The sequence below is a fragment of the Bacillota bacterium genome (assembly GCA_024653485.1).
GTDB lineage: Bacteria > Bacillota > SHA-98 > UBA4971 > UBA4971 > UBA6256.
The window spans coordinates 115,344-173,014 of record JANLFY010000002.1 but is presented as its reverse complement, the minus strand read 5'-3'; the positions used below and the strand labels follow the sequence as shown (position 1 = coordinate 173,014).

Sequence of the window (57,671 nt, the reverse complement as noted above, 5' to 3'; positions counted from 1 at the left end):
TCGTGACCGCGCCCAACATGGCCCCGAGGATGCTGCCCACGCCCCCCGTAAGGGAGTTCCCGCCCACGACCGCCGCTGCGATGGCTTCGAGCGGCAGGTCCTGTCCCCACACTGGAGACATCGATCCCATCCTGCCCAGCTGAAAACACCCTGCAAGACCAGCCATTACGCCCGCGAGGATGAAATTGACGAGTTTGACTCTAATGTCGGGAACGCCGAGAGCTCGGGCTGCAGCTCTCTTGCCTCCTGTCGCGAACACCCAGTTCCCGTAGGCCGTCTTCTGCAGGATCACCCAGAATACGGCGCCTATCACGAGCCACCACGCAGCGGAGATATGGAACGTATGATATACCTTGGCTCCTCCCAGCCATCTCAGGAGTGGAACGTCGGCGAACACACTGATCGGCCAGCCCTGCGTCAGGTACAACGCCACCCCTCTCCAGAACATCATTGCGCCAAGGGTCGTTATGAACGACGGTATCCTTGCGCTCAGCGTCACGAGACCGTTCAGCGCGCCGATTCCCGCAGAACAAGCCAGGACGACGGCAAAGGCAAGGTACGGACTCCACGACAAGCGCGTGACGAGCATAGCCAAGAGCATGCCTGTGAGGGCGAAATTCGACCCGACCGATAGATCCATCTCCCCGGCTATCATGAGAAAGCTGATTCCCACCGCCACGGTGCCGAGCTCGGCCGCCACCGTGACGATGTCCCCAAACGTGCCCGCGCTCAGAAACTCCTTCTTCATGGATATGAAGACCGCGTATACCGCGACAAGTGCCACGGCCACTCCGACTTCGCGGTGGCCCAGCAGCGCCTTCATCCGCATGCCCACCCCTCCTTGGCGAGATGCGGGGAGGAGCCCCTCCCCGCATCTCTTGCGAGGCCTATCGCGCAGCTCATCTATAGCCCTGCTTCACTAGGGACGCGACGGCGCTTGCGGTCTCCGCCGTGACAAAGCCCCTGCCCGTGTCGTAATCAGCGGGGTTCAGCTTGAACTTGGCGCACAGATAGAGCTCCACTACAGCCATGTAACCCTGGAGGTACTGCTGCTGGTCCACGGTCCCCTCACAGATCCCCTCCGAGATGGCCTGGATGACGGTGGGGTCGAGGTCGAAGGACACCATGAGGACCTTCCCCTTCAGACCGTCGTCCCTGATCATCTTGATCGTCGGAATCGCCCCCAGCGGGCCGAGAGTGAAGATGGCCGCCGTATCTGGGTTGGCTTTCAGGTAGCTGCGCAGGATACCGATGGCCTGTGTGGCGTCTTGCGTTATGTCTAGTTTGTCGACTTTTCCGCCAAGCTCTTGGGTGATCACCTCACTGATGCCCTTCGCGCGGGCCTCCAGGCCAACGTGGCCCGCTTGATGGATCGCAACGACCGCGTGCGCCCCTTTTTTCAACTTCGGCAGGATCTGACGCGCCGCCATCTTGCCCGCTTCGTACTCGTCCATGCCTATGTATGCCATGTAGGGAATCGTCCCCCGAAGCTCCGCGGGCTCTTTACAGTTGATGGCGACTACAGGAATGCCGCGCCCCCTGGCCTCTTTGATCGGCTCGGCCCACGCCCTCGCGTCGCTTATCGTGGTGGCGATCCCGCTTGCCTTGGCCTCCACGGCCGCTCTGAACATGGCGACCTGCTCGGGAACGTTGTACCCGGCCGGCCCCTGGAAGATCGCTCTGACACCGAGGGCCTTCCCGGCGTCTTGCACGCCACGCTGCACCACCGCCCAGAATGGATCGCCCGGACCGGCATGGGCAATGACGTAGAACGTCATCTCGTCAGCGGCCAGGGCCGCGGAACCGAACCCGCCCAAGACAAGAGAGCAACACAACACCAAGATCAACCCGACAAGCCTTTTCATGCGGAAACCCTCCTTCTGGACTTACGGGAATTTGACAACCGCTCGCGTCAGACTCCACGTTCTCGAGGTTTCCTTCGCTCAGTCCCATCAGGTCCTCGACCAACGCACCGACTGTCTCCCACCTCCCCCCCCTTTACGATGGGAGACCGGACGGTGGTCCCGAGTCGCCAAGGGTGCTTCCTGCCTGTCCGTCCGTTGTAATTCGGTTGTCGGAAGTTGCTCTAGTCTTCGGAACTTGCTCTAGTCCAATATCTTGAGTGTCTTGCTCCGCTACTCATCGCTTGCGATGCCCGTCCAGGTAGCGGCCCCGTTTGGCTTCCACGACGCATCCCGCCGTGCAACTTCGGGACACCCCCGGTCTTCAAGCCCTCACTGCAACACGCTTCAGCCTCGCGTACGGCTCGAGAGGCCCGCCGATGAGAGGCAACGCGTACTCGATGAACGCCTCGGTAACGTCGTTACCTGCTTCGCTTATGAACTCGCTCGGCACGTGCTTCTCTGCGTTTGCGACGATGGCCAAGTCGCAGGTCCCGAAATCCACCTCATACGTGGGTCCAGGCTTCCGCGTAATGACCACCATCTTGTCCAGCACCCCCTGGATCGCGCACCTCACGGCGTATCGGCCGACCTCATAGGCTTCCGCGACGTCCACCGGCGAGGCCAGCGCAGCAGATACCCTCTGGATCGTCCCGGGCTTGTCACACCTCGCCTTGATCTTGAGGTTCGTCGCCACGAGGTCGCAGAGGAACTCTCCGACCCCGCCGAGCTGCTTGTGGCCGAACTTGTCCGTGTCGATGGACCGCGATGAGGCCGTGACGTACCTCCCTGCCTCGTCTTTCAGCCCTTCGCACACCGTCACCACACAGTGCCCGAGCCTGTCGTACACGGCCTTCACGTCCGCGAGGAATTTCTCGGGGTTGAACGGCCGTTCCGGCAGGTAGACGAGGTGCGGAGCCGCGTCTTCGTGGTCCCTCGCAAGCACGGTGGCAGCGGTGATCCAACCCGCGTTCCTGCCCATGACCTCGATCACCTTGACGTTGTCCACGACCCCGATCGCTTCGGTATCCAGCCCGGCATCCCTGACCGCGGTCGCGACCCATCGCGCGACGCTCCCGTAGCCCGGAGAGTGGTCCGTCACCGCGAGGTCGTTGTCTATCGTCTTGGGAACCGCCACAACGGCAAGCTCATAGCCTGCCTCTTTGGCCGCCTTGCTCACCTTGTTGGAGGTGTCGGCGGAATCGTTCCCGCCGATGTAGAAGAAGTAGCGGATATCGTACTTCTTGAAGATCTCCACAAGCCTCGCGCAATCCTCCGGGGACACTTTGTGGCGGCACGATCCTAGGGCCGCGGAAGGTGTTGCTCTGAGCCTCCGGATAACGGAGGGATCCTGCTTGCCGAGATCGATGAAGTCCTCCCTGAGCATCCCCAGAACGCCGTGCACCCCACCGTACACGCCCTGAATCTCAGCGTGTTCCAGAGCCTCCTCGATCACGCCCGCTAGACTCGCGTTTATCACCGCGGTCGGCCCGCCGGATTGTCCGACAACTGCATTGCCCTTCAGCGGCATGCCAATCATCCTCCCGTTTCAAACCGCTGACCGCTGCGCCCTGGCCCGGGCGGGCTCACCCCTGGCGGGCCCTGTGCCGAACAGCGAGCGAGCCGCGAGCCTGTCAGCCGGTCGCACCACTCAGCTGAAGTAGCGGGTTATCGCGTCCATGTCCTTTCCGCGCGTCTCCATGAGCACACGCGTGGCTGCCTCCGCGTCCAGCCCCCTGTGGACTATCTCGCTCACAGCCACAGCCACGGCCCTTGGATCGTCCTTGCCGGGAAACGTCACGTTCCTTCCCACGAGCGCGCCCCTGACCGTGGCCCCAGCGCGCATTCCCGCGGCGAACTCCTCGAGTATGCCTGTGGGATCGCCCGTCGACTCGCCACCCAACATGAGTATGGGACAAGTCGTGGCCCTTGCGACTTTGTCATATCCTTCGCAGTAGGGGATCTTCAGCCACGTGTACGCGCTGGACTTCCCGAGCCCCGCCGCGACGCCCACTATCTTGATGAGAGCTTCCGCCTCTTTGAGGGTCTTGAGTTTCCCGTCGGCCCTCCGCATGAAAAGGGCCTCGAGGAACACCGGGATCCCCAAGTCTACCAGCTCGTTGATGGCTTCCACGCAATACATGATCGTCTTGCCGGAATCCGGGTTCTCCGGATCCAACCTGAACATTATCTTCGCGCCGTCGAGCCCCATTTCGGCGATGGAATCCGCGGTGTAGGCGGTCATCGTGTCATCCATCTCGAACACGACTCCCGCGAGCCCGCCTCGGTTCATGCACCCGAGGATGACCTTTTCATCCAGGAAGGAGGGTCCCCCCGCCTCCTGCACGAGGTAGTCGAGGATGAGCAGTTCCTCGATTATGTCTGGCGTTGCCATCACCCCATCGAATCTGGGGTCGGTCAGCACCCTGGCTAGGCGCGAAAGCAGGCCGTACCGGTCGCCGATCGCCACAGGGTCATCGCCGACCTTCGTCACCATGCGCGCGGGATGGTCGGTCGCCAGGATCGTCAACTTGCCATCGCGCGTGAGCGTGCGCCGTCTCTTGCGGCTCTGTGCTATCTCTCTTACAAGCCCAGGCTCATTCACCCTAACGTCAACGATGTCGTCGCAGACCCTCGCAGGCAAGAAGTCCTGCGCCCGAAACTCGTAACCTTCGATGGAGTATCCAAACCTCCCAGACATCCATTGCACCTCCCATGCTCCCTGACTCTGATGCCGACGACCGCTCGCCCGCCCTCCTCCCGGGCACCTACCGATTACCTGGCGTCGCCCACCCAGCGGCGGGTCCCGGGGTCCATAGGAGCGGCGCCAGGTGCTCGCGAGTTCGGGCATACGCCGAGCGGATGTCCGGCTTGTGCAGGATTTCCGCGGAAAGGTAGCTTTCGTAACCCGTTTCGCGCAGCGTGCCCACGATCTCGCGGAAGTCCAGATGTCCGTAACCCGGTGCCCAGCGGTTGCTGTCCGCGACGTGGACGTGCCAGATCCTGGGTGCCGCTTCTCGAAGCGAGCGCGTGATCGACGGTTCCTCGATGTTCATGTGGAAAGTGTCCACGAGCAGGCCCACATTTTCGCCGGAGGCCCGAGCCACCGCGAGCGCGTCCTCAACGGTGTTCCAGATGTCCGTCTCGAAACGGTTCATGGGCTCTAGGAGCAGCCTCACACCTCTTACTTCGGCGTACTCGGCCACCTCCCGCATCCCCGACAATGCGCACTCCGTGGCACGCTCCTCGCCAAGGCCGTCGCGGGCGCGGCCGCGGATGAGCCCCACTATCACAAGCGCGCCAAGCTGCTCCGCCAGATCCACGTGGGCTTTCAGCCTGGACACGGCGCCCTCGCGCCGTGCGGCGTCCGGGTGGGACAGGCTGAATCCCTCGGCGTATGCGGCCCCCGTCCCGATCGCCGGGACCTCCAGGCTGTGGGCGGCGAGAAGACGCTTCAGTGACGCGACGTCGAGGCTCTTGGGATCTCCTATCGCCAGCTCGACGCCACTGAACCCCACCTCTGCCGCCAGGCCTAGCGCCTCGTCCAGCGGAATGTCGGCGGCGAGCGGCGTAGCCTTCGGCGTCGCGTTCACCACGATGCTCAGCTTCATTCCGACGTCACCTCGGTCGTTCATCGGTAGTTCGCGCGGCCACGACGGCCCAAGACCGGAGGGCCGCTTGCCCCTAGGCCACGCGGCCCACCACCCGTGTCGCTTGCGGCGCCGCTCTTCGCAACGCTCACGCCGGCGGATACACCAGGGAGTAGATGCTCCGCCCGCCCGGCGCAAGAGGTCCTTTCAGGACGGATTCGATGTCCTCGCGGCGCCGCTGGCTCATCTCCTCGATGGGCGGGAGTTTCCCGGGTGGGAACGCCTTGAGGATGTCATCGTGCAGCTTCACCATATAGTCGAGGAAGGCTTCGACGCCCGGCTTCGCCTTCTCCGGGTCGGCGAGAGTGGACTTGCCTACGCACCCTTCGGGCGTGGCTGCGTACTCCGCGGGGCCGCACCCTATGTGCCCGTACCAGGCTATCGGCCTGTGAAGCAGGTTGCCCGCCTTGTCCACGTGCCCTTCGGGCAGGTAGCCCCTGGGCGTCGTGTCCACCGCCTTCGATTGATCCATGAGCTCGGGGAAGAGCGCGAGGCTCCATGACGTCTCCACCTCGTCCGCGTGGATGAAAGGAGTCTCGTACACGCCGCCCTGTCCTTTCAGCCTGAAATGGTCCTGCACGGCGTGGTACCAGTTGACGTTGATTATGACCGCCGGCACCTGGTACGTCTTCCCGAACTGGTGTATCGCCGTGGGGATGACGTACTCTTGGCCGTGCCCGTTGAGGAGTATCATCTTGCGGAACCCCATGTTCCAGAACCCGGCCATCATCGACTTGAGGAGGCCACAGAATATCTCCTCTGGCACTATCACGGTGCCGGGCATACCCATGTGGTGGAACGGGTGGGAACCATACCAGACCGGCTGAGCCACGGTGCAGCCGGTCCTGAGAGCGACGGCCTCGGCCATCCTCGTCACGAGGAAGGTATCCTCGCCGATGCACGCGTTGGGCCCGTGGTTTTCAGTGGATCCCACGGGAACGATGAGGATGTCGTCTTTCTTCAGACGCTCCTGGATCTGGCTCATCGTCATGTTCTGCAGGTACACACCCGACGGTTCGTCCATGTGCCCCTTCTTCGGAGGCAGTTCCCATTTGCCCATATGAGACGCTCCTTCCTTCGCAAATTGCCCACGCTCACCTGGGCCCTCACCCCGGGCCCAAGCAAGCTCAGAGCGGAGACTGGCGAGAGCAGAGACTCGCGCCGCTCGTCCGCCTGCCTTTCCTGTTGTTGCGGGCTCCGGGACAGCCTCTCTAATCGGGCGTAACGACTACCTTCACGGCCTTCCCGGACCTCATCGCCTCGAAGCCCTCGATTATGTTGGCGACGCCCACCCGATGCGTTATGAGGGCGTCAGTATTGATGGCCCCGCTCTCGAGGACTTTGATGGCGGGCGGGAACGTGTACTTCGCTATGTAGGTGCCGAGCACGGCGACCTCGTGGCGAGTGATGTAGTACTGGGCCACCGGGGGCGCCACAGACTGGTTCATCCCAAAGAGGAGCACCTTGCCTCCGCGCCTCACGAGATCCAGCGCCGCCGGCAGCAGAGCGCCCACGGCATCCACCACGACGTCCGCGCCGATACCTGTCTCGGCCATTACCCTCGCCTTGACGTCGGTGCTGCGCGGATCTATTACGAGGTCGGCGCCGCTTCTCTTGGCAGCCTCAGCTCTCACCTCAGCCACTTCGGAAACGATGATCCTGCCCGCGCCAGCAGCCCGGAATACCTGTATGAACAGAAGCCCGATCGGCCCCGCTCCAAGCACCACCACAGACTCGCCAGGGTGCAGCCGCACTTTCTCGGTGCCGTTGACCACGCAAGAGAGGGGCTCCGCAAACACCGCCGCGTCGGGCGGAACGGCTTTCGAGATCTTGTGGAGGGCCTGCGCGGGCGCTACGTTGTAAGTGGCGAACCCGCCATCCATGAAGATTCCGAGCGTGGTCATGTTCTCACACATGTTAGGCATTCCCATGCGGCAATAGCGGCACCTGCCGCACGTGAGGTTGGGATCGACCACGACCCTGTCGCCTTCGCGCAAGCCCGCGACTCCCGTGCCCACCTCGAGGACGGTCCCAACGTATTCGTGGCCGAGGATGGAGCCGGGCGTGGCCGGGTGGCCCGGCGGAACCTCCAGGATGTGCACGTCGGTGCCGCAGATGCTCGCCGCGTCGACTCTGAGAAGGACCTCGTCATCCTTGCGAATCGTCGGCACTGGAACCTCTCTGACGGCGAGCTTGCCGTCGCCTTCGAAGACCGCTGCCAGCATGGTCTTGTCCTCCATCGAAAACCCTCCCGAACCCCAAGTCTCGGTTGGTGCGACCGTCCGCCCCGATCGCCCGCCACGTACTGCCCGCCACGGACCGTCCGCACTCCCAGCGTCATGTGGCGCCTCCTCGCCTCCTCTGGACCGGCACGAGGACGCGCCGCAAAGACGTGCCGCGAGGACCGCGGAGCCAGGCCGGCCAGACGAGAGCTAGATGAGAGCGGTTATCTTGCATTCGCTCCTATCCGTCTGAAGCCTTATGATGTTCTCCGGCACCTCGTCCATGGAGATCCTCTTGGTAACGAGCGGCAGGACATCCATGCCCGACGCGATCGAGCTTATGACCCTCGGGAACGTCCCATGACCCGAATGACCCTGGGATCCTACTATGCGCGCCCGCCTCACCTGGAAGACCTCTCCGGTCACCGGGATCTTGGCGTCAGCGCGCGCTACGATGGACACCGTGGCCTCTATCGTCTTCCCTTCCCATATCGCCTGCTCGATGCCTGGCCATACGGCGGCCGGAAGGCCTGTGGCCTCGAGGTAAAGGTTCGCGCCCATGCCACGGGTGAGCTCCAGCACCGCTTCGGTGAAGTCCTGCTCGACAGGGTTGATTACGTAGTCTGCGCCCATCTTCTTACCTAGCTCCGCGCGGCGCTTCGACGGCTCCGAAAGTATGACCCTAGCCGCGCCCGCGCGCTTCATTATCGCCACAGCCGCGAGTCCGATGGGCCCGCCCCCGCATATCACGACGTTGTCGCCGGGCCGGATCCCGCCCGTGACGTCGATGACGGCCGTATACGCCACAGATGTGGGCTCTACAAGGGCCCCCGCCACGAATACGTCGTCGCCGGCGTACCTCTCTCTCAGCTCCTCGATGCTCCAAACGTACCTCGCATCCACCGTGATGTACTCAGCGAACGCTCCGTCGCAGCTGAACCCGAGCTCTTGAAGGGCCTCGCACTGGTTTGGATACCCGTCAGCGCACGGGCGGCACGAACCACACCAGAGCATCTCCTCGGAGCAGACCGCCTCGCCGGGCTCGAAGGGTTTGCGCGTCCGCTTGTTTATGGCGTTCTTCCCCGCCTCGACCACCACGCCGGAGAACTCGTGCCCCAGCGTACACGGGAACGCGGTGAGACCCGGATAGAAAATGTAGCCCTCTTCATCCGCCTGAGCCATGTGGACGTCGCTTCCGCAGATACCGCAGGCCTTCACCTTCACCAAGACCTCGGTGGGGCCAGGCTTCGGGACGTCCTTCTCCACGACTTGAAGTCTGGGGTTCCGCCACACCTTGCTCCCCAAGTATGTCAGCTTTCCGTCGATGTCCTTCGCCCCGAGCTTGAAACCTGGCCTAGGCTGCCAATCACAGGACAGAACCACCGCTTTCATCTCTTCATGCCTCCTTGTCAACGCCTCGTCGAATTCGTGCAATCCTCCCAAGACCACCGAAAGAGCTGGGAACGCCTCCTTGAGATGTCCAACACACGCCTCCCCTCGCCGGTCTCATCCTTGCCCATCCCATCGCCCGAGCCCGGCGACCCCGCCGGCAAGCTGCGACCGCGGCCTACGTCGTCGCGGTCTGCGCCTCACCCGGCGAAAGCTCACCGGAGCGAGACTGTCCGCCCGTCTCCCCCGCGCCTTCGCGGCGGTGATACTCTCCGCACGTCCTGCGCACCACCAAGCGCGGAGGGAGGACCACACGGCGCGGTTGCTGCTCGTCGCCGACCTTCCCCTCGATGCGTTCGAACAGCATGCGCGCGGCTATCGCGCCGATATCATACTTGGGCTGGGCGACCGTAGTAAGCTGCACGAGATGAAGACGGGCGAACGGGATGTCGTCGAATCCCACCACGGCGATGTCTTCGGGCACCCTGAAGCCACGCTCGTAGATCGCCTCGAGCGCGCCCATGGCCATGTAGTCGTTGGCGGCGAACACGGCCGTGACACCAGGTGCGCGGTCCAAGAGCGTGCTCATCGCACGGTACCCGCCCTCTTGCTTGAAATCCCCTTCCACGACGAGCTGCGGGTCGAGCTCCACGCCTGCCCGGCGGAGTGCTTGGCAGTACCCTTCGTACCTGTCTGCGCTGGCGGATACGTGGGAGGGACCCGCCAGGTAAGCTACTCTCTGGTGGCCGAGCCTTACAAGATGGGTCGCGGCCTGGAACCCCCCGAGCACATTGTCCACGACCACGCTGTCTGCCTCTACATCAGGCAGTGTGCGGCCGGCGAACACGAAGGGGATCCGTTTCGAACGCAGATTGCTCATATCGCTTTCGCCCGCTTTGACGGACGTGAAGATGATCCCGTCGACCCTCTTCTCTACGAGGAGGTCTATGTAGGCGGCCTCCTTCTTCGGCCTGCCGTCGGTATTGCACAAGATGACGTTGCTGTCGAAGTCCGAGGCGAGGTCCTCCACACCTCGCGCCACCTCTGCGTGGAACGGGTTGGTAATGTCCGACATGATGAGGCCGATCGTGCCCGTTCTCCGCGTATTCAGTCCCCGCGCGAGCGCGTTGCGCGTGTAACCTATCTCCTTTATCGCCGCGAACACCGCGCACCTGGTCTCTTCGGCGACGTTGGGGTCGGCGTTCAAGACGCGTGACACGGTCGATTTGGACACGCCGGCCACCCTGGCGACGTCACGAATTGTTGGGCCCAAGCCAATCCACCTCATTCAAGGGCCTCGTGCGACCCTTCGTGCTCAAGCGGGACCGGACCGGGACCGGTCCCACGCTCCATTATTCGGCAGGCTCGGCCGGACTCCTCCTTACTCCGGAAGAAATCTCTGTCCCGTGACAACCCGCAGGCGAGTCTCTAGTGGAAAAGCCGGGGAGCAGGGAATGGAACCGCGGCGCAAGCAAACTAAAGGCTTGGCGGGCGCGCCCGCCGAAGATGATGCTCTTGAGAAGTTGATAGTGAGGGGATCGTTGTCAGCGCCGGAAGCGCTAACAAGTATCAAGACGATGGGAACGGCGATGGGAGCGGTACCAGCTAGCTTGTAACCACCTCACAGTGCTTGATAGGAAAAGCGGACCATGGCAGGCGGGCGTCAGACGCGCGCTTGCGCCACGGCGTCCAGGAACAGTCTCGCCCTCTCGGCGAGTTCATCCCATCTCCCTTCGGCCACAAGGCTCTTGTCCACCATCGCGGTCCCGACCCCGAGGAAGCACGCCCCGGCCTTGATGAACTCCCCAGCATTGCTGAGGTCTATCCCTCCCGTCGGAGTGAGGAGCACCTGCGGAAGGGGTCCCTTGACATCCTTGAGGTACGCGGGTCCGAGTTTGGTGGCTGGGAACACTTTCACAACGTCCGCCCCCGCCTCCCAGGCCGCGAGGATCTCGGTGGGCGTGAAGGCACCGGGCACTGCCACCTTGCTGTATCGCCTGCACGTGGCTATCACGTCCTTGTTCAGGACGGGACCGACCACGAACTGAGCCCCTGCGAGAATCGCGAGCCTCGCGGTTTCGGGGTCGAGGACCGAGCCCACTCCAACGAGCACGTCGTCACCGAACTTCCTGCTCGTCTGGCGTATCACGTCTATCGCGTCGGGGGTGGTCATCGTGATCTCGACCGCCCTGAGCCCTCCCCGGCGCAGCGCCGCCACCACGTCCATGAGCGACTCCGCGCTCTGCGCCCGTATGACTGCCACCACGCCCGTTTGGATCATCAGTTGGAGATTTCGCTCTTTCTCTGTCACCGCAATTCCCTCCAGTGCGGCTGCATCTTCGGCACCCGTCCGTGTCATCCGGCACTACAACCGGCGCGCCTTGCCGCCGAAGCGCGCCGCCCGCGGAACACGTGCGGATCATATGCGGACTAACCAAGCCTGTCCAGGACCAAACCTGCCCCGGACCCCAGTGCCACCCTACCCGCCGTCTCGTCCGACCGCTTCCACGGCGCGCCCATAGGCGCCCATAGGCACGGCCCCAAAAGGGTCACCCGACCCCCTCACACGCGCACCGAACACGGTCTCCAGGCAAGCCTGACGTCTCGCCGTTCCATCAGTAAGTCTCGAAGGCCCTCCTCCTCCACTGGTCGAACACGACAACGGACACGATAACCATCCCCATGACTACCCGCTGCCAGAACGCAGATACGTTGAGGAGGTTCAGGCCGTTTGCGAGGATTCCCATGATCACGGCGCCTATGACCGTGCCTACGATCGTGCCCTCGCCTCCGAAGAGGTTGGTGCCCCCGATCACGACCGCGGCGATTGACTGTAGCTCCGCCCCTTCAGCCATGAGGGCGTTGGCGGAATTGAGGCGACCTGTCAGCACCAGGCCCGCCACGGCAGCCATCGCCCCCATGATTCCGTATATGCAGATCTTGGTCACCTCTATATTGATGCCCGATACCCTAGCCGCCTCTCTATTTCCCCCTATGGCGTAGGCTGACCTGCCCAAGACTGTGCGCGTCGTTATCGCCCAACCGATCACGGCGATTATGAGAGCGACCAAAGCCGGGACTGGTACGCCGAGTACGTCGCCGCTTCCTATCCATATGAGTCGCGCAGGCAAGTACGCTTTGAGAGTGGTGGCGGTGAGGTGGGAAGGCACGGGCAGGCCTCCCGTCAGGATGAGAGCTACCCCTCTTGCGGTGGAGAGCATGCCGAGTGTGGCGATGAAGTCCGGTATCTTGCCCCGGGTTATGATGACGCCGTTGACGAGGCCGGCCGTGGTCCCCACGAGCAACGCCAGAACGATGCCAACCCACATGTTCAGGCCCCAGTACGTCATGGCCACGGCTCCGAACGAGGCCGAGAGGGCAAGCAACGCGCCCACGGACAGATCTATTCCTCCCGAGATGATCACCATCGTCTGCCCGACTGCCAGAATGACGTTGATCGAGACCTGGCGAGCCACGTTCACCAGGTTGTTCGCCGTAAGGAAGTAAGGGCTGGCAAACGAGAGGTACGCAGAAAGGAGCAACAACGCGATAATCGGCCCACCCCGGAGCAAGCTGGCGCCGAGCGTGCCGCGAAGGACCCGTCTCGATGCCGCCTTCGCGTCCGAGACGGCGGCGTCGGACGATGTGAACCCCGTGGCTGAGCTTCTCGATCTAACATCCTTCAACGTTCATCCCCCTATTCCGCTGGCCGTCTTGAGCAACTGCTCTTGCGTGGCGCAAGACGCCTGGAACTCGGCCACGAACTTGCCTCCCCGCATCACCAAGATCCTGTCACACATGCCGAGCAGCTCGGGCAGCTCGGAGGAAATCATCAGAACACCTATGCCCTGCTGCGCCAATCCGTTCATGAACTGGAACACTTCCGCCTTGGCAGCGACGTCTATACCCCTCGTAGGTTCGTCGAATATGATGAGCTTGGATTTCCTGCACATCCATTTCGACAACACTACCTTCTGCTGGTTTCCGCCGCTCAGGCGCGCCACCTTTTGCTTGAGACTTGGGGTTCGTATTCTCAGGTCCCTGACGAACCGCTCCGCGGTCTCTTCCTCGAGCCTCCGCTTCAGGAACGAGAATCGGGAGAAATCCCTCAGGCTGGACAGAGTGACGTTGGGGGGGATGGACATGCATGGCACCAGCCCCTGCCTCCTGTCTTCGGTGAGGTACCCGATGCCCAGGCGAATGGCGTCCATCGGAGAACCTATCCTCGCTCTCGAGCCGTCTATGTATACTTCGCCAGACTCGACCCGCTCGAGGCCGAACAGCGCGCGCGCAAGCGTGGTCCTTCCCGAGCCCATCAGGCCGAATACGCCCACGATCTCTCCGCGCCTGACCTCAAAGCTCAGACCGCGTAGAGCCCCGGCGACTGTCATGCCCTTGACCTCGAGGACCGGCGCGCCGACAGGGACTGCCGTCTTCGGAAACTGCTCGCTAAGGCTCCGTCCCACCATCATCGTCACGAGACGGTCCTCCGGAGCTTCGTCCACGGAAACGGTCCCCACCTTGCGCCCGTCCCTCAGAACCGTTATCCTATCCGCGATCTCCAAGACCTCGGCAAGCCTGTGGGAGATGTAGATGATGGACATGCCATCGCTCTTCAGAGACCTTATTAGGTTGAACAACCGCTCCCTTTCCCTGTCCGACAAGGCCGAGGTGGGCTCGTCGAGCAGCAGGATGTACACGTTCTGGGAAACCACTTTCGCTATCTCCACGAGCTGCTGTTCAGCTACGCTCAGAAGACCCACCCTGATTCTGGGGTCTACGTCGAGCCCGAGCTTCCCCAGCTCCGTTCGGGTCATCGCGTGGAGCCGCTTCCAGTCTATCGTCCCCGACCTTTGCCGCGGCCATCTCCCCAGGAATATGTTCTCGGCCACACTCAAGCTCGAGACGAGGCTGAGCTCCTGGTACACCATGCCGATCCCGAGGGTCCGAGCGCGGGAAGGGCTCCCGATTTCCACTTCCCTCCCTCGGAGGATGACCCGCCCCGAGTCCTTGTTGAGAGACCCGCTCAGAATCTTGACCATCGTGGATTTTCCGGCGCCGTTTTCGCCCAGCAAGGCGTGGACCTCCCCTTGAAACAATTGGAAATCCACGCGATCGAGCGCCCTCACGCCCGGAAACTCCTTTGTGATGCCTTCCATCTCCAAGATAGGAACCTGGGCCATGTCCTGGTCCCTCCTCTGGACCTCCTCAAGCACTCGAGGGCGAGATGAAGACGGATTCCGCAATCTCAAGCGTGGGAAGGCGGCTGTGCATCCGCTGACAAACCCTCCTCCCACGCTTGAGCGCTGCCACGCCATGCAAGTCGTCACCCGCGTCTGAGGGCGTCGCTCCCTGTCACGAGCCTCCCGGCAGCCGGAGGCTGGCAACCGGAGACCGCCGGCGCCTCGCCTTACTTGGCCTTCGCCTTGATGGCCTCCCAGTCGATCGGCTCTAGCTTGGGAACGGGATAGAAGTCATCCGCGTTGTTCTTGTACTCGGTTCTGGGCCTGATGTCGAATATCTTCGGCACTTCCTGGCCAAGCGCGAGCATCACGGCGAATTTCGTTCCGTACCAGCCCCACTCGGGGAAGCCGTGCCAGGTCTCAGCGATGAGCCTCTCCTCGCGGATTCTGTCGACAGACTCCGGAGTGCCGTCGTTGGTGAAGACTTTGACCTCCTTCTGTCTGCCCGCCGCCTCGACCGCCAGCATCGCGCCGAGGCCCATTTCGTTGGAAGCGGCCCATATGAAATTCAGGGTCCCTGGCGGATTGGAGGACAGGAAGTCCTCAGCAGCCCGTATTCCCTTCTCGCGGTTCCAATCGGCGGGAAGCGTTCCCACGATCTTGATCCCAGGATACGCGTCCACTACGCTGTGGAAGCCCTTTAGCCTCGCGACCGAGAAGAAGCCTCCCGCTATGCCCTCGATTATAGCGCCGCGAGCCTGTATAGCGGCCTTCTCCTGGGCTGTGACCGTCGCGTACAGATCCTGCCACCACTTCAGATCGAGATAGGTGCCGGGCTTTACGTCTACCTTTCTCCCGGTTCCCAAGACCCCTGGGCCGCCGAAGTAGTCCAGAACGGCGTATCCGGATATCATGCCGGCCACCGTGTTATCGAATCCTATGTATGACGCCACGTCTATTCCTTCAATAGGTTCGAGGAGGTTCACGATTATCACGGGTATCCCGGCTTTGTTCGCTTCCTTGACAGCCGGCTTGATGACCTCCACTTCTATCGGCGAGATGGCGATCACGTTGACACGTCTCTGGATGAAGTCTTCGATGATGGATACTTGGTCGGCGAATGCAGTGTGGCTTGCGGGAGCTTGTGCGATGATTTCCACGTTGATTCCATGTTTCCTTGCGTCCGCAGCGGCCTTCTCGAAGTAATCCGTGGCCGTCTTGAACACGCCGGTTATGTCGGGTGGCGTCCAGCCAACCACGATCTTCTTCGGAAGCTCCGCTGCAGGAGCCGCCCACGCAAACACGAGAGACCCGAGCAGAACCGTTACCAGGAGCCACACAATCTTCTTCAGGCGTGACATTTCCTGACTCCCCCTTTATCCTCTGTTGTCTGGGATCCTTCTCGACAAGCTGACTTCTTCCGACCAACAAAGGAGCGCAGTGCGTCGTTCCATCCTGCTCAAGCCTTATGTCCTCCCGTGTTTCCAACGCGTTCTTCCCTCACCCCCCCTTTCGTCACTTGGCTGTGATCCCAAGGCCATACGCCGCCATCGAGGTTTTTCACCGTGCTTCCAGCGCTCTCGTTTCGCCTCCGTTCCTCCCGAGAGGGTCACACATCGATGGGGCGCAACATCAGAACGATCGCCATGACCACGAAAACCATGGTCTCCGCGCCAGGAGGCCAGTACCGTGCCGTGACGGCTATGACCATTCCGAGAGCGAATGCGGCTAGAAACGTCCCCTTGAGGTTACCCATACCGCCTACTATCACTACGGCGAAGCACAGCAGCAAGATCGTGGTCCCCATGTACGGGTGGACCGAGGTGAGCGGGGCATACAGCACTCCTCCGAGCGCCGCCAACGCGCTGCCCAAGATGAAGGCAAACGAGAAGTACTTATCAAGCTTTATGCCTAGGCAACGTACTCTCTCCCGATCTTCGAGCGCCGCGAGGATGATCTTGCCGACCATCGTTCTCTTCATCAAGATCTGTAAGGCCAAGAACAGCAAGATCGCGATGATCACGATGAGGAGGCGGTATACCGGAAAGGGAAAACCGACCAGATCTACGTATTTCCTTATCGGATCCCCGAGCGCCTTGGGCTGGACACCCCACATCCACTTGACCACGTCCACACCTATGAGCGAGACGGCGAAGGTCGCGATGAACGTATAGTCCAGCGATTCCCCGTAGAGCCGGCGGATGATGAAGCGCTCGATCAAGTAACCCAGCGGCACGACCGCAAGAACCGAGAGCACCGCCGCCCAGAGGTACGACACCTTCGCCTGCTGAACGAGGGCAATGAGAAGGTACACGCCTATGGTGTAGGTGATCGTGTGGGCGAAGTTCGTCACCCTCATGGTGCCGAACGTGAGAGAAAGGCCGACGGAAATGAAGTACAGTATTGCGCCGATCGTCAACCCATACATGAGCGTGTAGATCATTTCACAAGGGCCCCCTTATCGGGAGGGGTGCGAAGTCTTCCACCGGCGGCTGCCCGTGACAGACATGGTTCTAGGCTCCCCCAGATCCCCCTTCTGAACCGGAACACCACAACCAGCAATGCCGCTCCCAGAAACATCTCCCACCGTCGGATGTATACGGGCAGGAAGTTGCTGATGATCATGTAGACGACGCCGCCCACGAGCGCTCCGTATAGATGGCCCGCGCCGCCTATGAGACATGCGAACACGGCGCCGACGTTCTTGTGCACGTCCATCGTGTTCGGGTTCACATAGCCATAGTTCAGGGCGGTCAAGGCGCCGGAAAGGCCAGCCACGGACGCGGAGATCACGAAAGTGATCCACTTGTATAGGTAGGTGTTGTATCCGAGGAACCTCACACGCGTTTCGTCTTCCTTGATCGAACGCACCAAGATTCCGTATGGAGACCTCATAAGCCGCTTGAGCAGGAAGAACATCAAGAGCAAAATCACAAGGACGAACCAGAACCGGAAGGCTGCGTCGCCGAAATCGATCCAGCCGAGACGCGCCGCTTCGACCCCGAACCCGTCCTGGCCGCCTGTCACCTTCCGTAGTGGGGACATCACGAGGAACCAGCCGGTCTGGTTGAAGGCAAGGTTGATGAGGGCGAAGCACGCCCCCGTGGCGCGCACCGTGACGAGTCCCACGATCATTGCGAGCAGGCACGCAACGCTCATCCCCAGGAGTATTGCAAGAAGAGGATTCGAGGTGACGTGCCTGAGGAAAAGCCCGGCACCGTACGCACCTGCGCCAAGGAAGAGCAGGTGTCCGAAAGAGAGTCTACCCATGTATCCGTACAACAGGTCGAAGGACAGGGTGAAGATACAAAAGATCATAAAGTCCGTGACTCGGTGCGCGCGCAAGAGAGGAGCGAGCGCGACGAAGCAGCCGCCAATGATCAGGAATTCGAGCACATCCCGGCTGCCCGGCCTTTCCGCCTGTCGCCCCGCAGGTTTCCCGGCAACACCGCCCGTGCTTGGGAAGGCACGCCCGTTCACTGTCTCCTTCTTTGCAGGTCTCAAGGATGACTCCCCCATTGCCGAGCAATCCTCTGTGGATGTGGACGTCTCGTCCTACATGAACTGGTCGAACGATTGCGTGCCAGCTATGTCCGCCTCGCCACTCAGGGCCATGGAAATCTTGCCTTCTTTCAGGGCGAAGACCTTGTCCGCCAGCCGACGCATCAGAGGAAGGTTCTGCTCCACGACTATGGCGGAGACCCTTCCCCTCAAGCCGGTCAGAATCCTCGCGATGTCGTCCACCACCACGGCCGCCAGTCCCTGCGTCGGTTCGTCGATCAGAAGCAGCTTCGGGTCACCGACCAAAGCCTGTCCCACGAGGAGGATCTGCCTTTGTCCGCCGCTCAACTTGCCCGCCTTCATATCCAGGAACTTCTCCAACTTCGGATAGATGCTCATCACTTTGTCCAGGGCAAGCCGCAGAGGCTCGCGGCTGGAGTAAGCAGCGATCTCGATGTTCTCTCTGACCGTAAGGTCGCCGAAGACCCTCTTGTCTTGGGGAACGTACCGAAATCCCTTCCGATAGAGGTCCTCGGGAAGGGCTCCTGTCACGTCGCTGCCCAAATAGCGGATGGAACCCTTCCGGGGCTTGAGAAGACCCATGATCGTCCTGAGAAGAGTCGTCTTACCGGCGCCATTTCTGCCGATCACGAACGCCATCTGCCCCTCTTCCAGGTCGAGCGAAACGTCGTGAAGCACCACGGCGTGACCGTACGCTGCGTCAATCCCCGCGATCTCTAGCATTTGGTGCGTCACCTCCTTCGTCGTAAGGCACGCCTGCAGTGTCAACTCTCGACTACACTCGCAGGCGCCTCGCGGGCTGCAGACTCAGGTGTGTCCGTCTTCCCCCAATAGCACTTCTGCACGGCTGGATCGCGGAGCACCTTGAGGGGCTCGCCCTCGGACACGATTCTCCCTTCATTCATGACGCAGAGCCGGTCCACCAAGTCGATCACCGTTGACACCTTGTGCTCTATAATGACCATGGTCACTTCGCTCTTGACCTTGCGGAGCAGGTTCAACACATCGACTATCTCAACGTCGCCAAGCCCCGACAACGGCTCATCAAGAAGAAGCAACCTCGGTCGGAGAGAGAGGGCGATCGCGATTTCCAGGAGCCTTTTGTCTCCATAGGATAGCTCTGAAGTCATGTAGTCTGACTTCTCATGTAGTCCCACAAGCCTCAGGGCGTCATCGCAGCGTCTTCGGATCGCGTCATCATCCGCGGGCGACGTCATGAACCTCCCTGGAGAACAGCGGGCCCCACCGAACCGCGTCACACTGAGGACCAAGTTCTCCCAGACACGAAGGGAGTTGAACACCGATACCAGCTGGAAAGTCCTCACCATGCCAGCTGACACCCTCTGTTCCGGCCGCGCCCCGGTGACGTCCCTATTCATGAACGTGATCCGACCCGCGCTCGGTCTGAACATCCCGGTGAGGAGGTTGAAGAAGGTGGTCTTGCCGGAGCCGTTCGGTCCGATGATCCCCACCGTCTCCCTGTCTTCGGCGTGAAAATCCAAGCCGTTGACAGCCACAAGCCCTCCGAAACGCTTGCTCAGCCCATCAGTCGTCAAAACGTTTGCCACGCGATCGCCCCTCTTCCCCGCCGGGCTGTGCTCGGTGCGCGAGCTTACTCAGTAGCCCATGTCCTTCAGAGGCAGGGCCAATTCCTCACCCCTGTATGCATCGAAGACGCTGCACCAATCCCACTTGTCAGCCCTTTGAGATGCGCCCTTGCCCGTGGCGATGAACTTCGCGTACGTGTAGAACGGCCTTCCGTCGACGCGCCAGTACGCGGGACCTTTCACGCTCATGAACTGGGGATTGTCCATGAGGGCCTTGTACATCTTCGCCGGCTCGGTCGATCCTGCGAGACTGATCGCTCGGAGCGTCTCCTTCATACCTATGTACGCGTACACAGCCATCACATCAGGAGCTGCGCCGTACTCGGCCCTCCAGGCCGCGTTGAGCTCCTCAACCGCCTTCACGGTGGCGGGGTCCTTGTCTTTGAACGCGCTCAGATCGTGGTAAAGCCATACCCCGATCGTGACCCCGTCAAGGGCCTCGGGCGGCATCCCCAGCGTAAGGCTGGCGTTGAGTGAGTTGAAGAACACGCGGGTGTGTTTGGCCAGTCCGAGCTCATAAGCTTGCTTCACGATCTGGATGGCGTCTGTGCCCCATTGGCCCATCATGACGACATCGGGCTTGGCCTCAATGATCTTGATGATGTATGAAGTGAAGTCAGGTGTTCCAACAGGCGTCCAGACAGTGTCGACCTTGATGTCGGGATACCTGCTCCCGAACACCTGCGTGGCTCCCGTGTGCGCGCCGTGGCCGTACGCGTAGTCCGGGAGGCACAGGATCACGCGCTTCGGCTTGTAAGTCTTGGCCACATAGTCAGCACAGATTCTGCCGATCGCGTCCACGGCCCCGAGAGACGAGAGGAAATAGGGAGCCTTCTGGTCTTTGCGAAATACCTTCTCTTCGATACCATTGGTAACCATGACGAAGCTGTCGCCTGTCTTCGCCTGCTGATTCAAGGCAGTGCTTATGTCGGCGAATGTGCCTGAAACGAACACATTGATTCCGTCCGCGAGGAGTTCCCGGTACCTTCTGATCCCCACGTCAGCCTTGGTTTCGTCGTCACGCACGACCGCCTCCACCTGGAGCTTGGCGCCTCCGACCGAGAGCCCGCCCTGCTTATTGACCTCCTTGATGGCCAACAAGGCCCCGTCCAGCTGCGTCGTGCCTGTGGGAGCGCCCGTGCCCGTAAGACTGTAGATCACACCTATTCTGATCTTCGCAGGCGCCGCAGCCTGGGCGTCCGACAGTGCCGCCAGGTCACCGCCGACAGAGAGCAACACCGTCGCTACCAGCACCAATGCACCGTACCACACAAGACGTCTCTTCATGTCCTCGTTCCTCCTTCATCGCAGATTCGGCTCCCTTGACTTCCTGGTCCTTGAAGACATGTAGCCTCTCGTGGCGAGCCAAGCACCTCGGCTCTGACTCCCAGCATCGAACACACTTCGAGAAGGCAGTCCACGTGGTCCCCCGGAACGGTGTGAACATGGTTCGAGCCCAGCTTCTCGATGAGAGCCTCCGCAGGCACGTCGAGCTTGACGAAGGCCTGCGGCCACTCAGGAGACGTCTCTCTCAGTTTCTCGGGCGGACGCTCGACGAACTCTCCGGTGAAGATGACCATCCAGTACTTGCCATCGCGTCTCGCAAGCCGCGCGAACGTGGCTCTGCCACTCGCCGCCATGAACTGCACCGCCGCGCCTCCGCCCGCGTAGTAGAACGGGGTCTGCGGGTAGAAGGTGACTCGCTCGAGGTTTTCTTCGGGAACGCTCGATCTCGCAGCGTAGAAGGTGGCCATCGCTCCGCAGTTGCTGAACACGAACGTATCGTCCACCGGATCGTAGTGTCTGAGATCATAGAACAAGACAGGCTGCCCGGTTATGAGCTTCAGGATCTGCATCGTGAGGGCGCCGTCGAGGTCCGCTTCGCAGGCGCACACCATGGGCTCCTTGGGGCCGTCCATGTCGTACATGTCGTTGAGGAAGGCCTGGGACAGACACTGCGTAACCATGTGATCGCTGAGCTCCGGCTGGCATTTGATCGCGACGAAGTCGATGTCCTTCTCGCGCACGATTTCCTTTGTGGCGTAATATGCACGCACCTGCGTCCTCAGCTTCTCCTCGGTCAAGCCCTTGTCGTCCCAAACGATCCGCCCGACTCTCCGCTTGAGCCACTGCACGGCGTCATTGACCTTCACATCGGGTATCTCCGCCGCGATGCGGACTATTTCCGATTGGTCCACATGTTCCAAGTCCACGCCGAACTCGGCCTGCCACTGACGCGGATCCGCGGCGCCGATGTACATTCCCATGCTCCTACCGCCGAGAAGTCCGCATGTCTGACCCCTCAGCCGATTGACCGCGTGGGCGGCTCGACCGAACTGCAGCACCTTGTTGATCACCTTCGGGTCAGAAGCAGAGCCCCAGACCCTTCGGTGGCGTACCCCGATCTGATCCAGACACCCCGCGCTCGCAAGCATGGCTATGAGCCCTGGGTAATTGGGGTTGAGATTGGACAAGAGAAGGAACGGTCCGCGACAGTTGTTGGCGGCGATCGTCGCGAGGTGGGGGAAACACCACACCGCGAAGTGAAGGATGACTGCGTCAACGCCCGCCTGGGTCAATCTCTCCGCTTCCGCTTTGGCTTGCTTGGCAGTATGGACTATGTCCTGCCCGGTTACGACCTGGATCTCACCGGTGCCTTCCAAGGCGTTGACCAGGCGATTCTGGAAATCTAGGTTGATCGGGAGCATCTCCTCATGGACTTTGGGCCTACCATCCGAGAACGTCAGCAATCCAAGGCGAATCAATGCGTCTCCTCCTCCCCCTCAATCTTGGCCTCCTTGTGCCCCTCGTCCCACACCGATCCAACCTTGAGCCACGACCAACTGCAACTAGTTGCCGGTCAGCAGACGCACAACCCCTACGGAACCACTACCGTCTTGAGACGCTTCCCATCTCGGGTTCCGCTGAGCGCTGCCGCAATCTCTCTCAAACCGATTCGCCCGGTGATCACCGGCTTGATATCGAGCCTGCCTGATGCCAGGATCTCAAGGGTCTTGCGGAACTGATGGATGCTGGACCGCGTGGTCCCCGTCACCAAGAGCTGCTTGTAGTGTATGAGGTTGGTGTTCAAGACCACGTTCTCCTTACCCCTTGGAAGTCCCCCGAAGAAATTCACACGGCCTTCGACCGCAGCCAGCTCCAACGCTTGTTGCTGAGCTTCGGCGGAGGAACACGCCACGATCACGACATCAGCCCCCCGACCTCTGGTCCTGTCCTTCACTGCTTGCGCGAGATCGCGCTTCCCCGCATTCACTGTCAGGTCAGCGCCGAGCGACTCCATGCTCGCCAGGCGGTCTTCGACCACATCGCTCACGATCACCTCTCGAGCACCGGCAAGCTTCGATAGAAGCACGTGCAACGCTCCGATCGGCCCCGCTCCGATGACGACGACCGTGTCCCCCGGCTGAGTTCGGCACGCTTGAAAGCCGTTGTAACAGCAGGCAAGCGCCTCGTTCACGGCGGCCTCTTCATACGAAACGCTCTCGGGTATCTTGCAGACGTTCCCGTTTGCCACAGCCTCCCGCGGAAACAACACGTACTCCGCGAATCCTCCGTCCAGGGATACGCCTATCGCCTTGTAATCGGCGCAGAGATGGCCGAGCCCTCGAACGCACTCAGGGCACGTCCCGCACCCGATGTTGGGTGCAACCGTGACTCTGTCCCCACGACTGAAGCCCGTCACTCCTTCGCCGACCTCTTCAACATCGCCCGCAAGCTCGTGTCCGAGTATGCGACCCTTCCCCGAAGCGCCGGCGTCTGGTTTGGTGAAGCCGGACGCGAATATCCGCAGGTCTGTGCCGCAGATGGCAGCGACCCTCACCCGGACGAGCACGTCGCCTGGACCCACCTGGGGCGTTGGAACTGTCTCTATTCGGATGTCCCCCGGCCCATAGAAGACGGCAGCGACCATTCCTCTATCTCCTCTTCCCATCTCCTAGCTTTCTTCTACCTTCTGGACGGAGCACTCCAGCTCGCGCAGGCTCCGTAAGCTTTCCCTTACGTACTCCTCCCACTGGGAGACGTACCGGCTCATTTTCACCGCTACTGACGCATCGGGAACGGGAGGAAGGGGTTCGAGCGTCAGAGGGCCGCCGTATCCTATCTCCTTTAGGGCCTTCATCAGAGCGCCGAAATCGAAGTGGCCCCGCCCCACCGCCTGTCGATTGCTGTCGGAAACGTGGACGTTCACGAGCAAGCCGCCGGCCGATCGCACGGCACCTATGGGATCGCCTTCCTCAATGTTCATGTGGAACGTGTCTAGATGGAGCCTGACGAAGTCGGAGCCGACCTCCGAGATGAATCTCAAGCCCTGTTCTGCCGTGTTCACCAGATACGACTCGTACCTATTGATGGGCTCGATCGCGAGAGCGACACCCCTTTCTTCCGCGTATCTCGCGGCCTTCCGCACTGACTCGACTGCGTACGCCCACTCGTCTCGATAAGCCCCCTCCCACGTGTCGGCGTCGCCGCGCCATCCGACGGGCCGCGTCTTCCCGGCGGCGGATGGCACGACTATGATCATGCGCGCGCCTACATCGCACGCGAAGTCGACACACGTGCGCAAGTAGGCGACTGCATTCTCCCTCACTTCAGGGTCAGGATTCGCGAGGTCCCTCTCGCGGGTGGGCCAGGGGTACATCCCCGCTATCGACAGAACCTGGAGGTTGCACTCGCCACACAATCGCTTCACGTCCGCGGGGCGGTATCGCTCCGGCTCCCCCACCAGCTCGACTCCGTCGAACCCGCACCGAGACAGACGCTGGAACGTGGTCTCGAGAGCCTCATCCCCGTATATCCAGTTGCTGACGGCGTATCTCATCACTGTCGCCCTCCCGCTCGAGTCGTCTCTCTCGCCTTGGCGGTTCGTATGACCTCGAACGACGTCCGCAGCGCGTCAAAGAGTCCCTTGTAGACCCGCACGTACGGCTGATAACTCTCGTAGGCCCCTTGATCCGGCAGCACACGATTCACAGGACGGGTGAAGGCCTTGGCGGCGCCGACCAGGTCCTCGAAGACCCCCACCGCGTACCCGGCGATGAGCGCCGATCCCCATACCGCAACCTCACTGCGGTCCAGCTGGACGTAGGGGATCCCCAGGACATTCGCTTTGATTTGGTTCCAGATGGAGCTCTTGGCGCCGCCGCCTATGACGCGGGCCTCTTTGAGTTCGAGGTCCGGCAGGAGCTCGGCGAGAATATCAGCGTAGTAACGGTACTCGTAAGCCACGCCTTCGAGGATGGCCCGGTAGAGGTGCGCCGCGTTGTGGCCCCACGTGAGCCCCACCCAAGCCCCTCGGACATTGGGATCATTGGGAGTAACCCGGCCTCCGAAGTGAGGCAGGAAGACCAGGCCGTCGGCGCCCGGCGGCGCCTTCGCCGCCTCCTGGTCGAGGAGTGCGTATACGTTGCCAGCCTGACCGGTGGCCTTCGTCCCCAGTTTTCCGAGGCCGATCTCGTCGCGGAACCACCTCAGACAGAGGCCGCCGCCGTTTATGTACGCGATAGGCACCCACAGGTCGCGCACGACCGACCTCGCGCACAGGAACGTTCGGTGCAGGACGTCGACAACGCGCCGGTCCGCGCAAACGGAGAACACGGACGCCGTGCCCGCCACGTCGAAAACCTGGCCGGGCTCAACGATCCCCGCGCCGAGCGATGTGGCAGCCTGATCTCCTGCACCAGCCGCGATGGGAATCCCCGGCACGAGTCCGGCACGGTCCGCGGCTTCGGCGGTGAGCTTCCCAACGATATCGCACGGACCGACTATCCTGGGCAGTTTCTCGACCGGAACCCCGAACGCGTCGCACAGCTCCTGAGACCAGGTCAGGTTTTGGGTGTCTCCGAACCCTGAGAAATGTAGCTGAGTGTAATCGATGAACGCGTCGGCGGCGGCGAGCCCCGACATCCTCATCGCCGCGTACGCCGAGGGCACCACGAACTTCGCGGTGCGTCTGAACGCCTCGGGTTCCTCGTGCATCCACCACAGTATCTTCGGACCGTGGTCGTACGTGGGCGGGCTGCCGGATATGGAAAGCACAGAGCCCCCCGCTTCCCTGTTCATGAGGTCGATGTACGGCTCGCACCGAGTGTCCAGCCACGAATCGTACCTGATGGACGCTGTCCCGTCTTCAGCCACTCCGCCGATGCCCGCCATCTGGCCGTCCACGGCTATGGAGGCGACGCGCCGCGGCTCTATCCCCGCCTTCTGGACGGCAGCATTCATGGTCCGGAGGCAGGAACCGTACATGTCCTCCATGTCCTGCTCCACCCATCCGGCGCGCGGATACACCAGCTTCGACTCCTCGAACGCGTCCCCGAGGAGTCCACCGGACTGATCGAACACAGCGGCCTTCGTTCCCATGGTGCCGATGTCCACGCCGACGAGATAGGTCCCCTTGTTCATGTGCACCGGCCTCGCTATTCCTATCTGTCTGGAGAATCCTCCATAGCACTCGAGCCGACACGTGAACTCAAGCCGAGCCCAGTGCCGAGTGTCACGGGGACGCCCTCGGCAAGCGAGCGGTTGGCGGCGAGCACTCCTTCCAAGGCCTTCCTACCGTCGAGCCCCGTCACGACGGGTTCGGCGCCGCTTACGATGCACTCGACGAAATGGGTCATCTCGTCGACGTAGGCCTGTCTGAAGCGGCGTTGCCACGACGGGATTACCGGCCTTGTGCAGCCGTCCTTGCGACACACGGCCGCCGACCCTTCCTCGATCTGTCCCACGAAAAGGACGCCCCTCGTGCCGAGGATCTCGGCCCGCGCATCGTACCCGTAGTTGTCGGGGCACGTTCCCTCGATGACCCCCATCACTCCGTTCTCGAGCCTGATGTTCACGACGGCGCTGTCGAAGAAGCCGGGATGCTTCTCGCTGAGGTCCGGCCTGGCGAACGCGCCGGCTTCCGCGTAGACGCGCGACAGCTCGCCCCGGCCGAGCCACCTTACGGTATCGAAGTCGTGGCTATTGACCTCGGCCAGGAGGCCGTTGCTCCTCTCGAAGGACAAGTACCACTCCCCGGGAAGGCCAGGCCCGCGTCCGACGGATCTGACGAGTATCACGTCGCCGATCTCGCCCTCGTCGATGAGCCTCTTCGCCTCTCGAAAGCCCGCATCGAATCTCCGCATGAAACCTATCTGCAGTTTCACTCCGGCCTGCCTGCAGGCTTCTATCATCGAGTCCGCCTCGTCGAGAGTGAGAGCCATCGGTTTCTCACAGAACACGTGCTTGCCCGCTTTGGCGGCCGCCAGCGCAACCTGTGCGTGGGTGAACACCGGAGAGGCTATACATACCGCGTCGACCGTTTCGTCGGCGACGGCCTCGGCGTAGTCGGTGTGCACACGTTCCAGCTCGAGCTCTTGGGCGGCGCGCGCCGCGCAAGCGGGGTCAACGTCAGCCACGGCGACGAGTCTCGCGCCTCGAATCCCTGCCCTCAGGTTTCGAGCGTGCACCATCCCCGCCCGGCCGACGCCGATCACACAAACACCTACCTCTCGAGACAACCGCAGGACCCCCTCTCCCCTCTCCGATCCAGCCCCAACCGCTCGAGCCGCCCGAGCGCAACCGGTCGAGCGGTGCTCCTCCCCAGCCTCTCGAGCGGGGCGCCTCGCGCAACCAACGTCTTGCCACCGGCCGCTACTGAGCTGTGTACCCTCCGTCTATGGAGAGCACGGAGCCCGTGGCATAGGCCGCCTCATCCGACGCCAGGAACAGGATTGCTTGCGCTATCTCCTCCGGCCGGCCCAGCCTGTTCGCCGGGCGACAGCTCTCGAGGGCGCGTCGCGCCCCCTCCGGGTCGGGGTCCATGCTTATCGCCTTCGCGACGAGCGGCGTCTCAGTGGTTCCCGGACAGACGCAGTTCACTCTTATGTTCATCGGGGCGAGGTCCACAGCCGCGCTCCTGCTGAGGGCTATCACGCCGCCCTTCGAGACGTTGTACGCGACCTGTCCCCTAATGCCCACGAGCCCGGCCTCCGACGCCACATTGACGATGACGCCCCCGCCTTGTCCGGCCATGGTCTCCGCACAGTACTTCGAGCACAGGAAGACACCTGTGAGGTTTGTGGCCATCAGCTTGTTCCAATCGTCGATGGATGTCCCGAAGAGGTCGCCCTTCTTGTAGATTCCGGCGTTGTTGACCAGGATGTCTATTCTCCCGAACGCCTTCTCGACTGCTCGGATGGCTCTCTCCACGTCCGTGGCGCAGCTCACGTCGGCTTGGAAGAAGCGAGCTTCGCCTCCGGAGCCCTTGATGAGTTGAACCGTCTCTTCTCCGCTGCCCTCGTTGAGGTCCAGCACGGCGACTTTCCCTCCCTCTTTCGCGAGCAGGAGCGCCGCCGCCCTGCCGATCCCGAGACCCGCCCCGGTTACCACGGCCACCTTACCGTCGAATCCCATGGAGCATCCCTCCGGCAATAGTAGAATCACGGCCGCTCGACCTGTGAAACCAGCTCCACCCGCTAGACCACCCTCACATCACCAAGCCACAGCCTCCGGGAGCTCACCGTTGAGCACGGCCATGAGATTCCTCACGGCGTTCCGCCCCATTTCGAGGACGGCCTCGTCTGTGTGAGCCCCTATGTGAGGCGTGAGGACGACGTTGTCGAGCTCCAGCAGCCGGGACCCGACAGGAGGCTCGTTTCGAAAGACATCCAAGGCCGCTCCGGCTATGGTCCTCTCGACCAAGGCTCGATACAACGCGTCCTCGTCCACTACCTCTCCGCGGGCGGTGTTTATGAGAATCGCCGTCCGCTTCATTCGCGATAGCTCCTTCTCGCCAATCAGGCCTCTCGTTTCGTCAGTCAAAGGAACGTGGAGCGTGACGAAGTCGGACTGCTGAAGCAACAGATCCAAGGACACATACTCGGCTCCATGTTTCGCGGCGAACTCGTTGTCGATCACCTTGTCGCAACAGAGGATCTTCATCCCAAAGCCCGACGCCCGACGAACGACTCCCCGTCCGATGCGGCCGACCCCCACCACACCGATGGTCTTCTTCCATACCGCAAGCCCGACCACTCTCCGCCAGTCGCCGAGGCGAACAGCCCTGTCGGCGGCGGGAATCCTCCGGGCGGCCGCCAGCAGGAGTCCTATGGTCAAATCCGCGACGGCCTCGCTGTTTCCGCCCGGCGTGTACGTTACGATGATGCCCTTCCCCCGTGCCGCCTGCAGGTCGATGTTATCCACACCCACGCCGTACTTGGAGATGACCTTGAGCTTTTCGGCTGCGGCGATGACCTCTCGCGAAATCGCGTCTATCCCCACGATTATCCCGTCCACGTCCTTTATCAGGACCCGGAGCTCTTCCTCCGTGAACGGCCGGCCGTGTGGGTTCCTTATCACCTCGTGGCCGGAGTCTTCGAGTACCCTCAGCGGTTCGTCGAAGGTCTCGGCAAGCGATCTCGGTGTGACGAGCACTTTGTATCTCACTGTCGTCTCTCCTTACGCCGGCGCACCGTCCCCGCTAGCAGACCGATCAACAGGCAGGTGAACCGGGCTCCAGCAGACATCCGCCCCCTCGACACAAGCCGCCTCGGCGATCGGCGTTGGAGTTGGAAGGCGGTCGGTAACGTGTGAGCGCATCCAACGTCTCCGCGTCCAGCGCTTGAACGACCCGGATTCCACGACGGCTGTGCCGGCGTACTATCGAGGAGCGCCTGCAAGGGCGTCCCTGACCTTGAGCACCGCTTCGTCCATCCGGAGCTGGAGGAGCCTCTCCCGCGTAGGCACGCCTTGTTCGTCCCAGCCCCTCGCGGCATAATACTCATCGAGCATCGCCGCATACATTTCCTCTGTCAGGACACGGCCCTTGGCCATCCCTTCTGGCAGCGGCTGTGTCATGATCCTCTCCGGCAACATGTCGTCCTTCCGGCGGACGCCCTCTCTCGCAAGTATCACGCGTTCGAGAGTGTAGATGCGTTCACCTATCTCGAGCAGCTCGGGTGTAAAGTCGATGCCGGTCACGTACTCCAGCACCTTGCCTTTGGGTTTGTCCGTGAAACCGAGCCCGCTCCTGACCACCGTGCATATCACCAAGGAGTCCACGTAAGCACGGACATCCTGTATCCTCTTGACGAGCTCTCCTTTCCCGCGGATGGCGAACCTGTCATACTCGCCGCTCAGTAGCTCGTCACGGATCGTCCAGCCACCCACGTTGTGGCAGGCGCCCCGACTGGACGTGCCGAAGGACAGGCCGATCCCGTGGAAGGCGCGCGGCTCGTACGCCGCGAACGGCATCCATTTCGCCTGCATCATGAAGGACATGCTTCCCGGGAACCTCCGTGCCAGTCCCCGAAACCCCTCGGCCAGCACGTCTCCGAAGCCCTTCCGGTGCGCGATGTCGTGGATCGTCTCAATGAGGGCGTCTCCGTTGCCGAATCGGAGCTCGAGACCGCCGGTGTCGGCTGTGCTGACAAAGCCGCGTTCGAAAAGCTCCATGGCGTACGCGACGATCGTCCCCGTGGACATCGTGTCGAGCCCGTACTCGTCGCACAGTGCGTTCGCCGCGACTATTACCCCGAAATCGGAGATCCCGCACTGGCCCCCGAAAGACCCGATGGTCTCGTACTCCGGGTCGCTCCGCATGCCGGCGTACTTACCCTCTTTGACCTCGCAGAGCTGCGCGCACGCCACTGGGCACCTGAAGCAGGCCAGACTCTTCACCTTGTAGTTCTTCTCCATGTAGTCCGCTGATATGGTGGATATGCCGTCGAATACGGCGGTCTGGAAGTTGCGCGTGGGGTAGCAGCCCAGGGTGTTCAGCACCTCCGTGTACTGGGCCGTGCCGAACTTCGTGTGAAGGGCCTTGGTCTCCCGGGCATGCCTTACCGCCTCTCTTACTGCCTGCGAGAGCGATTCGGCGTCGGCCACGGGCACCGCAGCGGTACCGTGAGCGGCGACCGCCTTCAGGTTCTTGCCGGCCATGACCCCTCCGGCCCCGCCGCGGCCGAAGCTGCGCCCGTCCACCTGGATGGAGCTGAACCTCACGCCACGCTCGGCCGCCGGGCCGGCGACCATGGTGCTGATCTTCGCGTCGCCGGTCATTTCCTTTAGGCGGTCCACGACCTCATTCACCTTGAGACCCCACAGCGGCGCGGCGTCCCTTATCTCCACCTGCCCGTCGGAGATCCAGATGTACACCGGCCGGTCGGCCTTGCCTTCGATGATGAGCCCGTCGTACCCCGAAAACTTGAGATTGGGACCAAAGTTGCCGCTGGAGTTGGAGCAAAGATAGCGGCCGGTCTCCGAGGATACGGTGGAGCACTGGAACTTGCCGCTCGCAGGGACCTGCGTGCCGGTGAGCGGCCCGGTGAAGAAGAAGAGCTTGTTCGCAGGGTCGCTTGGATCGATTATGCCCGGAATCTCGTCGAGATAGTACCGGGCGGCGACCCCTCTGCCCCCGAGGTACTTGCGCTGAATGGACGGGTCGATAGGTTCGGACCGCCACGTCCGCGAGGAAAGGTCTATTCTCAGGACGTTTCCGAGGTATCCCCCACTGAACACCGACAACACCTCCCGCACGACCATCGCAGGGCCCGCCCCAGTGAAACGCCGAAGGAGATTGAGGTTGAAGGACGAACGTGACTACGTGCGACAACCGCCGTACCTCGGATTGTCGACCACGGCGACATCATCGCCTCTCGCAACCACGATCTTTGCGAAGCCTTTCTCTTCGATGACTCCATAGTTGTGACCCGCGTCCCCGGGATATACCGCGAAGAATACGAGAGGCTCATCGCCCACGTTGATCGATCTGTGCGCCCAGTACGGCGGGATGTACGACACCGAACCCGGGAACATGTCCAGGGTGGCGGTGGCCCCATCCTGCGTCTGCATAAGGAGGAGGCCTTTTCCGCGGAGCGTGAGGTAGATCTCGGCGGTGCCTGCTTTCGCGTGGAAGTGTCCCTTGGTCATGAAGAATTCATCGCCGACTCGGCCTGGGTACACCACGCTCGTGCAGTGCTGGAGCTCCCCTGAATCCTCCGGGACCTCCACGTTGTGTACCACGTAGATCAAGGGGTCTCCACCATCCAGAAGGCGCTGGACCGCTTCTCGATCTTGGTACATGTCTCTCATGTCGCCGAGCCGGCGGACCACCTTCGCGCCTTCCGGGATTATCGCGCCCGCGGTGAAGTCCAGACGAGTGTTGAAAGGCTGCCGCAGAGAGACCATGCATACTCCCCTCTTTCCGTACGGACTCCCCGTAGACTTTCCACTCGACGCCTCGGCATTGGACATCGCACCTCGACGTCATACCTCAACCCCGCGAGAACCCCGCGAGCCAGCCCAAGTCAACTGTCGCAGGTGTCGGGTGGGGCGGTTGACTCAGTAATGCTTGATGACCACTGCCCTCCGCGTCTTCTGAATGTTGTCGACGATGTCGCCGGTACGTTTCAGCCCCACGCCTACGAACAAAGCGTCGATGATGCACAGCTGGGCAATCCTGGACGCCGTGCCCTCCGTCCTGTAGCTCGTCTCCTTGGACGCCGTCGCCAGCTTGATGTCGGACACCTTGTCAATGGGGGACTTGGCGTAGTTGGATATGGATATCGTGGTCGCGCCGGTCTCCCTAGCCACGTTGAGCGCCTCGACTATGTCCTTGCTGCTCCCGGAGTGAGAGATCCCGATTGCGACGCATCCCGGCCCGAGCAAGCTCGCGGACATTATCTGCATGTGCGGATCGTCGTAAGCCACACAAGGGATGCCAGTCTTCATGAGCTTGTGAGCGGCGTCCCTCGCTACCGCCGCAGATCCCCCGACGCCGTATATCTCGATCTTGCGTGCGCCAGCCAAGGCATCTACCGCCTTCCTCATTTCTCCCTTGGAGAGCACCCGCAATGTGTTCTCTATGGCGAAGACGTTGCCGCGAAAGACTTTCTCCACGGCCTGGTCCACCTCGTCGTCTTCGTGAATCTCTTCGTGGATCGCCTGGACGGGTTTGACGAGCTCCAGGGCGAGCGCGATCTTGAGTTCCTGAAAACCCTTGTATCCGAGCTTCTGACACATTCTCACGACCGTCGCTTCGCTTACTCCGGCCTGCTCCGCGAGCTCGGTGATAGTGAGATTGATGATCTCACCGTGATGGAGCAGGATATAGTTGGCCGCCTGCTCCTCCGCGTTTCTCAGAGACGCCTTCATCTCGCGGATTCGCGCTGTGCAGGTCATAGACTCCACGGAGCTCTTGTCGATTGTTTCCATTGCGTTCCCTCACTACCGGTTGAGTGCCATCTTCGTGCAGGTGCCGCCGGCTGGGCAAAGCATCTGAATCTTGGTTTCATCGTGGTTCGCCATGCCCATCATTAGAACCTGTGACGCCATGCTGGAAACCTAGTTTCACGGCCCAGCCACACGGACGCATCGCATTGCTTCGCCGATATATCTTGCTGACATCTATTCAACAAGGTCCGCTGGATTCCTTCATAATGTATCGAGAAAATTTTCTTCACTGTACTTGCGAGTGACATGAGCCTGCTGCCTTTCGAGATACGGCAGCGAGTAGCTGCGAGAGTGGCGCCATGCGTGGTTCGAGTCGGGACGGCGCAAAGACACCTTCGCGCCGTCTCTTCCAAGGGGTGAGAGTGTCGAGGAGCGAGTTCAAGGGTCTTCCGTGACCTAGAGCCCCAGTGCTTTACGGTATATGGTATCGATATCCCCTCTGGTGAGCGTGCGAGGGTTGTTGCTCAGCAAGCGAGTCTGTCGTACGGCAACATCCACTAGGTGCGGGAGCTCAGACGGACTTATGCCCACCTCTGTAAGGGTCGTGGGGAGCCCCACGTCACGGACGAGCGCCTTCACGCTGTTCACAAAGCAGAGCGCAGCGTCTCGAGGAGTGAGCCCGTCCACCTTCTCGCCAAGGGCTCTTGCGAGAGCGGAGAACTTGGGCAAGTCGGCCATTACGTTGTACTCAGCGACGTAAGGAAACATGAGAGAGTTGGAAACGCCGTGGGGAATTCGGTGTTTTCCTCCGAGAGGATAGGCAAGCGCGTGCACGGCTCCCGTCCCCGCGTTTGCCACGGCGATCCCGGCAAGATAACTGCCAAGCGCCATGTCCGTACGTGCCTCGAGGTCCGAACCTCGCCACACTGCGGTTCTGATGGAACGGGCGATGAGTTCCGCTGCGCGGAGCGAGTACATCTCCGACAGCTTGGTCGACGCAAGCGACGTGTACGTCTCACACGCGTGGACCAGAGCGTCCACGCCGGACGCAGCCGTGACCGTGGGCGGCATGCTCAGAGTAAGGCTGGGATCGATTATCGCTGCATTCGGAAGAAGGTGTTCGCTGATTACCGCCTGCTTTTCCCCGTCAACCAGGAAGAGCGCGTTAGGCGTCGATTCAGAGCCTGTCCCGGCAGTCGTCGGGACGAGAATCAGGGGCAAGCCGGGCCCATGAATCCGACCCGCACCAAGGTAATCGCGAAGGCATCCGCCCAGCTTGAGTAGGACGGACGCCACCTTGGCGGTATCCATGGGGCTCCCGCCACCCAGGCCGACGACCCCGTCTATGCCCTCACCTCGTGCCCTTTCCATGACACGCTCGACGACCTCAGCGCCGGGCTCCGGTTGGGTATCGTCAAAGACTGCGACAGCGATGCCCTGTTCACGCAAACGAGCCTCCGCCAGGCCAGCTGCCCCGGACTCCGTAACCCCCTTGTCCGTGACCAGCAGAGCCCGGGTGACTCCGAGGTCTCTCACCACCGCGGGCAGGGACTCGATGGCCCCCGCCCCAAAGAACACCCGTTCAACGAAGCAAAACGACCTTGGCAAGGCGCTAGCCAACGCATTCACCTCCGTGGTTGCCTGTGCGGGCACGCCTCAATCACGCGCAGTCCTCGGCGCACGCCTCGAACGGCCGACTGCGTCAAAACGACGGCCGCAGGAACTCGACCACCTACCAATACAGCAACCCAGGTGGAAGCATTACGTTCATTACTGTGCCGAACAGGTACTGCAAGGCGACTGCAAACGCAAGCGAGCCCAACAGCACCCATGCAACGTGTACATGATCCTTCGGCCTTAACATCCATACTGATGCAAAGGTGTACACTACAGTGGAGAGAAAGTACCCCACGGGCCGCATGGCAACCAAGTACGCGAGGGTCAGCACGAGGATCCGTGCAACCAGTCGGCCTGCGGATATTCCTTCGCTGGCGCCTTTCCGGTCGTTGTCCGCAGCGGCCTTCCCTTCGCCAACCTCCTCACTCCTGCGTTCCGATGCAATGTCATCCTTCCCGGTCACGACCAAGACCAAGGCGAGAACGGCGATGAACAGCGCCAGCAGCCGCGGGAAAAAAGCTGGTCCATAGTATGAACCACCGATCGGGGTGGTCGGGAAGCTGAACGTAACTGCAAACAAGACGGCGCATACCCCGATAATGGCAAGTCCGATGTAGCGAGTTGTCGTCATGCGCATCGCGTTCCTCGCGCACCCCCTCTTTGACTCCTGAGCCGTGGAAGGACTAGCATTACCACCGTGAGAACCAGGACAGCGGCGGAGATCGGTCGTGTGATGAAGCTGGCCAGATTGCCCCGGCTGATGAAGAGAGCCCTGCGGAACTCCCCCTCTATCATCGGACCCAGCACTACGCCAAGAACTGTGGGAGCAACCGGAAACCCGTGTTTCTCCATGAGATAGCCCAACACGCCGAATCCAAACATCGTCCAGACGTCGAGAAACCTGTTGTTGATCGAGTACGAACCCACCACGCACATTCCCACGATGAGCGGAAGGAGAATGTACTTCGGTATTCTGAGGATCTTGATGAATACCCTGATGCCTGCCATCTCGATCAAGATCATCATCAAGTTTGCCACGCAAAGCGATATGAAAACCGTCTGGAACACCTCTGGATTGGTCCGGTACAAAAGCGGCCCGGGTTGGAGTCCGTGGAGAGTCAAAGCGGCGAGAAGCACAGCGGCCGGCGTGTCACCAGGGATCCCGAGGGTAAGTAGAGGGATGAGCGCTCCGCCGATGACGGCGTTGTTCGCCGTTTCGGAGGCAACGATGCCGTCCACGAATCCCGTCCCGAACTTCTCCGGCGTCTTGGAGAACCTCTTAGCCTGGTCATACGCCATGAGCGAGGCGATGCTGCCTCCCGCTCCGGGCAGTACTCCGATCCACGTTCCGATCAGACCGGACCTCAGGAAGTTGGTGACGTTCCTCTTCAACTCGGAAAGAGACGGAAAGAGGTTCCCGATTTTCGCCCCGACCTCGGTCTTACGATAGATGTTCTCTATGTCGGTCAACACCTGCGAAATGGCGAACAAGCCGATGAGGACGGCCACGAAGTCAAACCCTGATGTCAGCTCCACGACACCGAAGGTAAACCTGGGAATTCCGGTCACCACGTCAAGACCCACCGTTGCCAGAAGAAGACCGAACGCTCCCGCAATGAGGCCCTTGATCGGGGAGTTGCCGCCTATGCTCACTATTGTGCTGAGCCCGAGTATCCCCACGGCGAAGTACTCGTGAGGTCCAAACTTGAGAGCAAACCGGGCAAGCTGGGGCGAAACCAGCATGAGCACTACGAAGCTTATGGCACCGCCGATGAATGACGAGATGATGGCGGTTCCCAAAGCCTGCCCGGCAAGACCCCGGCGAGCCATGGGAAAACCGTCGAACGTCGTGGTGATGGAAGAGGGTGTGCCTGGTATTTTCAGGAGTATGGCGGATATCAACCCGCCGGAGATCGCTCCGACGTATATGGCAAGAAGAACAGAGATAGCCACGCCCGAGGACATCGCGAACGTGAACGGGGTCATCAGAGCCATTGCCATGGTTGCAGTAAGTCCCGGGATGGCTCCAACGACTATGCCTGCTACAACACCTGCCACCATCAGTACTAGCGTTCCCGGCTGGAAAACCACCTGAATACCAGTGGCAAGAGCTTCCATTGACTTGACCCCCCAGAGCCGGCGACTACCTTGCAGCCGTCGACGGCCTATCGTACCTTTCCGCGCGCTGCTATACTCCACACAGTCTCGAGCCGATCACCACGAACCCCGAAGTAGAAGTCGTGCAGGTTTATCGTCGTGCATCCGTGGCTGGGAATCAATTCTACCTTGTCCCCAGGCTTGAGGTCACGAGCGTCTTCGGAAAGATGTATCTTCCCGTGTTCTTCCGAGAGTTTGACGACCTCAGCGCCGCGGACGCCTTTTACAACAGGCATCCCGAACTCATTCGTCACGGCCTTCAGACCAGCGTCAATGATCGCGATGTCCTTGGTAGGTCTACTGATCACCGTTGCCATCAGAGTCAAAGCGGGCTCGAATCCTTCAATGACCCCGATGTAGCGCGCATCCATGAATACGTACGAACCCGCTTCCACCTCAGTGATCCCTGGATAGTCTCCTGTGATGTCGTAGGTGCCCGTGCCCCCGCCCGAGACTATCTCCACATCGACCCCGCCACGGCGCACGGCTTCCGCGGCCTCGACGAGCATGCTGTTGGCTAGATGACACTTCTCGACCCTCTCCTGGCGATCTTGAATGAAGACGCAGTGCCCCTCGTATCCCATGAGACCCCGGAATCTGATACCTTTGAGCGATTCGGACAATCTGGCAAGCGACACGGTCTCGTCAACGCTTCTCGTCCCACAACGCCCCATGCCCACGTCCACCTCAACCACAACCCCGATCTCGGAGCCGAAAGCGAGAGCGGCATCGGAGAGGTCTTGCAGGTTGGACGCATTGTCCGCAGCCACGATCACCGAAGCATGCCGAGCCAGTGAGGCAAGCCTTGCGATCTTCTCTTTACCGACTATCTGGTTGGCGATAAGGATGTCCCTTATCCCGCTTGCCACCATCACTTCTGCCTCTCCAAGTTTCGCACACGTCACACCCCTAGCCCCGGCGTCGATCTGCTTGTGCGCGATTATGGAACACTTGTGGGTCTTCACGTGAGGCCTCAACTTGGCCGGGCGGTTCGCAAAGTAATCCCCCATGCGACGAATGTTCCTCTCCATCGCATCAAGGTCGACGACGAGTGCCGGCGTGTCGATCTCTGACTTATGAACGCCAACAGGCTTGAGCACGATTTCGTTCCCCCTTGCGGGCTGGGGGCGGGGTGCCCCCGCCCCTTGACAGCCACTTGACAGCTCCATTACGCTTGCCCGTCACGCAACCGTCCCGGATCAGAAGTGCCACCTACTTCTTGAGCAACCCGGCCTTGGTCACGATGTCTTTGAGGATCGCATCCGTGTTCTCGAGTTCAGCGGCGAAGGCCTTATGGTCGAGGTACAAGGGCCGTGTGAAGTTCTGAGCGCAGAGTCCCTTGAATCCTTCGGTCTCCATCGCTTGCTGGAACGCCTTCTCGAGTCTCTCGATGATGGCCGTAGGAGTGCCCTTGGGCGCGTATATTCCCCGCCACTGATCGAGGCTGAAATTCACGCCCGACTCGCGGAACGTGGGCACATCGGGGATTCCTGGGTTGCGCTTGTCATCCGACACGGCGAGAATCCGGAAGTCTCCAGCCTTCACGAAGCTGTATATCTCGGCGATCTGGGCGACTGTGGCAGTCACGTGCCCTCCTGCGACGGCCGTCCTCGTCATGGCGCCGCCCTCGAACGGGACGATGACTATGTTGACGTTGCCCGCGATCTTTATCGCCTCGGCGTTCAGATGCGACACTCCCCCGATGCCAGAGACGGCTATCGTGACGACGCCTGGATTCTTCTTGGCATAGTCAATCAGATCGTTGATCGTCTTGAACTGAGATTTCGAGCTTACCACGAGCACGAACGAGGCGCCGTCAAGGCGGCACACCGGCTCCATGTCACGCCAATTCACCGTACTGACACCCATATGATAGGAGCTGAGAAACGCCTTGTCATCCATGAACAGAGTATAGCCGTCCGCAGGAGCTTTTGCCGCCTCAGCCCGGCCGATAGCGCCGCTGCCACCGACTACGTTCGCCACAACGACATTAACTCCGAGTATCTTCTCGAGATCTTGGGCGAGCCTCCTCGCGACCAGGTCCGTGCCGCCTCCTGCAGCGTACGGCACGATGATGCGTATCGGCTTGGTGGGAAACTGACCCTGGGCGAATGCGGAGGTTCCAACCGTCCACACGATGACTAGCAACAGCGCAAGTCCCAACAACTTCGTGACATTTCTTCTCACTGTCGAGCCCTCCTCTCATACCCACGAGATACTTGCGAGATACTTGCCGTTCGTACCCTACCGAATTCAGTCCCTACCCCAGCGTATCCAGGCTTGTTCGCCCGGTCCCACCCCCAATCCACAGGCGTCACGCAAAGCACCTTCGCATAAGTCTAAGTCCCGTCCCATAGGGCGGATTCTCGTCCTCAGCTTCTTCCCGTCATGCCGCTTGTCCTGACGCTGCACGTCTCTGCCTTGCCTAGCCGATTCTTCCTGCGGCGAATCGCGCCGCGAGCCTTATCGCCTGGATCATGCTTTCGGGGTTTGCCGTACCCTTGCCAGCCTTCCCGAACGCCGTGCCGTGGTCGACGGACGTTCGTATTATGGGAAGCCCAAGAGTCACGTTGACACCACTCACTGCTGCCCAACGGCCGGTTACGCCGTCCAACTCGAAACCCACCGTCTTGAGCGGGATGTGTCCTTGGTCGTGGTACATCGCTACGGCAACGTCATACTGGCCACCGCGAGCCTTCGCAAAGAGGGTATCCGGGGGGATCGGTCCCTCAACGTTGATTTGCAGCGCCCGCGCCTCCTGCACCGCCGGGCCGATTTCCTCGATCTCTTCAGTTCCGAACAAGCCACCCTCGCCGGCGTGGGGGTTCAGCCCGGCGACCCCGATTCGGGGCGACGCCATGCCCAAAGCCCTGGCTGCCTTGTCAGCAAGTTTGATGACAACGAGCACGCGTTCCTTTTTCACAAGGTCGCAAGCCTTTCGGAGTGAAACGTGGGTCGTCACGTGCACGACTCTCATACCCCGATCGACTAACATCATGGCGTAATCCTTGGCACCTGTGAGGTCTGCGAATATCTCAGTGTGCCCGGAGTAATGGTACCCGGCCAGATTGAGGGCTTCCTTGTGAATGGGTCCGGTGACCACCGCGTCCACCGTCCCGGCCATGGCAAGCTCTATGGCACATCGGATATACTCAAACGCGGCCCGGCCGGCATCTGAGCTTACCCTGCCGTAGGCGTGCGACCTCATGTCCACGTTTGCCAAGTCAAGCACGTTGGCAGAGCTCTGACCGAACTTCGCCTCCCGAATATCGGAGATCCGCCGCATCTCCAACTTTGAGCCAGTGAATCGTATGGCATCGCCCACCACTCTCGCATCTCCCACGATGATGGGCCGAGATGTGGCGTGCAGCTCAGGACATTCCAGCGCCTTGACGGCAATCTCGGCGCCGATACCGGCGGGATCCCCCATCGTGATGGCGATCATGGGGAGCTTCGTATCCAGTCCCCCGGAGCCGTCGCCAGTCAGCATCAGGCCTTCCCCCCATCTTAAGGGTTTTCCCTCAGTCTCTTCTCTCTTCAGCCAGAGGCAGCCCAAGGACGTTTGAGGCCAGTTGTTGCCCAGGCTCAACGCCTCTGGAAGGCTGCGTCGCGCAAGTAGTTGATGACCTTCACGATCACGTCTGTCTCGCCGAAGCTCCCGGCTTTGGTCACGATGACAAGGCCAGTATGCGGTCCGTCAACGAGACGACTTGACGGCACGCCAGGTACCACCTCGTCTACGAGAGCGACTGCCGAAGCTCCCAGGGCCCTGCAAACGGCGAGCGCTGTGTCTCCACCTGTCAAAACGAGCCCCGCCACAGCGCACCGGCCGAGGATTCTCTTGACGAGAAGCGCCAGATGGCTCGTGATCTTCCGGCTATCCTCTACGCGCCTCGCGGCATCGTCCCGCCTCGGACATCGGTCCTCGCCGAGCCCGGATGGGTTCTCAAGACCGGTCGGCGTTGATCCCGAATCGGCGTCGAGGCGACACCTACCGTCCCGGTTCCGCAACGGAGAAGAGCGCGACCGGCACCTATCCGAGTTCACTCGTATGAGTACGTCCTGGCCGCAAGCGAGACCTGCCGAAGCTCTGTACACTATCTCCCTAACCCGGTCTTCGTCGGAATCGAGGCCTGACAGGATGCCTGACGTATCAAGCGCGATGGATAGCGCCCCGATAGCCGTCGTCGCATAGGTCAGCTGTCTTTCTGCCGTGGGACTCGCAGAGCCACAGACTACCAGCACGCCGCTTCCGCGCGACGCCTTGGAGCCCATCCGGTCCTTCGACGTCATTCCGAGCACCTCGGGAAGCTCCGCGGCAAGCCCTGCGGAACCCGCTGTGACCAGTGGCAAGTCAAGGGACGCCAGAGCCCGGGCTATCACTCGAAGATGTTCGCGCTCCACGGCATCTATTACAACGATCTCATCCCCTGAGGATATCCTCGTCGCAAACGATGCCCGAAGACCATCCTGGCCGGACGCAACCTCCTCGAGAGGCACGTGCCCGACCCTGCGTCTGGATTGCCGGCTTACAAGGGTCGGCACGTGGGACTCGGTAATCGGAGAGAGAGGATCGCACGCCATCTCGCTCCTGTCCAACGGCGTGTCTTTGAGGAGTTGCTTGCCTCCCACTGTCACGCGGCCGGCGTCCGGAAAGGCCGGAACCACGAACGCGACCTTCGCCTGAAGAACGTCCATAACGGCATCGAGCTCTGCCCCCACGTTCCCCCTGAGAGCCGAGTCCAACTTCTTGTATACTTTCGCGATGCCAGCGCTTCTCAAGACTTCTGCCGCTTCTTTGACCCGCCTGTATGCCGCGTTCGGATCGATCCACCTGCTGTCGGTGTTGATCACCACGACATCCGCGTCGCCCATCACGTCTCGAGACGCCTCAGTATCCAGCAACACCGTCGTGACGAGGCCGCGCTTCGAGAACTGGACCCCCGTGTCATTAGCACCGGTGAGATCGTCTGCAATGATGCCAAGTCGCCTCTGCTCCATGTTCGACATTCGGGCGGGAGAAGCCGGCCGCGCGATGACCGCCGGTATCTGACGGAGACCGCGCTCCAGTCCCCGACCTGCCACCCACCTCTCGCCAACATGCCAGCCGACGCGTCCTTTGTGGACGCCTCGCTTTACTCGGGACGGTAACCGTGATCTCTGTTGCAACCGCAATCGCTGTTGCCGCGAGACACTATGTGCAACCCTCGTGCCACTGTTCGAGCAGTGACGAGCCACGACCGGCGTCTGCAATTCTGATGGCACTGATGACAACGAGATGGCTTTGGGCAAGGCACGAGAGCTGAATGCCGGCTGAGCGAGACGAACGAGAAGCGTTTCCGACGGTCGGAGACACAGACCGATTGCTCATCCGTTAAGTTGCATGATGCAACCATCGATCGCAGGCATCACCGAAACGTTCGATGCTTGCTTGACTCTAAGTGTTGCATATTGCACCACGCGCCGCAACACGACACAAGACAATGAAGGGCGGCCTCCTGTCACGCTCTCCTGCCACGCTCGGGCTGTTCAAGGTTGTCGCCGGCTGATGACCCTCCTCCAGAGCGTGGATCGATTGATGCCCAGGAGACGACACGCTTCGGTCCTGTCACCACCCACCTTTTCAAGCACCTGGCGCATGATCTCCTCTTCCATCATCCGCAATCCGCCACCATCCAACTTCACCGCTATGTTCATCGATCGTGACGCCACATCGGGTCCGCCGTCGGTAAGCTCGAGCAGCTTCAACACGTCCTCCTTACAAACCTCCTTTCCCTCGACCCCTACGGCAAGCCGTTCGCATGCGTTTCTCAGCTCGCGCACGTTTCCCGGCCACGAGTGTGCGACGAGCACGTCCATGGCTTCACGAGATAGCGTCTTCCGCGCAAGTCCGAGGCGTTCACATGAAGCCGCAAGAAAGCTCTTGGCAAGCTCAGGAATGTCCTCCCTGCGGTCGCGAAGGGGCGGGATCACAAGGTTCAGGACGTTGAGTCGGTAGTACAAGTCCGGCCGAAACGAACCCTGTGACACTGCCTTCCCGAGTTCTTTGTGGGTGGCGGCAATGATTCGTACGTTCACCGGAAGCATCCTGTCGCCGCCCAGGCGCATGACCTCCCGCTGCTCGAGTACGCGCAGGAGACGAGCTTGAATCGGAAGGGACATGTCTCCGATCTCATCGAGGAATATCGTGCCTCCGTGGGCGAGCTCGAAGAGCCCGGGTTTTCCGCCCTTTCGGGACCCAGTGAAGGCGCCTTCCTCGTAGCCGAACAGCTCGCTCTCGAGCAAGCTCTCAGGAAGTGCCGCACAGTTGATGGCAACGAACGGCCCCGTCCTTCGGCCGCTCGCATTGTGGATGCTCTGGGCGAGAAGCTCCTTGCCGGTGCCCGTCTCGCCCAGAATGAGAACGGTGGACTCGGTCGACGCGAACATCTTGGCTCGGCCGATTACCTCGCGCATCGCAGTGGCGGTGGCTATCATTTCGCCAAACGTATGCTTCGCCACATGTCCCCTGAGGTACAGCTCGCGCCTTACTTCCTTCTCAACTTGCTGGATGTGTCTGGCGTCCTGAAACGTAAAAACCGCCCCGACAACTTCCTTCCCTACCGTGATAGGAACGCCGTTGCTCACGATGAACGTCGTTCCAATGCGTCGAATCCTTCCGAGCTCCGGGCGACCGCTCGTGCGAACCGCGTCCAGGTTGACTCCTGGCAACACCTTGCCTATCTGCTTTCCGATGACGTCCGCTGCATTTAGGTGGAGAATCCTCTCGGCAATGGGATTGAAGAACTTGATCTCTCCATCCTGGTCCACAGCGACTATCCCTTCATAAGAGAAGTCCAGAATCGCCTTCAGCTCTTCCGCCCGCTGCCTTTCGCGTCTTCTGACGCCGGCCAAGTGCTTTGCCTCTCCGATCGCCTTGACGATGGCTTCTTTCCCCGACCGAATGAGGACTCCCTTCACTCCGTGCCTCGCCGTAACCCTGGTAGAGATGGCATCGCCAACGATCACTCGGAGACCGCCCCTGACCGCGGTCTCGATCCGGGCTTCAGCATCCGCCTCCCTGTCGAGATAGATCAGTTTCAGGGTGACGCCGAGCATGTCCTGCACACTGTCTGTCCCGTAGATGACGTTCTTGAAACCGATGACGCCGATGCTCTGACCGAATTCGCGCGCAGCGTGTATGGCCCGCATTATGTCGAACCCGCTCACTTGGATCGTGACCACCGGCACATCGACAGCCTGTTCTATGGCCAAGGCCGTGCCGCCTCTGCTGATGATGACTTCCACGCCTTGTCGCTGCATTTCGCGAGCGATTCGGACGCCTTCACTCAGGTCACCCTGGCGCACGTCCACATGTTCGCCGAGTTCTCGACAAACCTCGAGCGCAAGGTTGGCAAGATCGGGATACGGAGCGACGAGTCCGATCTTGACGCTCATCGACGGAGCCTCCTTTCCGCGCAGCTCTCGTCCGGGGCTGCCGCGGAATCGTAGTGCCCGCGGACGCGGGGGACAAGATGTGCCTGTAGCTTCATTATAACGTGTACCGCCGGTTCGTGCTGCCTGTCCCCCAACGTGGATGCCTTTGAGGCCCTCAACCGCTTCTTCCAGCCGGTTTCGCGCCTGTCTGTGACGACGCGACGCGTGAGGACATTGGCACCAGAATTGCACTGATACCGCACGGAAGATTGCTTGATTGCGACCGCGTGCAACCGGGCAACATGATCCGCTGATCCGACCGACTCCACCTGCTGATGGCTGGACTTCGTGAAGGGTATGCGGATGACAAGGGAGAGGGTGACAAGCCTTGAAGAGAATAGCTCTGGTGAAGGAACGACCCGTGCCGGGCGCTGCTCTGAAAGAAGTGGACGTTCCCGAACTCGGTCCCAAGGACGTATTGGTCAAGGTCAAAGCCGCAGCCATCTGCGGCACCGACATCCACATATATGCCTGGAACGACTGGGCTCGCGCGCGAGTGAGACCACCTATGATATTCGGCCATGAGTTCTGTGGAGAGGTAGTAGAAACCGGAGAGGACGTTACTCAGCTCAGCCCCGGCGATCTGGTTGCTGCGGAAACGCACATACCGTGTGGCGCATGCTTCCAATGTCGGACGGGCGCCCAGCACATCTGCAGGCACATGGCCATCCTGGGGGTCCACACAGACGGAGCTTTCACAGACTACGCCGTCATTCCCGAGATTTGCGCATGGAAGCTGCCTCCACAAACCGATCCGGAGGTCGGCGCGATTTACGAGCCATTTGGCGTGGCGGCGCACGGAGTCTTGATGCACAATCTGGCCGGTTGCTCCGTCGCGGTCTTCGGATGCGGACCCATAGGGCTGTTCGCCGTGGGCATAGCGCGAGCGGCAGGCGCCTCCCACGTATTCGCTGTGGACGTCATTGATACCCGCTTGAGACTCGCAACACAGATGGGGGCCACCATGACGTTCAACCCCAACAAACAGGATGTGCCCGCAGCCATACTTGCTCAAACCAAAGGCGCAGGGGTTGATTGCTTCATCGAGCTGTCCGGGAGCCCCGCCGCGGTCAAGCAGGGTTTCGCGGCACTTCGCAACGGAGGGGCAGTCTCCTTGATCGGCCTTCCAGCTCAACCGGTTACCCTCGACCTGACTCAGGAGATCATCTACAAGGAAGCGAGAGTCTTCGGCTCCACCGGTCGGGGAATGTTTGATACCTGGTACAGAGTAACCGCCTTCCTGGAAAGCGGCTTAGTTGATCCAAGGCCGGTCATAACCCACCGCTTTAGCTTGTCCGATTATGATAAGGCTTTTGAGGTCCTGATCAAGACCGAGGATGCCGGAAAGGTCATATTGTTGCCCTAAGCGCCCGTCAAGGAGGTGAGATGGAAATGAGACACGGCGCTCGCAAGGACCCGATCCAGCAACGCGTAGGTAGAGAGCACAGAGGAATAGCCAAGACACTGTCGGTGATCCACACCGGACCGGTGTCGGTCGAGCCTCTAGGTCGCTTGATCGCCGAATTACTGCCGGGCATCCGGGTTGTGAACATCGTTGAGGATGGCCTTCTGAAAGACGTGATGGCTGCCGACGGAGTAACAAAGGAGGTGACCAGAAGACTCTGTCAGTACATGATGATCGCCGAAGACATGGGTGCGGACGTGATCCTCAATGCCTGCTCTTCAGTGGGCGACGTGGTGGATGTGGCGCGCAGCTTAGTGAGCGTACCCATTGTCAGGGTGGACGAGGCCATGGCGGAGAAGGCCGTTGAAACTGGAAGAATCATCGGCGTCGTGGCAACGGTCAAAACAACCCTGGATCCTACTGCGCGTCTAATCAAGAGAAAGGCGGCGGAGAAAGGCATGACTGTATCAGTCAGGCATGCCCTGTGTTCGAACGCCTTTGACGCACTCCTCCGAGGGGATCCGGAGGAGCACGACAGGCTCCTGACAGGACACGTCGAGGAGATCTCCAGAGAGGTAGACGTTGTCGTGCTTGCCCAGGTGTCTATGGCGCGACTTGCCCCAACTCTTGGCGGCCGCGTCGAGGCCCCGATACTGACTAGCCCAAGGCTGGCTGTAGAAGCTATAAAGAGAATCATCTACGAACTCTCCTAGAAACCGAACACCTGGAGACCGAACACTGGGCTCAGCGCCTCTTCGGACGAGATTCACGTCACGTCCAGGGATCGGCGGCTATCGCCACCGCGATCTCCGCGCCAACCCGGGCGTTGTTCTTCAGCAAAGCCAGGTTCGTCTCGACAGAGCGGCCGTCAGTGATCTCCGCGAGGCGGGCTAGCAGGAACGGCGTAAGCTCTTTGCCGCGGATCCCTCGCGCGTCGGCCTCGGCGAGCGCCCGGTCTATGGCGCTGTCGACGAGCTCCCGAGGTAGCTCGTATTCCTCGGGCACCGGCACCGCGACCAGCAGCCCGCCTGGCAACCCAAGTTCGCGCCTCAGGATGAAAGCGCGTGCAACCTCATTTGCTGTCTCCGCCGAGTGGTTCAACGCCAAGCCCGAATCGCGATAATAGAACGCAGGGAAAGTTCGGGTCCGGTACCCGACCACGCAGACCCCTGCGGTCTCGAGGCACTCAAGGGTCTTGGGCAAGTCCAGGATGGCCTTGGCGCCTGCGCTCACCGCAACGACCCGCGACCGAGCGAGGCTCGAGATATCGTGTGACACGTCGTGCAGCTCCGCGAAACCCCTGTGGACGCCGCCGATTCCGCCCGTGGCGAACACGCTGATGCCGGCTCGCTCCGCTATCGCGAGGGTTCCGGACACGGTGGTACCTGCGGAACGGCGCGACGCGATCACCATCGCAATATCGAACGCGGAAGCCTTGCACGTCGTCTTGTCGCCGGCGAGGCGGTCGATCTCATCCTCGGTCATCCCAACGTGGATCACGCCCTCGATTATGCCGATGGTCGCGGGCACGCAACCCTGAAGACTGACGATCCTCTCTACGTCGAGGGCGAGATCCCTGCTCTGCGGGTATGGCAGGCCATGTGTGAGCACCGTGGACTCGAAGGCGACCACGGGTATCCCCTGAGCGATGCCCTCGGCGACCTCTTCCTTCACTACCCAAACCCCGTCCATCGTGAGCCTTCCCTCCATGCAGATCGCCCCGAGCGATGCGAGCACTCCGAACATCACTTACTTCAACCCAAGTACGCTCTTTCCCTCTCATCCGAGTGGGGCCGCGTGGGGCGGCCTGCGGGCAGGCGACGTGTGGCCGAATGCAGCCGTCTTGGTTCCGGCATCGCTGCCTCGCAGCTGCGGAGAGAAGTCGGCCCACCGCTCCGAAACGACGCGCTGGCGCCCCGGCGGACCGGGGCGCCTCAGTTCGTCTCGGACACATTCAGACGCAATCGGACACGCTCTGACGCACACGGTCACACTCTGACACACGCGAGCACGCTCTGGGCTCGGCATACTTCCTTTGCTCACCGCACCTGCGTGAGGGGCAGGACGCCCGTCTCCATGTCGTTCTCGTTGTAGAAGAACACCCCCACCCTGCCCTGGCCGCTCACCATGAAGAAGCCGGGTGTATAGTGCCTCAGCTGGAGGACCTGCGGATTCCTGACGTACTCCGGACGAGACCAGCCACCTACCTGCCACCGCCAAGAGGTGTTGTCGAAGGCGAAGTGGAGGAAGTCAACGGGCCTTCCAGAGGTAGCGGTCACGTGAACCAGTGGTATGGGACCAGTGGTGTCCGGTCCCGCCACTATGCCGCCATCTCGTATCTCGCAGAGGCCCGGGACGGTCTCGGTCTCGAGGCGCCTCGAGCCGGTGAATGACAGCGCACCTAGCTGTCCGTCGTTGAAGTTCCCGATGATGAGCCCGATTTTGTCATATCTGGCGATCGCCAGCATGAACATTCCGTACTTGGGAATGTCGTACAGCTTGTCGTTGGCAACATAGCCCTGCTGTGCGAATCCCATCACTTCATCGTGGAGGTACTGCCCTGTGCCCCAGATGCCCACCTCCACGGGCTCTCCCAGCGAATGGATCCTAAGCTTGTCGCCCGACCGAGTCACCTGCCCAAGCCCGGGGACGTCGAGGCCGTTGAACGCCCCGCCCCTGAACACCTCGTAGACGAGGTGGCCATCCGACTCGTTCAGGAAGATGACGTAGATCTTCTGGTACCGGGCCAACATCAAGACTGCCCCCCTGCCCGCCGGCAGTGAGAGGACCTGAGGGTTCACCCTGTACTTCGGTTGCGCCCAGCCACCGACCTCTGTCTGGTAGAACTGCTGCTTGTTGGGATCCCAGACTGACTCGTACTCTCCCGCGGGATGGACATCGATGCCGGACGATGGACGGTCGGGCGTCCCACTCGCGCTGAGCAGAAGGTATGAGACCTCCACCGGGTAGCTTGGATTGTTGGCTTTGATCTGCAGGTCGTAGGAGGCCGCGAAGGCCCCGCCCGACGCGTTGGGAAAGGCCGTAAGCGTCACGAACGATGGATCGTCGATGAGCACCTGGCCGGCCGAGGGCACGATCTGGAGCTGGGGTTGCGGCTGCGATTGCGGCTGCGATTGCTGTTGAGGCAGAGGCTGTGGCTGTGGCTGCGCAGTCGGAGACTGGCCCCCCAACAGGGCAGAGAACAACCCGCTGAAGATTCCCTCGAGGGCCTCCTCGAACGACTCGGACGAGGAGGGGGGTTCGCCCTCCGGCATAGGCTGCGGTTGAGCCTCCACCGCCGCTTCATACCCCGGCCCGGGCTGGTAGGCATGGGACATCAGTTCGCCCACGTTGACTATGTGATAAGGCTCCAAGTTGCCGACATTGTCCATCGCTCTGAACACCAGTTTTTCGACGTTGTCCAGGACGAGCGGGCCCTCGTAAGTCCTCCACTCGGATTGTCTTCCTTCCCAGTCGCGAACGAAGTACTCTATGGTGGCCACGCCGCTTCCAGCATCCTCGGCGAACAAGCTAATCGTGTCTCCCTGGACCATGAAGTTAGACACCGGCGGCTCTAGGTCGGCGTTGGGATCGTAAGTTATCGTGAAGCTATAGTACATACCGTCGCAGTCCTGCCAGTTGCCCCTCCGGACATAGAAGTATATCATGTCCCCGGGCGCCACCGTAGTCGCGACGGTCTGCACCACGGATGGCGCTCGGTTCCTCTCGTCATTGCCTCGGAAAACCCTTTCCTCTTGGGTTAGGCGAGACGTGCCCTTCCAAATCGAAAACCACACCCCATCGTCGTTGGACCCGCCGGCTATCGCGTCTATCCACGTGGTGTTCAACATGCCCCGAATGTAAACCCTGCCGCTTTGCGGCGCGCTCCAGCCGATGGAGATGTCAGCCCCTTCGCCCGGTTGCAGCCATCCCCCCGTCCCAGGTCTACGCCAGTCCTTCGGGTCGCGTCCCGTTATCTCCAGGTATCGTGGGCCGGAACTCCCTGATCCCCCGTTCCAGCTATAATGGTCGACCGTTCCCCACGGCTGGACACGGTTGTCCCAGGCGGCGCGATTTGGCCCTTTCGCCGAGCTACCAAAGAGGTAATACCAGTTGTTCGCTCCTTGAACCGACGAGAACTGCCTGGGGAGATTGTAGGTCAGGGCCACCCCCGCATGGGTCGCGCTCACGACGGATGGCTGAGGCACTATGAGGCGCTGCTCAGCCGGTTGCCCACTCGGTTCTTGCGTCGGGGACGAGGCGGAACCCACCGTGAAGCACCCGTCGCTCGTGTCCCTGACAAACCGGTCATTGTGGGCAACTATCGCGATCTTGTAGTCGCTCCCAGGGGATTTCCCCGGACCCGACGTCGGCGAGATCTGCCACTTGTAGCTGCCAAGGCCGTTTTGTCCCAGAGGGGCGGAGCCCAGCTTCACGTACGACTGCGTCGTCGTGCCGACAGCCGGCTTGAACCAGTAAATGTCCACATCCTTGACTTTCGACGCCAGATCGCTCCTGTACGACCAACGGATGGTCTGCACGGAACCCGGAATCCAGATCTCGCGGCCATTGGGCGACAAGACGGTTATGGGCGGACGCTCTCCAGGGAGCAATATCTTGAAATCGTCGTCGCTAAGGTCCCCATAGTTGGTGTTGGCGACGCTCACTCTGACCTGATACGTACAGGCTGGTCGCAGATCCTTGGGCACGACGAAGGTGTACGTGCCGATACCGTTTTGTCCTATCGAAGGCTTTCCCACGACGCGCGCGGTGCCCCCGGCATAGCCCGGCTCGTTATAGCCGTCCCGCAGCTCGATCGTGACCTGGCTGCCCGGGTTGCCTGTGTATGTCCATACGATGGTTTGTTGCGATCCCAGTTCCCAGACTTCGTTGCCGTTTGGGTGCACGACGGTGATGGAGGGGTTCTCCGCCGCCGCATCCGCCCTCGGCGCATACTCGGGCATGACTACAGTAGAAATCACACAGAGGAAGACCACTATCATTGTTAGCATTTTCCATACCAGCGCGAACCTGGAACGCACTCCGGCCTCCTCCTTTCACAGAGACTGAGATCACGTCGGCCATGACCTCATACCCAAAGACGAAGCAGGACCCTCCGGTACAACAGGGGAACGCCCGGCTTCGTCACGGTGAGGCGACGTGAGGAGAGGTGAGGCGAGGGTGCCAGTCACCTCTTCCTGTCCCATACTTCGGGATTCACGAGGTTCGGCGGAACTTCGCCCCGGATGGCTGCGACGGCGTTTTCCGCAGCCATGGTGGCCATCTTGGTCCTGGTCTCCACGGAAGCGCTCGCGATGTGCGGCACCATTACCACGTTGTCTAGCTCTCTCAACTCCGGCTCACACTCCGGCTCGCGCTCGTACACATCGAGGCCAGCGCCGGCGATCTTCCCCATCTTGAGCGCTCGCACCAGCGCCTTTTCGTCCACGACAGGGCCTCGGGACGTATTGATGAGTATGGCCGTTCGCTTCATGAGGTCGAATGCAGCGTCGCTGATGAGATGATGGGTCGACTCCGTGAGCGGAACGTGGAGGCTCACGAAATCTGACTCTCTGAGGAGGTCTGGCAGCTCCCGGAACTCGGCGTTCAGCTTCTTCTCGATCGCCTTTGACGGTCCGGTGTCATTCGTCGAGGCCTCCGCCCGCGTCGCGGTCGTGTTAGTGTAAAGAATCCTCATGTGGAACCCTGCTGCCCTCTCCGCCATGGCCCGACCGATCCTTCCGAGCCCAACTATGCCCAGGGTCTTGTGGTGGATGTCCTGGCCCAGGAAGAGCATCGGGCCCCAACCTCGGTACATGCCTGCCCTCATGAATCTATCCGCCTCGACCACTCTCCTCGCGGTCGCCATGAGCAACGCGAAGGCGAGGTCGGCCGTGGTGTCGGTCAGCACGCCGGGGGTGTTCGTTACCGGGATCCCGCGCAGTGTAGCTGCAGGCACATCCACGTTGTCGAACCCCACCGCGTAGTTGGCGATCACTCTGAGTCCTGGACCGGCGGCGTCCATGACAGCGGCGTCGATCTTGTCGGTGAGCAGACAGAGGAGAGCATCCTTGCCCTGTACTCCCGCAATGAGCTCCTCCCGGGTCGCGACCCTATCGTGCGAGTTGACCTCGACCTCGAACGCTGTCGCGAGGAGATCCAGGCCCGGCTGGGGAATTCTTCGAGTGACATAGATCTTGGGCTTCACCGTCTTCATCCGCTAACGACCTCGACGGACCGGCTGGTGCTGGCGCTGCCTCGCTCTCCAGCTCGGCGTGGGTTTTGGTTCATGCTCGCATGATCTCGGCTTGCATTCCCACAGCCTGATTGTACCGCCGAAGGAACGAGTTTGACAAGGAATCAGCCTCCCCGTGTGGCCGCCCCTCGCCTTCGCCGGGCTCGCGTCGCTCGAATGACAGGCCGCACAGGGCAATGGGGCCACGCTTTCGCCCCAAGTCCGCCTAGACGTCGTATTGGAAATCGAACCTGTAGTGGCATGCGAGCCTCCCTATCACGTGCACTTCCACCCCAACTCCCGTCAACACCCCGGCGGGCTCCACAACCAGCTGGGCGAATGACCCCGATGGATGTCCCGAGCACTCCCACGCCTCAACTAGAGAACCTACGGTGACGTGGGTGGATGCTCGCGCGATGAGCACGTGGTTCCAATGCAGGTGACCGTTGACGCACAAAGGTACCCAGCCCAATTCGACCAGCTCGTCCACAAGGGCGGGACCCCAGGGGGGATTCTGGGGTTCACCGGGGTCGAAGAGAGGGTTACGGGCCAGAGGGACCGGAACGAGCGGTCGGTGACTAAAGACAATGAGCAAGCCTCGAGAGATGTGGGAGATGTCCGCCACAAGACTTCTCGTGTCAGGTTTCTCGCCCTCGGTGTTGAGGAAGAGCACGGGCCATCCTTGCCATACCTCGGACCGGTGCCCCTGGGATTGCGACGCAGCCTCTTCGTTGTCCCTCAGGGTGAGGTGGACCAAGTCGTGGTTGCCAGGTACATACCTCGGTTGCCGCAGAGACCCGATTCTCGCAACCACTTCTCGCAGGTGCAAGGAGTCTTCGACACGACCCACGTTATTGATCCGGTCGCCCAGGTCCACGACGAGGTCTGGCTCGAATCTCGCCATTTCGCGTACGACCTCTTCGAGAAGCCGGAACGCGTGGCTGCCCAGCTGCGAGCCTTGGTCCGACCCAGCGTGGATGTCCGCGATCACACCTATGCGTAACTCGGATTGGCTGAGCGCGTGCGTGTCGTATGCTGTCGCTCGGCACTGGTACACTTGCGTTGTCCCCCATTCCGCTGTGTCGTTGCGTGTTACCTGAATGTGGCCGCGACTCGAAGGTGACCTCGTCTTCGGGTACGGCCGGGCAGGAGAGAACCGCGATTCGGCGCGGCGCTCCCCTGCCCTCTGCCACACTCACACCCGCCAAGAACGAGCCTGGCCCGTCCCAGACGATCGGCCACGGGGCCACCGCGGCCCTGACATCGGTTCCGGCTACTTGCCGAACAGCGAACGAGTCTCCCGATCGATTGCCGCAACAGCGTCTTCCACCGATCTCTGACCCGCCCACACCTGGTCGAGCTCTCGCCTCATGACGGTGAAGTACTGGTCGCTCTCCGGGAAGAGCGGGAACGGGATAGCGTTGTGCATTACATCCAGGAAGACCTGGCGGTGTTCAGGCGCTCCCGGGAGCCCCAGGAAGGCCGGGCCGTACGCGATATCGCGAATGGCGGGGATGCCCATGCGGGTTTCGCCCACGATCTTCTGGCCAACTGGTCCCGCGAAGAACGCCATCACCTTGAAAGCTTCCTTCGGATGAACGGATCCTTTCGGGAGCGTCCAGAAATTGACCCAGAGTCTGCAAGCAGGCTCCATTCCTTCAGCCCAGACTGGCATGGGCGCCACGTCCCAGTTGAGCTTGGCGTCCTTGGCGAAAGTGTTCGCCCATCCTACCGTGGCGACGTACATAGCAGTCTTCTGAATCGTGAACGCGCTGGAGGCGTACTTGAAGGCCTCCGCCTGGCTCGGCGAGGGAGCGATGCCCTCTTTGATCATGCCCTGCAGGAACTTCAGGACCTCCGCCGCCTTCGGCTCGTGCAGCGCGTCGCGGTTGGCCTGGGCGTCGATGAAGCTCGCTCCGTTCGTGAAGAGCCAGTCCACGAATCCGTCGGGGAAAGTATCGAAGGCGTAGCCGAACACCGTTGTGCGACCGCCTTCCACTTTCGTCAAGGCCTTGGCCGTGTTCAGGAAGTCTTGGCGCGTCCAACCCGCCTTCGGATAGGCCACGCCGGCCTGGTCAAAGAGGGTCTTGTTGTACGCAACGACGCTCGTGGTCACGTCCCTCGGAAGGGCATAGATGCCGCCGCGGAACTCAATGGCCCTACGTACCGCGGGAAAGAGCTGATTCAGGTCGTACCCGGCCTCCTTGATGTATGAAGTGAGTTCCTGAAGCGCACCGCGGGGGACCCATGAGCCGAGCTTATCCATGCCCAGCATGGCGACGTCGGGCGGAGTGCCGCCTGCGATCATCGTCAAGACTTTCGTATAGTACTCTGAGGAAGGAATCTGTAGGTACTCGATCTCGATGTCGGGATTCGCCGCCTCAAAGGCAGCCTTCAACGCGTCGAGGGGACTCCCTGTCTCAAAGCTCCACCATGTCGAGACCCGCACTTTCGTCTTGGCCGCGGCGCACGGCGCTACGGCGACGCCGAGCGATAGGGCGAGCGCCAGGATCCCTACGAAGAACCTTCTTACTCGCATATCTCGTGCCCTCCTTTTGGTAGACCGCAGACTCGACCGCACGTTGCTCCCGAGGTCCACATAGACCCGCTGGCTCCCTACGACAGATCTGACGACGAACCCAGCGTAACGAACACGGAGGATTGCCCTCATTCCCCCCTCCTTTCACCCCATCCCTCTTTCGGACCGGTGTCGGCTTTAGCTTCGACCGCGCATTAGCCAGGCACTCCTCCGCGCCAGCTCAGCGTCTGCCCCGCGCACGGCTGCCTCTGCCTCGCGTCTGTACCAGCGCCTCCATCCCACGCTGCCCGCCCGGCCGCCGCCCGCGAACGCTCCTCCGGGCGTTCCGCACGTTTCGACCCGCTCGAGCCCGGCGAGTGGTGCAAGGCAGCCCGCCGCCTAGCGGCCTCCCAACCCGGAAAGAGCGATTCCTTTCGTGAAGTACCTCTGACCCGCAGCAAACACGACGAGCGTGGGGACGAGAGCGATGAGAGTGCCCGCCAGCATGATCTCCCATTCGGTCGAGTACATCCCCCGAAAGAACGCAAGACCCACCTGGACTGGCATCTTCATTGGGTTGTTCGCCACGATCAACGGCCACAGGAACGCGTTCCATTCACCCTCGAACGTGAATATCCCGAGCGCCACGAGGGCAGGTCGGGATAAGGGCAGTATGATGTGCCAATACACCCCGAGGCGGCTGCACCCGTCGATTCTCGCAGCGTCCTCGAGTTCGTACGGAAGCGTAAGGAAGAACTGGCGCAGCAAGAAAGTCCCGAAAGCGGAGAAAGCCCCAGGCAAGATCATAGCGGTATACGTATCAAGCCAGTGAAGGTAACGCACTAGGATGAACCTAGGGATGATGGTCACCTGCCCCGGAATCATCAGCGTGCCGAGATAGAGGAGGAACATAGCGTCGCGTCCCGGAAAGCGCATTCGGGCAAAGGCGTAGGCAGCGAGCGACGAAGTCAAGAGACGCAAGAACACAACGGAACACGCTACAAACGTCGAGTTCAGGAGGAAGCGGCCGAAGGGCACGCGGTTCCAGGCCGTGGCGAAGTTCTCCCAGTGCGCCGGGCTGGGAATCCATCTTGGCGGGTAGTCGAATACCTGTCCAGGTCCTTTCAGCGCAGAGGAGATCGTCCACAGGAACGGCAAGACAGTGGCAACGGATATTATGCTCAATAGAACGAAGACTGCCGCGTTCCCCAGGCGCTCCTTGGCGGCTCTACGGGCGGCGGACGTCACAACGACTCCGGCAGTACGGATCTCCCTAGTCATACGTTACCCACCTTCTTTGATAGCGAAACTGCACGTAGGTGACAGCGAATATGATGAGGAAGAGCAGCCAGGCTATTGCGGCGGCGTACCCCATTTGGAACCACTCGAACGCATTCTTGTAGATGTAGAACACCATTGTCTCCGTCGACCCGGCAGGCCCGCCCAACGTCATTATGTACGGCAGCTCGAACATGTTGAACACGCCTATGATGCGCATGACCACGACGAAAAAGATCGTGGGAGATAGAAGGGGGAGCGTGATGCTCCAGAACTTCCTCCATGGGGTGGCGCCATCGATCAGCGCGGCCTCGTAAAGCTGTTCCGGGATGCCTTGAAGACCGGCGAGGAAGATCACCATATAGTAGCCTGCCGACTTCCAAACGTCCATCAGAATCAACGCTGGCTTGGCCCACAACGTGGAGCTGAGCCAGTCCGGAGGGTGGGCCACGCCGATGGTCCTGAGAAACCAGTTGACGAGCCCGAACTGGGGATCGAGAAGCCAGACCCAGACTATGCCGATGGCAATGGTCGAGCTCACTGAGGGGATGTAAAGCGCGGTGCGGAACAACGTGACTCCCTTTACAGCCCTATTGACCAGGAGGGCCAGTGCGAGAGCCACCGCAGTGCCCAACGGCACGATGCCCAATGCGAAGCAGACTGTGTTCCATAGAGCGCGCCTCAGGTTCGCGTCCCTAGTGAGCAGCTTCGCGAAGTTGGCAACGCCTACGAACGTTGGAGGGTTGAAGAGATCCCATTCGTGAAGGCTGATCCACAGGGAAAACACCACGGCGAACACTGTGAAGACGAAGAACCCCGCTAGGTTCGGGGCAAGAAAGAGCCACGCCTCGAACTGCTCGCGCTGTCGCAAGAGACGCCGCCTCTGTTGCCCTCCACGCACGGTCAGGCTTCCTCCTTTCCGTCGAATCCCCAACGGAACACCGAATACTCCGCTGACGGAATCGAGAAGAGGCGCGCGTCGCCGACCACGCGCGCAGAATCCCGCCGCCATTCGCAAGTCTCCGAGTCGAGTCGCCACACCTCTGATCCCGCCGCGTCCGTTCCCTCCGCGTCCGCGCGCCGCGTCTCGGGCCGGGTGCCAAACGGCGGTGTCACCGGTTCGGCTACCTCGAGCCGACCCCCGCCCCCAGGCCGGCCGTAGCCCGAATCGCCACCCGATGTCCAGGCGTCTCGCGAGAGAGTGATGACGAGGTCAGATAGTCTCTCACGGTTCACCACCAGGAGGAGACCGCCGGCGTTCTTCCCCGCACTCTCCCAGCGAGTCGCCTTGAGGCCCGCCGGCACCTCCAGCTCCAGATCGTCCATGAACACCGCGTGTGCCAGATAGGGCGCCGTGGCTTCTCTCACGCGGATCGCTCGCTTCAGGGAGCCAACCATGCGCGAGCGAAGCTCGTCATCGGTAACCCTGTCATCGAAGTGGTCCGGTTCGATCCAGAAGACGCTGCCCAGAACGAAGGCGCGGTCCAGATCTCGGTAGAACATCTCCTCTTGCAGGGCGGGGTCTTTCACGTTCCGCGGATTGACCATGTTGATGAGAATGTGCTCTGGGAACGTGAACTTGTACAGATTGAAGAACTCGTCGTATCGTTCGCCGTTCCAAGCAACGTTGGCGAACACGCGACTGCTGTAGATGTCGCCGCAGTTCTCGATCATCAGGAACGCGTCGGGGCGAAGCGCCCGCAACCTTCCAGTCGTCCGTTCGATCAGGTCGACATAGGCCGCGTTGAATCCCCAGGAGCCTCGCACGGGACTGTGGGCGTGAGACGCGTAACACGGCAAAGGCATAGCGGAACCCAGCTGGTCGAAGTAGATGCCCCTAGCCCCGTAAGCCTGACACATCCAGACCGCGAACTCCTCCAAGTACGAGCGCCACTCGGAGCACGACGGGCACAATACCACGGCCTCCGCGGGGCCGTATGTCTCGGAGATCGGCTCTCCTCTTTCGTTTCGCAGGAGCCAGCGTTGTCCCAGCGAAGGCAAGTACTCAGAGTGGCGATCCATTATCCGGCTGTTGATGTAGAATGTGGCGAACCCGCCTGAATCCCGAACGTACCTGACCCCTTCGTATAGCTTCAACGGCGTGCCGAGCTCGAGATCGGGATTGTAGTCGGGATAGTGACTATCAAACCCAAGGTGATTCCAGCTCGCAATGAAGAAGTGGCGGCTCTGAAACTCGCTCTTGTCTCGGTCGAAGAGGCGCGGGATGTCCTCGAAGCGGTGCGCTATCCCTTCGTACCGCCGGAACTGGTAATGGGTCGTGATCACAACCTCCCTCCGGAGGTCCTCCGGCTGTTCCCGCTGTTCAACCAGCCCGTCG

General features: G+C 61.2%; 46 protein-coding genes (2 of these 46 cut by a window edge). 2 read left to right on the top strand and 44 right to left on the bottom strand.

Annotated elements, in window-relative coordinates; translation table 11 throughout:
• The 36 genes from NUW12_02285 to NUW12_02110 all read right to left on the bottom strand — a co-directional run.
• Positions 1 to 829, bottom strand: partial view of an ABC transporter permease gene (locus tag NUW12_02285; protein MCR4401603.1) — the 5' portion only. Its footprint begins 134 nt before the window's first position; the window shows 829 of its 963 coding nt (coding positions 1-829); it begins with the start codon at positions 827 to 829; its stop codon lies beyond the left edge, outside the window.
• 70 nt (positions 830 to 899) lie between these two features.
• Positions 900 to 1,865, bottom strand: coding sequence for a substrate-binding domain-containing protein (locus NUW12_02280; GenBank protein ID MCR4401602.1), 966 nt, complete (start codon positions 1,863 to 1,865; stop codon positions 900 to 902).
• Between the two features lie 361 nt (positions 1,866 to 2,226).
• Positions 2,227 to 3,432: a 6-phosphofructokinase gene (locus NUW12_02275; GenBank protein MCR4401601.1), complete on the bottom strand. Its 1,206-nt coding sequence runs from the start codon at positions 3,430 to 3,432 to the stop codon at positions 2,227 to 2,229.
• Between the two features lie 120 nt (positions 3,433 to 3,552).
• Complete coding sequence (locus NUW12_02270) at positions 3,553 to 4,602, bottom strand: hypothetical protein (GenBank protein MCR4401600.1); 1,050 nt, start codon at positions 4,600 to 4,602, stop codon at positions 3,553 to 3,555.
• 67 nt (positions 4,603 to 4,669) lie between these two features.
• Positions 4,670 to 5,512 (bottom strand): sugar phosphate isomerase/epimerase, encoded by an 843-nt coding sequence (locus tag NUW12_02265; GenBank protein ID MCR4401599.1) that lies wholly within the window; start codon positions 5,510 to 5,512, stop codon positions 4,670 to 4,672.
• 127 nt (positions 5,513 to 5,639) lie between these two features.
• Entirely contained in the window at positions 5,640 to 6,611 is a 972-nt protein-coding gene (locus NUW12_02260) for a creatininase family protein (protein ID MCR4401598.1), read from the bottom strand.
• A 151-nt stretch (positions 6,612 to 6,762) separates the two neighbouring features.
• Positions 6,763 to 7,791 (bottom strand): zinc-dependent alcohol dehydrogenase family protein, encoded by a 1,029-nt coding sequence (locus NUW12_02255; protein ID MCR4401597.1) that lies wholly within the window; start codon positions 7,789 to 7,791, stop codon positions 6,763 to 6,765.
• A 192-nt stretch (positions 7,792 to 7,983) separates the two neighbouring features.
• Entirely contained in the window at positions 7,984 to 9,165 is a 1,182-nt protein-coding gene (locus tag NUW12_02250; GenBank protein MCR4401596.1) for an alcohol dehydrogenase catalytic domain-containing protein, read from the bottom strand.
• 175 nt (positions 9,166 to 9,340) lie between these two features.
• Positions 9,341 to 10,450, bottom strand: coding sequence for a LacI family transcriptional regulator (locus tag NUW12_02245; GenBank protein ID MCR4401595.1), 1,110 nt, complete (start codon positions 10,448 to 10,450; stop codon positions 9,341 to 9,343).
• A gap of 375 nt (positions 10,451 to 10,825) precedes the next feature.
• Complete coding sequence (gene eda / locus NUW12_02240) at positions 10,826 to 11,443, bottom strand: bifunctional 4-hydroxy-2-oxoglutarate aldolase/2-dehydro-3-deoxy-phosphogluconate aldolase (protein MCR4401594.1); 618 nt, start codon at positions 11,441 to 11,443, stop codon at positions 10,826 to 10,828.
• Positions 11,444 to 11,777: 334 nt separating this feature from the next.
• The gene (locus NUW12_02235) at positions 11,778 to 12,848 is read right to left on the bottom strand and encodes an ABC transporter permease (protein MCR4401593.1); all 1,071 of its coding nucleotides are present in this window, start codon (positions 12,846 to 12,848) and stop codon (positions 11,778 to 11,780) included.
• Positions 12,849 to 12,851: 3 nt separating this feature from the next.
• Positions 12,852 to 14,345, bottom strand: coding sequence for a sugar ABC transporter ATP-binding protein (locus tag NUW12_02230; protein ID MCR4401592.1), 1,494 nt, complete (start codon positions 14,343 to 14,345; stop codon positions 12,852 to 12,854).
• Between the two features lie 227 nt (positions 14,346 to 14,572).
• Complete coding sequence (locus NUW12_02225; protein MCR4401591.1) at positions 14,573 to 15,706, bottom strand: sugar ABC transporter substrate-binding protein; 1,134 nt, start codon at positions 15,704 to 15,706, stop codon at positions 14,573 to 14,575.
• 248 nt (positions 15,707 to 15,954) lie between these two features.
• Positions 15,955 to 16,788: a branched-chain amino acid ABC transporter permease gene (locus tag NUW12_02220; protein ID MCR4401590.1), complete on the bottom strand. Its 834-nt coding sequence runs from the start codon at positions 16,786 to 16,788 to the stop codon at positions 15,955 to 15,957.
• Positions 16,785 to 17,849, bottom strand: a complete 1,065-nt coding sequence (locus NUW12_02215) for a branched-chain amino acid ABC transporter permease (protein ID MCR4401589.1) — start codon at positions 17,847 to 17,849, stop codon at positions 16,785 to 16,787. Before NUW12_02215 ends, NUW12_02220 begins: the two co-directional genes overlap by 4 nt.
• A 51-nt stretch (positions 17,850 to 17,900) precedes the next feature.
• On the bottom strand, positions 17,901 to 18,590 hold the full coding sequence (locus tag NUW12_02210) for an ATP-binding cassette domain-containing protein (protein ID MCR4401588.1): 690 nt from the start codon (positions 18,588 to 18,590) through the stop codon (positions 17,901 to 17,903).
• Between the two features lie 41 nt (positions 18,591 to 18,631).
• Positions 18,632 to 19,435 (bottom strand): ATP-binding cassette domain-containing protein, encoded by an 804-nt coding sequence (locus NUW12_02205; GenBank protein ID MCR4401587.1) that lies wholly within the window; start codon positions 19,433 to 19,435, stop codon positions 18,632 to 18,634.
• Between the two features lie 48 nt (positions 19,436 to 19,483).
• Positions 19,484 to 20,761, bottom strand: a complete 1,278-nt coding sequence (locus NUW12_02200) for an ABC transporter substrate-binding protein (protein MCR4401586.1) — start codon at positions 20,759 to 20,761, stop codon at positions 19,484 to 19,486.
• Positions 20,758 to 22,239 (bottom strand): L-fucose/L-arabinose isomerase family protein, encoded by a 1,482-nt coding sequence (locus tag NUW12_02195; protein MCR4401585.1) that lies wholly within the window; start codon positions 22,237 to 22,239, stop codon positions 20,758 to 20,760. Before NUW12_02195 ends, NUW12_02200 begins: the two co-directional genes overlap by 4 nt.
• 113 nt (positions 22,240 to 22,352) lie before the next feature.
• Positions 22,353 to 23,405: a zinc-dependent dehydrogenase gene (locus tag NUW12_02190; protein MCR4401584.1), complete on the bottom strand. Its 1,053-nt coding sequence runs from the start codon at positions 23,403 to 23,405 to the stop codon at positions 22,353 to 22,355.
• Positions 23,406 to 23,429: 24 nt separating this feature from the next.
• Positions 23,430 to 24,314, bottom strand: a complete 885-nt coding sequence (locus NUW12_02185) for a sugar phosphate isomerase/epimerase (protein MCR4401583.1) — start codon at positions 24,312 to 24,314, stop codon at positions 23,430 to 23,432.
• On the bottom strand, positions 24,314 to 25,897 hold the full coding sequence (locus tag NUW12_02180) for an FGGY family carbohydrate kinase (protein ID MCR4401582.1): 1,584 nt from the start codon (positions 25,895 to 25,897) through the stop codon (positions 24,314 to 24,316). The genes NUW12_02185 and NUW12_02180 overlap by 1 nt, the downstream gene beginning before the upstream one ends.
• A gap of 20 nt (positions 25,898 to 25,917) precedes the next feature.
• Positions 25,918 to 26,994: a Gfo/Idh/MocA family oxidoreductase gene (locus NUW12_02175; protein ID MCR4401581.1), complete on the bottom strand. Its 1,077-nt coding sequence runs from the start codon at positions 26,992 to 26,994 to the stop codon at positions 25,918 to 25,920.
• Between the two features lie 133 nt (positions 26,995 to 27,127).
• Complete coding sequence (locus tag NUW12_02170; protein ID MCR4401580.1) at positions 27,128 to 27,889, bottom strand: SDR family oxidoreductase; 762 nt, start codon at positions 27,887 to 27,889, stop codon at positions 27,128 to 27,130.
• Between the two features lie 78 nt (positions 27,890 to 27,967).
• Entirely contained in the window at positions 27,968 to 28,921 is a 954-nt protein-coding gene (locus NUW12_02165) for a phosphoglycerate dehydrogenase (protein MCR4401579.1), read from the bottom strand.
• Between the two features lie 213 nt (positions 28,922 to 29,134).
• Positions 29,135 to 31,018, bottom strand: coding sequence for an aldehyde ferredoxin oxidoreductase family protein (locus NUW12_02160; protein ID MCR4401578.1), 1,884 nt, complete (start codon positions 31,016 to 31,018; stop codon positions 29,135 to 29,137).
• A gap of 57 nt (positions 31,019 to 31,075) precedes the next feature.
• Positions 31,076 to 31,663 (bottom strand): glucose-6-phosphate isomerase, encoded by a 588-nt coding sequence (locus tag NUW12_02155; protein ID MCR4401577.1) that lies wholly within the window; start codon positions 31,661 to 31,663, stop codon positions 31,076 to 31,078.
• Between the two features lie 153 nt (positions 31,664 to 31,816).
• A complete protein-coding gene (locus tag NUW12_02150; protein ID MCR4401576.1) occupies positions 31,817 to 32,689 on the bottom strand; it encodes a MurR/RpiR family transcriptional regulator in 873 nt (290 codons plus the stop codon).
• Positions 32,690 to 33,103: 414 nt separating this feature from the next.
• Entirely contained in the window at positions 33,104 to 34,267 is a 1,164-nt protein-coding gene (locus NUW12_02145) for an iron-containing alcohol dehydrogenase (protein MCR4401575.1), read from the bottom strand.
• Positions 34,268 to 34,379: 112 nt separating this feature from the next.
• On the bottom strand, positions 34,380 to 34,901 hold the full coding sequence (locus NUW12_02140) for a tripartite tricarboxylate transporter TctB family protein (protein ID MCR4401574.1): 522 nt from the start codon (positions 34,899 to 34,901) through the stop codon (positions 34,380 to 34,382).
• Positions 34,892 to 36,382, bottom strand: a complete 1,491-nt coding sequence (locus NUW12_02135; GenBank protein MCR4401573.1) for a tripartite tricarboxylate transporter permease — start codon at positions 36,380 to 36,382, stop codon at positions 34,892 to 34,894. The genes NUW12_02140 and NUW12_02135 overlap by 10 nt, the downstream gene beginning before the upstream one ends.
• A gap of 47 nt (positions 36,383 to 36,429) precedes the next feature.
• A complete protein-coding gene (locus tag NUW12_02130; GenBank protein ID MCR4401572.1) occupies positions 36,430 to 37,521 on the bottom strand; it encodes a DSD1 family PLP-dependent enzyme in 1,092 nt (363 codons plus the stop codon).
• Positions 37,522 to 37,633: 112 nt separating this feature from the next.
• Positions 37,634 to 38,608, bottom strand: coding sequence for a tripartite tricarboxylate transporter substrate binding protein (locus NUW12_02125; GenBank protein MCR4401571.1), 975 nt, complete (start codon positions 38,606 to 38,608; stop codon positions 37,634 to 37,636).
• A 238-nt stretch (positions 38,609 to 38,846) separates the two neighbouring features.
• The gene (gene pdxA, locus NUW12_02120) at positions 38,847 to 39,911 is read right to left on the bottom strand and encodes a 4-hydroxythreonine-4-phosphate dehydrogenase PdxA (protein MCR4401570.1); all 1,065 of its coding nucleotides are present in this window, start codon (positions 39,909 to 39,911) and stop codon (positions 38,847 to 38,849) included.
• A 95-nt stretch (positions 39,912 to 40,006) separates the two neighbouring features.
• Positions 40,007 to 41,506 (bottom strand): four-carbon acid sugar kinase family protein, encoded by a 1,500-nt coding sequence (locus tag NUW12_02115; GenBank protein ID MCR4401569.1) that lies wholly within the window; start codon positions 41,504 to 41,506, stop codon positions 40,007 to 40,009.
• A gap of 444 nt (positions 41,507 to 41,950) precedes the next feature.
• Positions 41,951 to 43,858, bottom strand: coding sequence for a sigma 54-interacting transcriptional regulator (locus tag NUW12_02110; protein ID MCR4401568.1), 1,908 nt, complete (start codon positions 43,856 to 43,858; stop codon positions 41,951 to 41,953).
• A gap of 367 nt (positions 43,859 to 44,225) precedes the next feature.
• Here NUW12_02110 and tdh point away from each other — a divergent pair, with 367 nt between their 5' ends.
• Positions 44,226 to 45,263: an L-threonine 3-dehydrogenase gene (gene tdh, locus NUW12_02105; protein ID MCR4401567.1), complete on the top strand. Its 1,038-nt coding sequence runs from the start codon at positions 44,226 to 44,228 to the stop codon at positions 45,261 to 45,263.
• A 26-nt stretch (positions 45,264 to 45,289) separates the two neighbouring features.
• Complete coding sequence (locus NUW12_02100; GenBank protein ID MCR4401566.1) at positions 45,290 to 46,015, top strand: aspartate/glutamate racemase family protein; 726 nt, start codon at positions 45,290 to 45,292, stop codon at positions 46,013 to 46,015.
• A 58-nt stretch (positions 46,016 to 46,073) separates the two neighbouring features.
• Here the strand turns inward: NUW12_02100 and NUW12_02095 are convergent, their stop codons facing one another.
• From NUW12_02095 to NUW12_02060, 8 genes are all read right to left on the bottom strand, one after another.
• Positions 46,074 to 46,994 (bottom strand): pseudouridine-5'-phosphate glycosidase, encoded by a 921-nt coding sequence (locus NUW12_02095; GenBank protein ID MCR4401565.1) that lies wholly within the window; start codon positions 46,992 to 46,994, stop codon positions 46,074 to 46,076.
• A 347-nt stretch (positions 46,995 to 47,341) separates the two neighbouring features.
• Positions 47,342 to 50,344, bottom strand: a complete 3,003-nt coding sequence (locus tag NUW12_02090; protein ID MCR4401564.1) for a GPI anchored serine-threonine rich family protein — start codon at positions 50,342 to 50,344, stop codon at positions 47,342 to 47,344.
• Between the two features lie 146 nt (positions 50,345 to 50,490).
• A complete protein-coding gene (locus NUW12_02085) occupies positions 50,491 to 51,519 on the bottom strand; it encodes a D-glycerate dehydrogenase (GenBank protein MCR4401563.1) in 1,029 nt (342 codons plus the stop codon).
• 244 nt (positions 51,520 to 51,763) lie between these two features.
• A complete protein-coding gene (locus NUW12_02080) occupies positions 51,764 to 52,594 on the bottom strand; it encodes a metallophosphoesterase (GenBank protein ID MCR4401562.1) in 831 nt (276 codons plus the stop codon).
• Between the two features lie 216 nt (positions 52,595 to 52,810).
• Positions 52,811 to 54,076, bottom strand: a complete 1,266-nt coding sequence (locus tag NUW12_02075) for a sugar ABC transporter substrate-binding protein (protein ID MCR4401561.1) — start codon at positions 54,074 to 54,076, stop codon at positions 52,811 to 52,813.
• A 378-nt stretch (positions 54,077 to 54,454) separates the two neighbouring features.
• Positions 54,455 to 55,336, bottom strand: coding sequence for a carbohydrate ABC transporter permease (locus tag NUW12_02070; protein ID MCR4401560.1), 882 nt, complete (start codon positions 55,334 to 55,336; stop codon positions 54,455 to 54,457).
• Positions 55,329 to 56,234, bottom strand: a complete 906-nt coding sequence (locus NUW12_02065; protein ID MCR4401559.1) for a sugar ABC transporter permease — start codon at positions 56,232 to 56,234, stop codon at positions 55,329 to 55,331. The genes NUW12_02070 and NUW12_02065 overlap by 8 nt, the downstream gene beginning before the upstream one ends.
• Before the next feature lie 2 nt (positions 56,235 to 56,236).
• Positions 56,237 to 57,671: the 3' portion of a DUF6259 domain-containing protein gene (locus tag NUW12_02060; GenBank protein MCR4401558.1), read on the bottom strand. Its footprint extends 875 nt past the window's final position; only the last 1,435 of its 2,310 coding nucleotides appear in the window; its start codon lies beyond the right edge, outside the window; it ends in the stop codon at positions 56,237 to 56,239.

What these genes read in the sequence shown, in the direction of transcription:
- NUW12_02110 (MCR4401568.1), bottom strand. Translation starts at nt 43,858, where the DNA reads ATGAGCGTCAAGATCGGACTCGTCGCTCCGTATCCCGATCTTGCCAAC.
- NUW12_02210 (MCR4401588.1), bottom strand. Translation starts at nt 18,590, where the DNA reads ATGCTAGAGATCGCGGGGATTGACGCAGCGTACGGTCACGCCGTGGTG.
- NUW12_02230 (MCR4401592.1), bottom strand. Translation starts at nt 14,345, where the DNA reads ATGGCCCAGGTTCCTATCTTGGAGATGGAAGGCATCACAAAGGAGTTT.
- NUW12_02245 (MCR4401595.1), bottom strand. Translation starts at nt 10,450, where the DNA reads ATGAGGTGGATTGGCTTGGGCCCAACAATTCGTGACGTCGCCAGGGTG.
- eda (MCR4401594.1), bottom strand. Translation starts at nt 11,443, where the DNA reads ATGATCCAAACGGGCGTGGTGGCAGTCATACGGGCGCAGAGCGCGGAG.
- NUW12_02270 (MCR4401600.1), bottom strand. Translation starts at nt 4,602, where the DNA reads ATGTCTGGGAGGTTTGGATACTCCATCGAAGGTTACGAGTTTCGGGCG.
- NUW12_02070 (MCR4401560.1), bottom strand. Translation starts at nt 55,336, where the DNA reads ATGACTAGGGAGATCCGTACTGCCGGAGTCGTTGTGACGTCCGCCGCC.
- NUW12_02140 (MCR4401574.1), bottom strand. Translation starts at nt 34,901, where the DNA reads ATGCGCATGACGACAACTCGCTACATCGGACTTGCCATTATCGGGGTA.
- NUW12_02260 (MCR4401598.1), bottom strand. Translation starts at nt 6,611, where the DNA reads ATGGGCAAATGGGAACTGCCTCCGAAGAAGGGGCACATGGACGAACCG.
- NUW12_02280 (MCR4401602.1), bottom strand. Translation starts at nt 1,865, where the DNA reads ATGAAAAGGCTTGTCGGGTTGATCTTGGTGTTGTGTTGCTCTCTTGTC.
- NUW12_02220 (MCR4401590.1), bottom strand. Translation starts at nt 16,788, where the DNA reads ATGATCTACACGCTCATGTATGGGTTGACGATCGGCGCAATACTGTAC.
- NUW12_02275 (MCR4401601.1), bottom strand. Translation starts at nt 3,432, where the DNA reads ATGCCGCTGAAGGGCAATGCAGTTGTCGGACAATCCGGCGGGCCGACC.
- NUW12_02265 (MCR4401599.1), bottom strand. Translation starts at nt 5,512, where the DNA reads ATGAAGCTGAGCATCGTGGTGAACGCGACGCCGAAGGCTACGCCGCTC.
- NUW12_02160 (MCR4401578.1), bottom strand. Translation starts at nt 31,018, where the DNA reads ATGGTCGTGCGGGAGGTGTTGTCGGTGTTCAGTGGGGGATACCTCGGA.
- NUW12_02250 (MCR4401596.1), bottom strand. Translation starts at nt 9,165, where the DNA reads ATGAAAGCGGTGGTTCTGTCCTGTGATTGGCAGCCTAGGCCAGGTTTC.
- NUW12_02155 (MCR4401577.1), bottom strand. Translation starts at nt 31,663, where the DNA reads ATGGTCTCTCTGCGGCAGCCTTTCAACACTCGTCTGGACTTCACCGCG.
- NUW12_02185 (MCR4401583.1), bottom strand. Translation starts at nt 24,314, where the DNA reads ATGAGATACGCCGTCAGCAACTGGATATACGGGGATGAGGCTCTCGAG.
- NUW12_02075 (MCR4401561.1), bottom strand. Translation starts at nt 54,076, where the DNA reads ATGCGAGTAAGAAGGTTCTTCGTAGGGATCCTGGCGCTCGCCCTATCG.
- NUW12_02170 (MCR4401580.1), bottom strand. Translation starts at nt 27,889, where the DNA reads ATGGGATTCGACGGTAAGGTGGCCGTGGTAACCGGGGCGGGTCTCGGG.
- NUW12_02100 (MCR4401566.1), top strand. Translation starts at nt 45,290, where the DNA reads ATGAGACACGGCGCTCGCAAGGACCCGATCCAGCAACGCGTAGGTAGA.
- NUW12_02150 (MCR4401576.1), bottom strand. Translation starts at nt 32,689, where the DNA reads ATGGAAACAATCGACAAGAGCTCCGTGGAGTCTATGACCTGCACAGCG.
- pdxA (MCR4401570.1), bottom strand. Translation starts at nt 39,911, where the DNA reads ATGCTGACTGGCGACGGCTCCGGGGGACTGGATACGAAGCTCCCCATG.
- NUW12_02135 (MCR4401573.1), bottom strand. Translation starts at nt 36,382, where the DNA reads ATGGAAGCTCTTGCCACTGGTATTCAGGTGGTTTTCCAGCCGGGAACG.
- NUW12_02095 (MCR4401565.1), bottom strand. Translation starts at nt 46,994, where the DNA reads ATGGACGGGGTTTGGGTAGTGAAGGAAGAGGTCGCCGAGGGCATCGCT.
- NUW12_02255 (MCR4401597.1), bottom strand. Translation starts at nt 7,791, where the DNA reads ATGGAGGACAAGACCATGCTGGCAGCGGTCTTCGAAGGCGACGGCAAG.
- NUW12_02190 (MCR4401584.1), bottom strand. Translation starts at nt 23,405, where the DNA reads ATGGTCGCTGCCGTCTTCTATGGGCCGGGGGACATCCGAATAGAGACA.
- NUW12_02085 (MCR4401563.1), bottom strand. Translation starts at nt 51,519, where the DNA reads ATGAAGACGGTGAAGCCCAAGATCTATGTCACTCGAAGAATTCCCCAG.
- NUW12_02180 (MCR4401582.1), bottom strand. Translation starts at nt 25,897, where the DNA reads ATGAACAAGGGGACCTATCTCGTCGGCGTGGACATCGGCACCATGGGA.
- NUW12_02225 (MCR4401591.1), bottom strand. Translation starts at nt 15,706, where the DNA reads ATGTCACGCCTGAAGAAGATTGTGTGGCTCCTGGTAACGGTTCTGCTC.
- NUW12_02200 (MCR4401586.1), bottom strand. Translation starts at nt 20,761, where the DNA reads ATGAAGAGACGTCTTGTGTGGTACGGTGCATTGGTGCTGGTAGCGACG.